The organism is Syntrophomonas sp. UBA1041, from assembly GCF_002316705.1.
Classification (GTDB): domain Bacteria; phylum Bacillota; class Syntrophomonadia; order Syntrophomonadales; family Syntrophomonadaceae; genus DTU019.
This window is the reverse complement of sequence record NZ_DCEA01000036.1, coordinates 26,580-68,743: the sequence shown is the minus strand read 5'-3', so window position 1 is coordinate 68,743 and position 42,164 is coordinate 26,580. Positions and strand designations below refer to the sequence as shown.

The following is a 42,164-nucleotide window of genomic DNA, read 5'->3' as shown; positions in this document are numbered from 1 at the left end:
GATTCTGTTCGAGATTCATTAATACCGGATATGCAAACCTCGCTGTCGGCGAGCAAAAGGGGGAGCACGGCCTCATGGTAGATGATGGTTCCGCAAACATTGCCTCCCAGGGTTATTTTGTTCTGCACGCTGTGATCGGCCACTCTTGATCCCGCCTGGGTCAGCAGGGGGAAGGGGTTGGCTTCGGCTATGGCGGTCAACGTGACCGCCGCTCCGATAATCAGGCTTTGACCTTTTGTTTCCAACTGCTGACATTCAGGTATCTGTTTGATATCGATAACCGCCTGGGTCTTGATGCTGCTGTTGCGAGCCATGGTGATGATTTCGGTGCCCCCTCCGTAGTACATGGGCGCTTTCCCGTTTTGCTGCAAATCGTTATAAAGTTGTACTGCCTCTGCTATTGAAGCAGGCTGATAATATTCAAAATCGAAAGGGATCATCGCTTCTCCTCCTCCAGCCGTTTCCATATTAATTCCGGGGTTAAGGGCAACTGATCCAGTTCAATTCCGGCGGCCAGGCTGAGACTGTTGGCCAGGGCGGCTGGCATGCCGATTATGCCATGTTCTCCTATAGGCCTGGCTCCGTAGGGAGAGTCCAAGAGAGGCGTCTCCACATAATCTACCACATACTCGGGCTGTTGACCGCAGTGCAGCACTTTATAAGTGCGCAGGCTGGAGGTGCCGATTTGGCCCTGTTCATCATAAATGATCTCTTCACGGGTGGCCACCCCGAGGCCCATGCTCACGCCGCCCGTAATGACACCCCGGGCATGCTTGGGGTTGATGACCTTGCCAGCGTCCAAAACGGTTACGGCTTTAAGGATTTTATAGCTGTGGTCGCGGCGATTGTATTCAACCTCTACGGCCTGTGCCCCCACCGTCCAGGCCGGGCCGGGCCTGCCTCGTCCGGTATTGGGATCCAGAGGGGTGAGATGGCGCATTACAAAGCTTCCCCTTCCAATCACCTGGCCGCCCACGGAATTGCCGTCAGGATACTTGTAGGCGTGGCCGATATCTGCAATATCCATGTAATAGTCGGGATTATCCTTGAGATAAACCCTTTCCCGGGCAACATCCAAATCTGAAGGGGAAACCTTGAGGACCATAGCAGCCAGGCTGAGCAATTGATTAATGGCGTCTTGAGCCGCTTCGAGCACCGCCTTGCCCACCATATAAGTCGTCATACTGCCCACGGTCTTCCAATGGTGAGGGGACACCCTGGTATCGACCGGCATGTGCACATGGATCCGGTTAATATCCATTTTCATTTTCTCAGCCAATATTTGGGCCAGAGTGGTTAACATGCCGGGCCCGATTTCAACCGCTCCTACAATAAGATTGATGCTGCCGTCGGGATTGATAATGACCATTGCTCCTGAGAAGGCATCAGTAGGAGAGTTCGAGGTTTTCCACAGACAGCTGATGCCTTTGCTGCGTACGGTGTTAGCATCGATAGAAATATACCGGCCTTGGTCCCAATTGATCAAGGATTTGAGTTTGTCCAGACAGGCCTCCAGGTTGCCCAGGTTGCTGGTTGTCAATGCAACCTGCGTAGGGCTGCTGTCCCCGGCCTTCAGGGCGTTTCTCCGCCGCAATTCCAGGGGGTCGAGCTGCATTTGGGCGGCCAGTTTATCTAGGCTGCGTTCCAGGGCGAAAGTAAATTCCAAATGGCCGAAACCGCGGAAGGAGGTGGCATAGATATGGTTGGTGTATATGCAATAAGAATCACACCATACATTGTCTATTCGATAGGGGCCAGTGCAGTTCATAGCCATTGATTTGGCCATTCGCGAACCGATATCGCAGTAAGCCCCGCTATCCACCATAAAGATTGCTTCCAGAGCTGTAAAGCGCCCGCTTTGATCAGCTCCCAGTTTGATTCTGGCGTGAAGCCCCAATTGGCTGGGTGAAGTTGATATATCCTGCTCCCGGGTATTGGCGATTTTGACCGGCCGCCCCCCTACTGAAAGAGAGGCCATATAAGCAATCAATTCCAGTTGCACAGCGGCTTTTCCGCCAAATCCCCCTCCCACCAGGGGAACATGGACGGTAATCTTGCCTAAATCGATGCCAAAGCAAGAACTGATTTCTTTTCTAATGGAAAAGGGGGTTTGCGATGAGGAATGGATCACAACCTCATCCCCGGGTAAGATTTCGGCCTGGACATTGCGAGTTTCCATGGCAATGTGATCGGCCTGGGGAAGATCATACTCGGCTTCAATAATAGTGTGGCTGGCCGCCCAGCCTTTTGGCAGGTCGCCTTTGCGTATTTTAATATGGTCTGCTATGTTAGTGTCTTTTTCCGGATATACATCAGATACCATTCGCTTGTACAAGTCCACTCTTTCGTGAATCAGAGGGGCCCCGGGCTTAAAGCTGTCAAGAGGGGAAGTGACAATTGGCAGGGCTTCATACTCAATATTTACCGCTCCAACTGCAGCTACGGCTTGCGCTTCGGTGGCGGCGATAACAACTGCGACCGGTTCTCCATAATAACGCACTTTGCCTGAGGCCAGGGGGGGATGATCCTCCAAGACCGGTCCGCTCAGCACTGGAAAATCAGCTCCGGTAATAATATTGATTACCCCGGGCATAGTCAGGGCGGCCCCAAGGTCTATTGACTTTATTAATCCGTGAGCGCAGGTGCTGGTCACCAGAGCACCGTGTAATAAGCCGGGTTGGATTCGGTCACTGTTGTATCTGGCAGCCCCGCTTGCCTTTTCCCAGGCATCTTTGCGGGGGACGCTTTCTCCAACGGATATATAATCCACGGGAATAATTCCTCCAAACTCTACTCTTATTACTTTGTTCCCGGTTTATGGTCATATTATGCCAGAGGGCATAGGCCCTCATAAATCAGGGCAGGCCAAATCATGAAAAATATGCGGTGAATCGCCAGGTTATATTCTTTAACGAGGGACAAAGCTTATCCAGACCTGGCATGTTACATGGAGAACCTTAGCGCATAATTATTGATACAAGCCCCGGAAGAGCTGCCGGGTTGGCAAAAGAACATAGATACTGAAGCTAAAAGAAGGGATTAAGGGATTGTCTTTAGAATATGTGAACTGCAAAGGCACTGTTTTTTCTTGCGGGCATCTGTCTACCCCACTACCGGATGGAGGGATAGTAATGACAATTCAGGATAAAGCGTTTTTTTGTTCTTGGAGCGGGGGCAAAGACTCCTGTCTCGCTTTGCATCGTGCCATTATAAAAGGCGGCCGCCCGGCCTGTTTGCTCACTATGCTGGCAGAAGGAGGCCAGAAATCCCGCTCTCACGGCTTGCCTCTACAGGTCTTGCAAAATCAGGCCAGGTCCCTGGGGATTCCCCTGGCAGTTCGCTCTGCTTCATGGGAGGAGTATACTCCGGTATTTGCTGAGGTATTGAGGGAATTTAAATCCAGGGAAATAGACCACGGTGTCTTCGGCGACATAGATATCGCAGATCACCTGCATTGGGTGGAATCAGTCTGCAAGCCGATAGGTATCAAGCCTTATCATCCCCTCTGGCAGCAGCCCAGAAAACAACTGTTGACCGATTTCCTGGAAGCAGGGTTTAAAGCTACCATAGTCGTGGTTCAGGCTAGTAAGCTGGATAAGAGTTTCCTGGGACGTGAATTGAGTGCCGCCGTACTTGAGGAAATCGAGGCGGAGGGGGCGGATGCGGCGGGCGAAAACGGTGAATACCACACCGTCGTCACCGATGGACCGATTTTCTCCACCCCCGTCACCATCAAGCTGGGGGAGCCGTTTGAGGAAGAGGGATACTGGTTTTTGAATGTTCTGGGTTAGTCATCGCAGGAGTCAATTTGACGCAAGCGGGATGGTTCCTGGCTTACGCGAAATGCGCCAGTAAAGAACTTTTCCGCTTGCGTTTCGAATTTTAGACATGATTTGTCGATATCCCCGGCAACAGCCGGGGATATTGTTTTCAAAGCTCTCCGTAATTCTGACCTTTTCCGTTATGGATAGGGGGCCACTTACTCCAGGGTTTCCTGCCCCGCCCTCCACTTCCAATATGCGCCTATTGATTCTTTATTAAATGCTATGATTACAGTATGCTAGAATCATAGCGAGGATTATGACGATTTTGTGTGAATCTTGTAAGTCATGGTTCTTATAAAGAGACAACGCGGAGAATGGGGGACGGATGATCTTTTTTCGGCCTCTAAAGAAGAGTACTTTATACTGCAGGGGAAGATATGGAGTAAGTTAGATCGGAGGATGAGAGTATTGCCAACAGAATTGGTTTTAGCGCCGCAAGAAATGAAAACCCAGGTTTTTAACCGTTTGCAACAGGCCTACGAACACTTTGGCCTGGATTTAGGCTACCTCCAGTATAACTGGAATTCGTGGCAGGATATAAGCGGTATCGAAACCTATTGGGCGTACCAGGACGAGCAGTTACAGGGCTTGGTGGTTTTTGACAGAAATAACAGCCTGGTTTTGGAAATATGGGCCTGGCCGGAGTTTCACGGAAAAGGCGTCGAAGCGTCTATACTGGATGCCATTATTGCGCAGGAGAACCTGATTGCCTGTCAGGTGATGGCTGAAGACCGTCACCGTTACAGTCTTCTGGTAGACTATGGTTTCCGCCCGGCGCGAACTTGCGACATTGCGGGATGGAAGGTAGTCAAACTGGATTTAAGCACCGCGGTCTTGCTCAGAAAAATCAAATCTCAGCAATTCTCAAAGTCATACCATCACAAGGAGACAGTTGCCAACGAAACCGTCGCGGCATCGCTTGAATACGAGCAGATCAAAAATTCGCTGAAAAGCTTGATTGCCAATCTGGGCGGTTTGGAGCGCTATGTTAAAACAGGTCAAACCGTAGTTATCAAGCCCAATATTGTCAGTGATCATGGTTTGAAAAAAGACGGCACTGTGGTCGGCGGGGTAGTGACCGATAAAAAGGTGGTCAAGGCCATGGTAGAGTTGCTGCTGCCTGTGGCCGGAAAAGTGATTGTAGCGGAAGGTTCTTCCATCAACCGCAGCGCCACCACCAAGATGTTTGCTCATTATGGCTATGATGAGGTGGTGGCCCTGGACCCTGATCGGGTAAGTCTGGTGGATTTAAATACCGATAAACTGATTGAAAAAGCGGTTCCTGGCGGCAAACGCATGCAGTCGCGGCAGATTCCGGTCACGCTGGAAGAAGCCGATGTGATTATCAGTATGCCCGTGATGAAAATTCACTTTGCCGCGGCCGTTTCCCTGAGCATCAAAAACCTGCAGGGTGCAGTACCGCCCCTGGAAAAATATATGTCGCATTTCTTCGGACTGTGGCAGAGTTTAATAAATATCAACCATCTGGTCCAACCGGACTTAATAATTATCGATGGAACCGTTGGACAGGAAGACTTCGGCCCCATCTCCGGCACTCCCAAAGTGATGAATCTACTGATCGGGGGCACTAATCCGGTGGCAGTGGATGCGGTTGCCATGCAGATTATGGGCTTCAACCCGGCTGAATCCCCCCCGGTTCTACTGGCTTATATGCAGGGATTCGGACCTATCGAAAACGATATGATCGATGTGGCGGGCCCTCCTCTACAAGATCTGATCGACCCTTTCAAACGGCCGCAGCTGGATCTCGGCAGCGGGCAGGACTTTGAGGTGCATACTGGAGAAGCCTGCCCGGGCTGCAAGGCTTACCTGCATTTTACCCTCAGCAAGCTGCGCAAAGCAGACCCTCAGAATCCTGAGCGACTCTTAATCGATCGTCCTTTTGCCAAGAAGGTCCATGTTTTTCTGGGACCAAGCATTAATCGCGAAATTGATCCCGGGGAGAATAATATTTTCATGGGCCTGTGCCAGCAGCATCACGCGCATCTGGGCACTCATCTGCCCGGCTGTCCGCCGCATTCTGAGGTGATCATAGATGGGATTTTTAAATGCTTCCCCGATGTGGCCAAGGCAAAATATGCCGACAAGAGTGAAGAAGCTACTCTGGGGGAGATGTTGGAGAAAATCCTGGCCGGTATCAGGTGAAGCGGATTTTGAAAATCTATGTCAAAAGGCCGCAATTACTTCAAAAGCTCTATAAAAAAACCTTCAAGGCAAGTGCCAACAAAGAAATATTTACAATCGCGATGCTTGTATATTAAGGTTGGCATTTATCAAATAATATACCTAGTTCTAGATGAAGGAGGCGTTATCTTGAAGGGCAAAGTAAAGAAACAGGACTCCATGCTTGATGGAGTCAGGTGTGTTGTCAACACCTGTTATTATTACGGAGAAGGAGACTGCTGTATGGCGTCACAGATTGAAATCCAGCCTCGAAACGCCAGTAACTCGGACCAGACCGATTGCAGCACCTTCGCCCCCAAATAGCGATTTTCCGGAAAAAAGGAGGCCAAAACGGCCTCCTTTTTATTTGCGATAATAAATATATAATAAACTCCTTGAGCACGGTCTTGTTCCGTTTCCAGCTAATTATCCCGATAGGGTTTGCGGGCTGGCACCAGACCGCCGGGTGCGCCGCTTAATTCCTTGATGCGGGCGCTGATAAAAATCAGACTGGCCATGCTCAGGCTGAATAAAACCCCGATACGCTCGCTGAGGTGAATGGTGGCCCCCGCAATGGTTAAGATGATCAGGCCAATAGTCACATATGACAGCAATGCCCCGGTGGGGCGCTTCATGGTTATGCCCAGGTGTTGGGAAGCATAATGGGGATCAAGTTTTAAATTGGACAAGAGGATTATTATCCAGTTCAATATCAGCATAACTCCGGCTGACGTAGCCAGGTACTCGTAGACTGTGTTGGGCAAAAGAAAGGACATGACGATTGCAAACAACAGCCCTAACCCGGTAAGGGAAAGAGCGGGAACGGGTACTCCGCGATTATTCCTCCAGGCCAGGAGCAATGGCGCATCAAGATCATTGGCCAGAGAAACCAGCACATTGGTTACTCCGAAAAGCGCTCCAACCATGGTGGAAAAAGCCGCGCTGATAATAATAATATTGAGCAGTGAATCAGCAAATCCGAAACCGAAAGTAGATAATGCCGTAACAAAGGGGCTTTCCGCCGTGCTCACCGCATAACCGGGAACCATTAAAAAAATGAACAGCAAGGCTAATGCGTATACTGCGGTTAAAGAGGTCAACATAACCTTCCCCGATTTCCCGATGTCTTTATACTGCTTCAGCTCATGAGACAAAATCCCCATTACTTCTATACCGCCATAAGAGAAAAGCACAAAAACCAGGGCACTCCATAATCCGGTCAGCCCGGCGGGAAACCATTGCATCAGATCGCCCGGGTTGGAAGCGGGCGGGCGGATCAAACTTATAGCGCCTGAAGCCACCAGCAATCCGAATATGATGAATATGATCAGAGCGGAAATCTTGATTACCCCGAAGAGCGACTCGATTTTGCCGAAATCATTGACTCCCAGCAGATTGATAGCCAGAGCCAGGGCTGAATAACTGGCCGCAAAAACCCACAGGGGAACGGTAGGAAACCAAAATTGGCTGAAAATAGCCAGGGCGGTGACCTCGGTTGACATGATCAAGACTCCGGCCAGCCAGTACATCCAGCCGCTGGTAAACCCGATCTGAGGGCCGAAGGCTTTACGGGCATATACCCGAAAAGAACCTTCCTGGGGGTCGCGGGTGGACATCTCGGCCAGGGAGCTGAATACCTTAAAGGCTATGAGACCGCCTATAATGTAGGCTAATAAGATGGACAGACCGGCCCTCTGGATAGAAAGCGCAGTACCCAGAAAAAACCCCGCCCCTATCACAGCACCGACGCCGATCAAGGACAGATCCCACCAATCCATGCTGCTGTGGTCAAGCCCCGGTTTAGTTTTTCTCAAACGTTGCTGTTCGATAACCTGTTCAACCTGCCGGCGAAATAGCATAACAATACTCCTTTAAGCCTGGGAACCCTCTAAACAGTTCCGCCATGCTTTTTGATTAATTCCACCGCCCGGGGCACATCATTCTGATTGAGCACCACGGTCAGTAAAATGGATTTTCCCTGGGGCGTGACCCCGTGGGGGCTGTCATAGCCGCTGGCGGATGGGTCGGCGGCAAGCAAGGGATCGGCTCCCTCAGGGCCGGATTCACTGGAGTAAATGGTGACCCCGGATAGGGTAGCGGCTTTATTTATGGGGCTGTCATATCCATTGTCAAGAACGGCGGCGGAATAACGGTGTACGCCGTCCACTTGGATAGAGCCCAGATCGCTGACCAGGTTCGCGGTCTGAATGTCCCGGGAAGCCTGTAGAGCTTTTTCCCGGGAAGGGAAGTAGGCTAAAATGCTGCGTTCTTCAGGCGATAACTGCATATTCGTCCTCCTATCAAAAACTGTGTAGCTGAAAGATCTGTTGCCGCCGCGGCCGCTCTATTTGACTGGCGCCAGTTCATGCAGGGTGGCAAAGCGATAGCCTTCGGCTTGCGCTCCTGTTATGACCCGGCCCAGGATATCGCTGTTGGTTTTTGAGACCGCATGCAGCAGCATGATCTCGCCGGGATGGATATTTTTCAGTATCAAATCCAGCGATTTTTCTGGATCGGGCTGGCGATCCACCAGCCAGTCTTCATATGCAAAACTCCAGAATATGGTTTTATAGCCCAGATCCGCCGTCATCTGCAGGCTGGTCTGATTGTATTCACCCTTGGGGGGCCTGAAAAACAAGGGCATATCCTGGCCGGTCAGATCCTTGAAAGTCTGCGCGGTATCCAGCAGTTCACGATTGAACTTTTCTTGATTGCCGGTTATCGAAGGCATTGATGGGTGGGTCTTGCTGTGATTGACTACCAGGTGGCCTTCCGCTACCATGCGTTTAATAAGGTCGGGATTTTCCCTGATATAAGGTTCGGTGACAAAGAAAGCGGCTGGAACCTGGTGAGCCTTCAGGGTGTCCAGTATAGAGGCAGTGTAGCCCTTTTCATAGCCTTCATCGAAGGTGAGAAAGATGGTTTGGTTCTGGCTGCCTATATAGTAGGCCTTATAATCGCTGAGATTAAAGCCGATATTGCGGTCAATTGTCGGAGTTTCATGATTGGGCCTGCGCATCACATACCAGCCCAGGGTGCCCTGGGGGGCGGTAGTTGGCGCATATTCTTCAAGTCCAACCTCTGCGGGGGCGCTCTTAATAGGGGCCTTCATTTCATCGTCTAAAAGGACCGGCTTCTTCTCGATTGAATTGGAGCAGCCAAACCCTGAGATAAAGGCCAGGGAAATAAACATGATCAAAATGATACGCTTCATGATTGGCTCCTTTGCTGAAAATGTCACTATGATAGTTTGACCTGGCCTTTATGGATATATCAACTAACATTCTGGCAGCGATGGCAAGCCTTTCCGCCAAAAAATGTTATGGCTCTGAAAGGCAAAAGGAATGAAACCCAAAAATCTAAGGGGCTCATTCAACCCCGTATTATGGAGTCAAACCGCCCCTCAAAGCAGATGGTTTAAAATGCATAAACCGTTCTTTTTAGGATTATTTTTGAAGTGCCTCTAAACATTCGGCCTTTATATAATCAGGCATATTACCCGCGGCAGCTTCTCTTAGAACCTCCTTCGACCAGGGCTGGGCCATGGAACCCAGGGTTCTGATGGCCAGGACCCGGGTGTAGGAAGTAGGCGGATATACGCGCCTCACCGTATTAAAATGCGGATCAAAATATTGTATGTAGCCTTTCCGAATGGCAGCACCGTAGGTATGCAGAGAAATCGCGGCTTCTTCCCCGGGGTTTTCCATTTGATGGATGCCGTCGTCCAGAGGCAGAACAGTGGTCACCTGGCCGGGAAGCAGTACCTGATCGGATTTCACCTCTACCCGGGCCGAGTTTTTTTCACCGTGGTCCGGACGCTGGTACTTGCGCTCCCTTATGGGATTCATATAGACCCCTACCACTCCCCAGGAGCCGTGATCATGAATAGGATAACAGACCCCGGGTTCCCAGATAAAAGCGCGCAGGGAGAAGCTCCTGCGAGGACTGCGGTATATAATAATATCATTGGGGTCGATAGCCTGATACTGCGCCTTTAAAAAACCGTCATCCAGCACTAGACGACTCAGTAATTCATCTAATAAGGTCGAGTTGGTCAGCAGTTTGCTGACGTATCGCCCCCCCACATCCATGATCTCCGGTATGGCCGGAGTGCCTTCCAGCAAGTCCTCCATGTCCTGAATGAAATGGTCCAAAGCATACGAATTCATAATAAACCCTCCTTTATCATATAATCATCACATTGGAAACCATTCACTATTCCGGCAAACGGCAGCCATAACGACGCACGTGTGTCCAGGCTCTGTATTCAGGGTCGTCGGGATTGGCAGTCAGTGCGTCAGCTTCATTCAGGTACTTTTTTACTATGCCCTTTTGTTTATAAAGAGCCCGGTCTTTGCCAATCGGGCATACTTTAATGCAAATTCCACAGGGATAGCACCTTTGTTTGACCAGCTCAATGTGCTGATCTATGCAGAGATTGACATCGTAATCCCCGCGAATCTGGTCATCGCGTGCTTTAAGCGCATCCTTGGGACAGCATTTTGCACAGGCATTGCATTTGATACAGAGGTCCTTGTCCATCACCGGTTCACCCTGCAGCTCAGCGGCGGTCAGCACCGATACGAAGCGCACCCGGGGCCCGTATTCCGGAGTGAGCAAATTATGGCTGAGTCCGATAGTGCCCAATCCGGCATATCTGGCGGCGGTGGTGTGGCCAAAGGCGGCATAAGGCTTTTTCTTGAGGGCGCTGAGACTGCCGTAGCCGTCGCGGGTAAAGAAATATGAAGCCATGCCCCGGCGGTTGAGAAAGCGGGTCAGATTAAAAGCAATACCATCCAATTCCTGATTACAGGCGGTATAGAGCTCCTTGTGCAGGAAGGAAGGAGTGGTCTCCACAATCGGCAAAGGCATGCTCATGCCGATCACTATGACCGTTTTAGCCGGGGGGAAAAGGCTCTGCGGACGAAATTCCAGCGGTACCTCATCATAATCATCCCAGCGCTGCACCGGGGCAAAGCCGATCAAATCTGCACCGTGCTCCCGGCAGAACTCGATCACCTGTGAACGCAGATCTTCATTTGACCGGGCCAGGTCAGGGGTATCAAGCTGCATATGATACATCCTTTCACAGCATCATCAATAGCGAAGTCTATATACTTATTTTGATTTATTCATAAATGTTTGGCAAGTTAGAGAGGCTATGGCGATGCTAAATATTTACAGCGCTCCAGGCTGAAATGCGGGCTTTTAAGCACCCGGCCCTCAGCCCTCCCGGGGACATGTTGTCAAAGTGCAATGCTTTGCAATAAAATGGGGAGGTAAGGTCCGGGAATCAGAAAAACCTATATTTTTGGGGGAAGGGGAGACGAGGCGTGTATTTTAGATGGCAAAAAACCGGTTGTGTTCTATTGCTGTTGCTACTCATGGCGGGATTGGCAGGCTGCCAGAAGATTCAACCGCAACCCCAGGCGAATGATAACCAGGGTGTGGCTTACCCCATGGCTATCACCGATGATGCCGGGAGGGTAGTTACCCTGGACAAACAACCGTTAAGGATAGTTTCGCTTTCGCCCAGTCATACCGAGGTACTTTTTGCATTAGGGCTGGGGGATCGCATAGTAGGGGTTACCACTTACTGCGACTATCCTGAAGAAGCTCTGGATAAGCCTAAGATCGGAGGATTCTCTACGCCCAGCGTGGAAAAAATTATTGAGGCCAGGCCGGATATGGTATTGGCCGGTGATATGCACCAGCAGGCTGTAACCGCACTTGAAGCGGTAAATATCAAAGTTCTGGTATTCAGTCCCAATACCATGGAGGAAATCTTCTCCACCATCACCGCCATAGGAAGAGCTGCAGGAGAACAGCAGACCACCCAAAACCTGGTAGGGAGCCTGCAGCAGCGCGTATCCGGCGTTGCCGCCAAAATAGCACAGGCCCAGGGTCCCAAGCCCCGGGTATTTTACGAAGTGTGGCATGAACCGCTTATGAGCGCCTCGCAAAACACCTTGATCGGAGAACTGATCACCCTGTCCGGGGGGGAGAATATTATCGGCGCCTCCGCTGATCTGTATCCAATGATTAACGAAGAGATCATATTGGACAAAAATCCTGATATAATGATGCACTCGTACGGCCATGGAGACAACGAAAACCCCACTGTCGAGCAGATTTTAAACCGCCCCGGCTGGCAGCACCTCAACTTTGTGCAGAATAAAAAAGTGGTCGGCCTGGAGGCCAACCTGGTCAATCGTTACGGACCCAGGTCCGTTGATGCTCTGGAACTCGTAGCTCAGGCCGTACATCCGGAACTGTTCAATTAGGGAATATGATGGATGCAGCATAAAAAACCTATTTCCATAATTATCGGCCTCCTGGCACTGTCCTTGATAATATTGATGTTAATCGGCATCGGCATTGGCGCGGTTTGGATTCCGCCCGCTGAAGTGCTGAGCCTGATAAACGGTCATTTAAATGGTTCCAGCAGCAGTTACAGCGGGCAGATGCAATCACATGACATCATAATTTGGAGTATACGCTTTCCACGGGTCTTGCTGGGGGCAATGGTGGGCGTCTGTTTATCGGTAGCCGGGGCCATTTTTCAGGGCCTGTTCCGCAATCCCATGGCCGATCCCTATGTGATCGGGGTTTCCTCAGGCGCCGCCCTGGGTGCCGTGGCTGCTATTCTGCTCCTGGGGAGCCTCGGTCTGAAGTACAGCTATAGCATTCCGGCCTTTGCTTTTGTCTGTGCGGTGTTGACCATTCTTTTGGTCTACAGCCTGGCCCGCACCGGAGGCAAGGTGCCGGTAATGACCTTGCTCCTGGCCGGTATAGCGGTAAATTCATTCTTGTCCGCTCTGCAGTCTCTGGCCATGTTTTATAGTGGTGATCAAATGCATCAGGTGGTTTTCTGGCTTTTGGGGGGATTTTCCAGCCGGGGTTGGGAATATATCTGGATGTTCATGCCTTATGCTGTGATCGGTACCGCCATTGCGTTTCTATATACCCGTGAACTGAACGGAATGCTGATTGGTGAGGAACAAGCCCAGCATCTGGGTATTGACGTTGAAAGAGTCAAAGTGATGCTGCTCATAGCTGCGGCCTTGCTTATCGGGGCATCCGTATCAGTGTCCGGACTGATTGGCTTTGTGGGGTTAATAATACCTCATGTGGTGAGACTAATTATTGGACCCGACCACCGGGTCTTGCTTCCCATGGTCGCTCTGACCGGCGCTGTCTTTATGGTGGGAGCGGATATCATCGCCCGAACCGTAATAGCCCCGGAGGAACTGCCGGTAGGGGTAGTTACTGCGCTGATAGGCGGGCCTTTCTTTATATATTTGTTGCGAGGCCAAAAATCATCTTTGTATAAATAGATTAAGAGATGATCCTGCTGTGTATAAAAGGGAGTGAGCATAGTGATCGTGGATGTTTTGGGAGTGACCTGCGGGTACGGATCTTCGACGGTGCTGTCGGATGCCACCTTGCAGGTGTCCAAAGGCGAGTTTTTAGGCATTGTCGGGCCAAACGGTTCCGGCAAATCCACTCTTTTAAAGGCCATGAGCCGGGTGCTCCCGCCTCTTCATGGCCGCATTCTGCTCCAGGAAGAAGATATTTATAAAATGCGTCCCGCCCGGGCGGCCCGTCACCTGGCCGTTGTGCCCCAGGAGGCTGGCCTGGATTTCCCATTTACAGTAGAAGCCGTGGTGATGATGGGCCGCATTCCACATTTAAAACGTTTTCAGAGAGAAGGCCCGCAGGATCGTGAAATTGTCTGTGAGGCTTTGCGCCGGACCAATACTCTTGATCTGGCGCAGCGGCTGGTCACGGAATTGAGCGGGGGGGAAAAACAGCGAGTCCTCATAGCCCGGGCTCTAGCTCAGGAACCTCAGGTATTGTTTTTAGATGAGCCCACTTCTTTTTTAGATTTGAATTACCAGATCGAAATAATGGAACTATTGAATAAGCTGCGTTTTGAAGAAGGTCTCACTGCGGTGATGGTGGTTCATGACCTCAATCTGGCTTCACAATACTGCGATAATCTTTTGGTGTTAAAAGAAGGCAAAATATTTACGGCAGGCCGTCCGGCCCAGGTTCTAACCGAAGAACTGATCAAAGAGGTTTATGGCTGTGAGGTAAAAGTGGAACAACGCCACCCCGGGGGCAGGCCGATGCTGTTCATTCAGCCTTTGATTCACCGTCCCAATACCACTCATTATCGGGTCCATGTAGTTGGGGGCGGGGGATCCTGCGGACTGCTGTTCCATTATCTTCAGGAACAAGGCTGGGAGGTCAGCGCCGGGGTCATTAATATCGGCGATTCCGACTGGCAGGAAGCCAAGCGGCAGGGTTTCAGCGTGGTTGAAGCAGCCCCCTTCAGTGAGATCGGCCTGGAGGAGGATCGACTTAACCGCCAGGCTATGCTCAAGGCTGATTATACCATTCTGCCTCCCATTCCATTTGGCAGCGGCAACCTGCCCAATCTGAAAGCGGTCCTGGAAATGGCTGAACGCGGGGCTCCAGTCATAGTTATCGATGAAGGGTCCATTGCAGAGCGGGATTACACCGGCGGGGAAGCTTCCCAAATATATAAAAAGCTGTTGCAGAGCCAGGTTCATCTGGTTGAGAGTGCCGAACAGGCTATGGCGGTTATGGAAAGAGAGGCAGATGGTGTTGAGCAATAAAGGCCTCATCATGGTTACTGGAGCCGCCCGCAGCGGGAAAAGCCATTTCGCGGAGCTCTGGGCGCGTAATGTAGCAGAATCAGTATATTTTATAGCCACCTGCGTCCCTCAGGATGAAGAGATGCTGGTCAGGGTGGAGCATCACCGCCAACGGCGCCCTGCTGCCTGGGTTACTATTGAGGAGGCGCTGGATCCTGCACAGGCCATAGCAGAATATGATGCCCCTGAGCGGGTATTTATTCTGGACTGCCTTACACTGCTGGTCACCAATTGGCTGCTGGGTCGGGAGAGCACTGCTTACCAGCAGGAGATCCTGCAGCGTGTGGAAAGACTGGCTAAAACCGCTCAAAATGCTAGAGCCAAGGTGATAATCGTCACCAACGAAGTGGGGTGGGGGATAGTCCCGGCTGACCGGCTGTCCCGCGACTATCGCGATGTTTTGGGACGGGCTAATCAGATCATGGCCGCTTATGCTGATGAGGTGTACTTGATGGTGTCGGGGCTGGCGCTGGAATTGAAAACCCTGAGCACTCCGCTAAATACGGCAGGCAAATTGGCGGCCGAATAAATCGCCATGCTAAGCGGAGGCACTGAAAGGCAGGGTAATCTCCACAATAGCGCCTCCCTCAGGTCGATTGCCGAGGCTGATCTCGCCGTGCTGGGATTCGACTATGATCTTGGCGATGGATAACCCTAAACCGGTGTGGCCCTGGGGACCTTTGTAAAAATAATCAAAAGCGTGTTTCAAATCCTGGGCAGTGAACCCCGGCCCATCATCCTCAATGTGTATGTTGACGGATTTATCAGGCAGTATTCGAGCCTTAACCCAAACCTGAGTCTGGGCGTGGCGGATTGCATTAGCCAATATGTTGCCGAAGAGGCGCCGCAGCTGTTCAGGGTCTGAAATGATCTCCAGTACGGGAATATCTGCTGTCACAGCAATGGCATTTTCCGCTGCATACCCGTTAAGGGACTCCATGGTAGTGGCCAGAATCTGTCCAAGATTACAGTGCTGCAAGGTATTTTTGCCTTCACTGAATTGGAACCGGGTGATATTAATCATCTCATCCACGATTGATTTTAAACGCTGGCATTCCCGGGAGATTACTTCCAATCCCTGAGCGGCCTGGGGACCAGTCAATATCCCGTCTCTTATACCTTCCGCGTATCCTTGTATGCTCATTAACGGGGTTTTCAACTCATGAGAAGTGCTCTGGAAAAAGTGCCTGAATCCCGAGTCATAGCGTTCCAGCTGCACCGCCATCTCATTGAAGGTTTGTGCCAGCTCTGAAAGTTCGTCGTCTGATTTGGGGTCCAGGCGCACGTCAAAGCGGCGCTGGGCAATGGCTTTGGCGTATTCGCGCAGAGAATTGATAGGTTTTATTATTTGACGGCTTAGCAGTAGGGCTACCGGTATGGCCACTGCCATGGCTATTACCAGGCTTTTAAAAAGCAAGGCAATGATATCGCGGTTTAATGCTTCCAGTGCGCTGATCTCCGCAAAAGTGATCACACTGCCCTTGATGTTTCCCCCTTTGGGGACGATGTGTTCTTGAACCGCGATGAAGGTGCCGCTTTGATAAATATGGAAAGCTGCCTGATCTGGCGGTGAAACAATGCCCCATTTAGGCAATACCTCCATAAAATTAGTTCCGACTGTGTATTTATCGCTGCTGCTATAGATAATGATCTTTTGGGGATTTGTAATCAGGTAGTCGCTTTCCACCGGTCGTCCGGAAAAGAACAATGATATCTGTTGTTGGCCGAGCCGCTCCTGTGGCAGCCCTAATTCAGGGCTGTGTATAGCCAGAGCCATGGCAATTGTCTTGCTCTGTTTGCTTAACCCCATCACCGCCCGGCGTTCCAGATCCTTATACATAATGGAATGAAAGGCCAGGGCAGTTATGGCGATACTGCATAACACCACAATAAAATAAGTTAATAATATGCGGCTGGTTATGCTGTTAAATTTAATCATCAAGACGATACCCGTATCCCCAAATGGTTTTGATATTCACCTGAGACTCATGTTCGCGCAGCTTCTTGCGCAGTCTCTTGACCAGGTCGTCTACCGCCCTGGTCCCGCCGACGTAATCATAGCCCCATACCCGGTCCAATAACTCCTGGCGCGTAAAGGTGCGCTGGGGCTGTTCTACCAGCAAAAGCAATAATTCATACTCTTTGGGAGTCAGCATCATTTCTCTGCCGTTAACCATTATGCGCCGATCTGTGGGGTAGATGGCGAGATTATCTATCATCTGGGTTAAACTGGCGCCTGCCCCCAGGGAAGAGCGCCTGAAAAGGGAGCGCACCCGGGCCACAAGTTCGCGCGGGCTGAAAGGTTTGGCCATGTAATCATCCCCGCCTAACTCCAAGCCCAGTATCCGGTCGACCTCTTCTCCCCGCGCCGAGATAAAAATCACCGGTACACCGCTGCGGCTGCGGATCTCCTGGCAGAAATCCAATCCGTCCCTCCCGGGGAGCATGATATCGAGGATGAACATATCCGGATAACCCGATTGCAGCCGGACCAAAACCTCTTCAACCGAAGCGAAGGTCTCAACCTGATAGCCTTCCCGCGCCAGGTACTGGCTGAGGATATAGCGTATATTCTCTTCATCATCAACTACGAAAATGGACCGCAAAACCGACTCCTCCCGCTATTTGGCTGCTATACTCCTAACCGGCTTGAAGGCATCCCGGGAATCAAGACGCCCAGGGCTTCTCAAAAGCCATTTTGGACAGGATATGCTGGTGCTTGAGTGCATTAAGCGAACGAAGGGCGTTGTCCCCTGCGATCTCCGCTGCCATTAAATCACCCCGGGCTATTAATCCTAGATTAAACTGTAAGGTTTTATAACGCAAATCTTCCTGAGCTGTCTGGCAGGTCTGTTCGGCCTGCCGGTATTGGGATTCCAGCTGTACGGTTTTGTAATAATTTGATTCTATATTTTGAATAATCTGTATCTTAGTGTCACTGGTGTTGATTTTGGTTATTGACAGGCTGTTTTCCTGAACTTCATTGGGCTGTAAAGAAGAACCGGACAGAGGAGCCAACAAATTCTGCAGTTCAGCTTTTTCAAGGTTTTTTTCAGCCAGCCATAGCTCGGGGCTGTCGTTCAAGATCCTGGTAATCTCCTGTTGCAGGTTGTCAACCTGCAGGGGATTGAAGGCTGAATCATCGACTAAAACCGGCCGCTCCGTCGAGGACTGGCCGATGGCGTTATTCAGCTTTATGTAGGCTTGTTCCAGGTCGGTTTGGCTTTCCGCCACCAGGGTCTGTTTCTGGCTGTAATCAATCTGAGCATTGTTTAGCTCCAGCTTGCTGATCAAGCCCAGCTCAAAACGGGCCAAAGCCTCCTGGCACTGATGATTGCTTTGTGCCCGGTTCTGCTGGGCTTGCTTTAATGCATCCTCTGCCAGCAAAACATCAAAATATTTTTGATAGATATCCTTTATCACCTTATCAGCGGTAACAATCCTGGACTTCTTGGACTGCTGCCAGGCGATATCACTTTCGATCAGGTTTAAATAGGCATTGGCATCGTCCTGGTAGGTGCCGTCGGCAGGGACATAAAATACGCTGGCTGCGGCCTTATCCCGCAGCAGTTCATTGCTCTCAATCTGATAATCCGCTATCTTAACGCTGCTGCTATGCTTTAGGCCTTTTTCCACGGCCTGTGTCAGCGTCAGAACGGGTTGTTCCTGCTCCGGGGAAGGTTCTTCTCCCAAAACGGAAGCTGGCCAGGACCAGCAGGAAACCGTTAACGTCAGGGCTGCCAATATGGCGGTCAATATCCGACCCGCTTGCATAGGAAAACCTCCTTTATTCAAAACGCAATGCTTCGATGGGATTGGAACGAGCTGCCTTGCTGGCAGGATAGTAGCCGAAAAAGAGCCCCACCATCAGCGAAAAGCCCAGGGCAACCGCTATCAACCAGGGCGAGAGCTTGATTTGGAGATCTGCCAGAGTTCCCAGTAAAGAGCTGCCTCCCCAGCCCAAGAGTACTCCGATTATTCCTCCCCAGATACAGAGCAGCAGGGCTTCGATCAGAAATTGGGTCATAATAGCCCGGGGGGTGGCTCCTACTGCCATGCGTACCCCAATTTCCCGGGTCCGCTCGGTTACTGACACCAGCATGATATTCATAATACCGATACCCCCTACCAGGAGCGAAACCGCTGCTATGCCCCCCAAAAGAAAAGTAAATATACGGGTAGTGTCTTCTATGGTGGATAATACCTGGGCCATGTCCTGGATCATAAAGTCGTCCTCCGCACTATCCGCCAAGCGGTGACGCTGGCGCAGCAAGGTAGTGACGGCATTTTTCAGAGGTTCCAGGGATTCGGTATTGACGGCTTGAATATTGATGGTCCGCACTGCGGCGCTGCCCAGCAGTCTTTGCTGGGCAGTGGTTATGGGGATGTAAACCGAATTGTCCTGATCAGATCCGGAACCCTCCGCTCCCCTTGAAGTCAAAACCCCTATGACCGTATAGTTAAGGCCGTTTATCTGCAACTGGCTTCCCACCGGACTCTGCGCGCCGGTATACAGATTATCTACCACGGTCTGACCGATTACAGCTACCAGACTTCCCTGAGCCAGGTCTTCCTCAGTTATGAATCCGCCCAGCCGGGTAGGCCAATCTTTTATATCCTGCAGAGCCGGGACGGTACCGCTGACCGGCGCGGTCCAGGTAAGGCTGCCTACGGACAGGGTAGCCTGGGTACTTGATTCAGGGGCCACATGTTGTATCAGGGGCAGATCAGATATGGCAGCAACATCGTCCATGGTCAGCTGCGCGGTGGCGGTGGCTCCCCGCACCGGGCCGAAACCCCCTCCCGAAGTAACAATCAACAGGTTAGACCCCATACTGGCTATCCGGTCGGTTATACCTGAACTAGCCCCTTGGCTCAAGGACACCATGGTGATGACCGCGCCAACCCCAATGATAACCCCCAGCATAGTCAGAAATGAGCGCATCTTGTTGAGCAAAAGGCTGCGCCAGGCAATTTGCAGGCATGATATCAAGTCCATGTTTCTTCCACCTTATTCTCTACTTGGCCGGTATGGCTCGAAGCTGGTTTTTGACCGCTTCGGTATTAACCACCATACCATCGCTGAGGCGTATGATACGCTGGCAGTGTTGTCCGATCTCGTTTTCATGAGTAACTATTACTATAGCAAGCTGTTGTTCACGGTGCAGGTTTTGCAGTAAAGCCATGATTTCGTGGCTAGTGCTGGTATCCAGTGCTCCGGTAGGCTCATCGGCAAGAATCAGTCTGGGCCGGTTGACCAAGGCGCGGGCGATGGCTACGCGCTGTTGCTGACCTCCCGATAGCTGATTGGGGCGGTGATGCTCCCTGCCCTTGAGCCCGACCAAGTTCAACATTTCTAAAGCCCGGCGCTGGCGTTCCCTGCTCTTTATCCCCGCATAGATCAGGGGCATAGTGACATTTTCCAGGGCTGAAGCCCTTCCTAAAAGGTTGAAGTTCTGAAATACGAAGCCGATGAGACGATTGCGCAGAAATGCCAATTGCTCTGGGGCCAGGGCCATCACCTCATAACCGGCCAGGGTATATGAACCGCTGTCGGGCTTATCCAGGCAGCCCAGGAGATTCATCAAAGTTGATTTCCCTGATCCGGAATAACCCATTATGGCAGTCATCTCATGTTCCCCGATGTCCAGCGTGATGCCGCGCAAAGCTCGTACCGGGGCCCCTGCTCCGTAATAGGTCTTAACGATTTCTTCCAGTTTAATTAATGGTTGATTCATGGCGGTCCCTCTTGTGAAAAAACGGCTAAGGGCGTATCATCACAGGCGCCCCCATTCCCGGGGCACTGCGGTTATCATTGTTCCTGGTTTGAGCCGAAGCAGCCGGATTGTCCCCGCTGGCGCTGCCGCCCAGCGATGAGCCGATGATGATTTGGTCACCTTCCTGCAAACCCTCTATGACCTCAATATTTTGGCTGTCGTTCAGCCCTGTGCTTATCGCTTTTTGGACCGGCTGGTTGTTCTCTAAAACCAGCACCACTTTTTGCTGGGCTTGGTCCGCCGCTGCGGTCTGCCTGGCTGCAATACCGCTGGCAGAGGCTGCAGATCTGCCGGCTGCCGCACCGCTCCTGACATAGGACTCCGCATAAGATACAGCCATCATGGGAATAGTCAGGACATCTTTTGACGCCGCTATGATGATATTGGCGTTTACCGACATCCCTGAGCGCAACAACCCCTCGCTGTTGTCGATGATGATAATTACCGGGTAGAAATTGACATTGCTGACGGTAGTAGCTTCCGGTGAGATCTTATCCAGCTTGCCGGTAAAAGTCCTATCAGTGTAAGTTCCGCTGGTGAATTCGACCTCCTGGCCGGGTTCGAGCCGGCCCACATCGACTTCGTTGACCAGGGCTTTGAGATAGAGTTCTTCGCTGATGAGGGTGATCAATGAGGCGCTGTTGGAAGAACCTCCACTGAGGCCGGCCTGGCTGTCCACAGTGCTGATGATGCCGGAGAATGGGGCAATCAATTTGGCGCTGCTCAATTCGTTGCGGTCCATTTCCAGTTTAGCCTGGCTGCTTTCCAACTGCGCCTGTGCTGAAGCCAGGTCCAATTCAGCCTGTTTATATCCGTCCAGGGCTTCGTTGAGGGCAGACTGGGAAATAAATCCCCCGTCAAAAAGCTCTTGTTGCTGCTCCAGTTTTGTTTTGGCCTGGTCCTCTTTTCGGGTGAGATTCTGAATTTGAATCTCCTGTTGAGAGAGGTTTATCTCTGATTGCCTTACCTGGGCCAAAAGAGAAGTATCATCTTGCTCTGCCAGAACCTGGCCCTTGCTTACCTTATCTCCGGGCTGCAGGGTGATGGATTTAACATCGCCGCTGTTCTTAAACTGTAATTCTGCTCTTTCGACCGGTTCGATGGTGCCGGTAGCCTGGACTACATCCATAATTGAGCCTCTTACCGCCGAAGCAGTCAGATAACCGGCTTCAGCCGGCTTATCCATTTGCCGGTAAACTAAAAAACCGGTTGCTGCTATGACCAGCAGCACACCTATAATAATAATTGGCTTTCTAGGTTTAAATGGCTGGGGCATTACAGTTTGGGGAAGGCTTTCGTTTTCAGTCATGGGAAATTTCACCTCACAGAACCTGATCATTCCATCTCCCATGTTAAAACCCCATTGTTGCAAAATTATAAGAAAAGTGTGTAAAAACTGTGGAATGAATAAGAAGTGCAAACCTAAGCCAGTTATAGGGGAGGGTTTTAAAAATGAGTTGTGTTGCCTGGAATAAGGGCAGCCCCCTTGAAGTTTCAAGGGGGCCTATGAATCTAGCGCATCAGAACGACATTGACCGCTTTGATGGCGACTGAGATGGTATCACCGATTTGATACTGCATTTCGTGAAGCTTTTGCAATGAAAGCATCGAAGTCAAACGCTGTTCACCGCAGCGAATGGTGACCAGAGCCATAACGTCTCCAGTACTTATCCGTTCGATCACACCTGTGAACCAGTTCATCAGCCCCAGGTTGGCAGGCAGGCTGTGCAGCTGGTCTTGCCGGTCGGCAGCATCGGAAAACACTATCTGGCCGACGCCATTCATGTCTTTGTAGGCGTCGCACTCCAGGGAGGTTTGACTGCACATACTTATTGAACAGGTGTTGCATCCCGGGATTTCTCTGTATTTGTCCCAGCCGAAACCTGCATAATAGGCCTTGCATTCGGCCTCGGTCTGTGTGCAGTATCCAAATACCTCACAACTGCCGCATTCTACGTATGTATCTCTCACTCAACTTTCCCCCTATAATTCTATGTCCCCAACACGTCTGTGCAGATGCTACTTAGCCCTCCTTTCGATTTATTGTGACAGGATAGTTCCAATTTCTATTGTACTACTACAAAAAATGCTTATAAATAAAAATGCATGGTATCACATCTATTAATTCCTTGGAATGGGAAAGAAAGGAAGCGTACATTATAGAACAGTATAATTGGCACGCACAATGGCGCCGTAACATATTTTTCAGGGGTTAGCGGTTGCCTTGGGGAGAGGGGTGGGAAGTGCCGGATTGTGGACTTTGGTGTACCTTGCCGCGGGCCAACGAGGCGAAAACACCGAACAATGACAAAACAGTGAAGGTGATAAATGAAGTTCTGAGGGTGTGGGTGATCGCCGTATGGCTGGCTGAGTTTAGAGGGGTTTGGCCAACATAGATAGAGATGATCAGAGTGGCAATGGCCATGCATACGGATTGCCCTACCAAACGCATGGTACCGATGGTTGATGATGCTATGCCATAGAAACGGGGTTCGACAGAACTCATGACCGCATTGGTATTAGGCGAGGAGAACAGGGCAAATCCAAGTCCGATCAAGGGCAGAATCACCATGACCAACCACAGCGAAGTATTTTCATTGATAAAGGCTAAAACCAGCAGACACAGGGTGTTGAGGGCCATTCCGCATGAGGCCACCAGACGCGGCTCGATACGGTCGGATAAGGTGCCTGCCATAGGTGAGAATACAGCCATCAAAACCGGCTGAATCAGCAGGATCAAGCCTGCCGTCTGGGTGTCCAGGCCTCTAACAATCTGCAGGTAGATCGAAAGCAAAAAGGTCAGGGCAAAGGTGCTGCTGTAATTGATCATGGCCGCCAGATTGGAGAAGGCAAAAGCTTGATTGTCCCTAAACAGGCGTATATTGAGAATTGGGGAAAGGCTCCTCAGCTCCACCCAGGCAAAAGCGCACAGTAATGCCACTCCCAAAATTGCCAGAGCCCCTGCCCAGGTCTCGGTGGTAATAGCGGAGAGGCCGTACAATAAGGAGATCAGTCCTAAACCGTAAAATAGGCTGCCCTTCCAATCGAAGTCTTCATTGGCAGCCCCCTGCCATTCACCGCTCAGGTGATGATATATCTGATAAGCGGCAACCAGGCCCAACAAGGCGGTTAAATAAAAAATGGTTCTCCATCCCAGGTGTTGGGTCAGAAAACCTCCCAGAGCCGGTCCCAGAGTCAATCCGGTATAGGTCAGGGAAACACTCCACCCCATGGCTTTGCCGCGCTGCTGAGGCGGGTATACTGAGGTCAAAATGGCCATGCCGGTTCCAAATATCATGGCAGCGGCTACACCCTGCAAGAGGCGCCAGAAAATCAAAGTTTCCATACTGTTGGCCAGTGTGCTCAAGAGGGTAAAAAGGGTATATAAGATTGTGCCTGCCAGGTAGTACTTGCGGCGTCCTTGAATATCGGCCAGGCGCCCTAACGGCAGCAGAAATGCCGCTGACGAAAGCAAATATGAGGCGACCACCCAGCTGGACATGGTGGCCGTGCTGGCATATTCCTGCACCATTACCGGCAGGGCCAGGTTTATCGCGCTGCCCATAAAGGCAACCATGAATGAGGTGGACATGACCGCGATCAGGGCGGCCTGTTCAATAGACCTCTTGGAATCCTTTGCCATAGATTGTACCCCGTTAATGAATGTGACCTATAATATTATACCTTTTATTAAGTATTGCAACAGTAAATGTCCACCATGAATCTTATGAAGATGTTAAACATTTTATTATTACTATGCTAGAATATATACGGCGGTCGCAGCCTACCCGCCTTAAAAAAACAAGGAGGTCTGTTATATGCAGCCTAAAAATGCCCCGATATCTGTCATGTTCTTGATTATTACCTGTCTGTTTATCACCTGCCTGTTAATTACCAATATTGTGGCGGGACGCCTGGTGGATCTGGGCGGCATGGTATTAACTGCCGATCTGTTTCTTTTTCCTGTAACTTATATCTTCGGAGATGTTCTCACCGAGGTGTATGGATTCAGGCGAGCTCGCATCACCATATGGCTGGGATTTGCGGCCAACCTTTTCATGGCTGTGTTTTTCATGGCTGTTGTCAGATTGCCCTGGCCGGAGTTTTGGGAGCAAGAACCGGCCTACCTCACCGTACTGGGTTTTGCCCCGCGGTTGGTTTTAGCCTCATTGCTGGCCTATTTTGTCGGAGAATTTTCCAATGCGGTTATACTGTCCCGTTTGAAGATCTTAACCAGCGGGCGCTGGCTGTGGACCCGCACCATTGGCTCAACCCTGGTTGGTCAGGCTCTGGACACCCTGATTTTTATGTCAGCAGCTTTTTATGGCTTGTATTCTGCTCCGATCTTTATGAGCATGGTGGCGGTTCAATACGGATGGAAAGTGGCTTACGAAGTTCTGGCTACCCCGTTTACCTATGCTTTGGTAGGATGGCTGAAAAAGCGCGAGGGAGAAGTCTTCGACAATGGAATAAGCTATAATCCGTTTGCGATCACAGTCAGATCCTCATCGCAATAAGCCGGGGGCTGCTGGCACAGCCCCCGGACCGTCGACAAAAGCGAATATCTGCGTTGCTCAATAGGCCCGCTCAATCAACGTACTATTTGTACGCCTCAATCGCGGGCCTATTTCGCGCCTTGCTCTTCGCTTCCGCCGTTCGCTCTGTCCGGCTGGTTGACTTTGTCAATAAGCCGGGGGGCTGTTAACACAGCCCCCCCATGGTTCTAAGCTATATCGAAATCATCGGTTTGCCTGGTTACCAGGCGAGCGCTCTTCTTGCTGTTCAGCGTACCATTATTGCCTACAAAAACGTCTTTTGTCACTAATGTGTCCATTACTGCCGAGATTTCTTGGGCTGTAGCTGCTGCTTTGGCTCCGGCGATGCGTATGGTATGATTCTTGTTCAAGCTGGTGTTAAAACCCATCTCAATAGTGCGTTCAATGGCCATTTTAATCCCTCCTTTGCAGAGCTGGTAAGCGGCTTAACCTTCTTCGGTCAGCTCGACGGTATTTACCCGCTGAACTGCCAGACAGGCGGATTCGTGCAGACTGATGATGCCTTCAGCCGCCTCAAAAACGTCCTCATCATTAGCCGAGTTTTTGAGGTTGCCGTACTGTCTTTTCCTGGTTACTTGCCGACCAAATTCATCCAAGCCAGCGTCCATGACTAAAACCAAATCACTGGCTACCGGCGTTGCCACAATTGCCATGAAAATCACCTCCTCCAAGTAATGGGAGCGATGCTCCTGCATCAATGTTAAGCTGAGATTCTCGTTAAGTCGAAGACGGGATCCCCATAAAATACCCCTGCAAGTCGAGGACGATGACCAGAGTCGGACAGAACGGCCCGGATGAAACCATATTCCGGGTTTTCCCGTCGTAATCGAACCTGCTTCCTTATCGACCCGGAAGTAAAAGGAATCGCCCGCCAGGATAGCGAAGTAGTGTTCAATTTTACATATAAGGAGTCGGCGCCATGAATAAGCCAAGCCATCAGATCGACCAGATAGTGCGCACCCTGGCAAACTCACCCAATACCGTGGTGGTCACCGGTGCAGGCATCAGCACCGAAGCGGGGATACCTGATTTTCGGGGTCAAAACGGAATTTATCGTCAATTGGGTGAAGACCGGGTTATGAGTATAATAAACATCGAAACTTTTAATAATAATCCCCGGCTGTTCTATGATTTCTATAACCAGCATTTTATTTTTCCTACCGTCGAGCCCAGCAAGGCCCATTATATGCTGGCTGAAATGGAGAAAAACGGCTTTATTAAAGGAATTGTCACGCAGAATATAGATGGGCTGCATGAGAAGGCTGGAAGCCGCCGGGTGGTGGCGGTTCATGGCAACAGCGAACGCTATGTTTGTACCAATCGGCATTGCGGGGAGCTTTTCAGCTGGGCTGGAGTACGCGAACAGGGCGTCATTATTCCCACCTGTGACCAGTGCGGTTCGATTTTAAAGCCGGACGTGATTCTTTTCGGTGAGCCTATCAAATCTTTTACCGATGCCCAGGATTTGATAATGGGGGCACGGACTTTGCTGGTTATCGGGTCGTCACTGACAGTATATCCTGTGGCAGGCTTTGTAAGGGCCTTCAGCACTTTTTATCAGGACTTGATCATAATAAACCGGGGACCAACCCAATTGGATCACGCTGCCCTGGTGAAAATCGACGGCCCCAATACCGGCGAGACTTTAGAAGAAATCAACCATTGCCTGAACCTGATAGGTTGACAAAGGCCAACGCCGCCAGGAAAAAAAACGGTTCATCCCTGTAAAGATGAACCATTTTGGCGGGATCAGGACAATCGATTAGTCCATGGGCCCGCCTTCCCAGTATTGCCGGATTTTGCGTAAGGCGTAGCCACCGAAAAACAATCCGTTGACAAAAGCCAAAGGAATGGCCATAGCCCCAAACCAATGGAATTTTTGTCTCAAGTCTTCTTTGCCGTCGGTAGTCCGGTATCTTGTCATATGCTTTCCCTCCTTCTAGAGTAGTTTAAGCATATGCAAGTGGTTTATTTCAGGATTTGTATGGCCTTACTTGTTCAATAAGGTGGGGATTACTTTTTTTAGCAACAAAAACAACAGCGTGCCGCCAAAAATAATAATCAGAAGCAGGGACACTATTTTAACAAACATGAAAAACCTCCGGCTTTTTTGTTAGCTTGCCGGAAAACGCGGTGAGATATGCGATAAATAGGTTTTGTTTGCGGGGATTATGCCAGGACGTATTCTCTTAAATTCAACTTATCAATGTCGTCGCCATTTAAGGCTCGAATGACCATAATAGTGGCAAATTGGGATAAATCGATCATATGAGTGCGGCTGAGGCGCCTTCCGGTGTTGTCCACAATGATGCGAATAACCGGACGGGTGGGTACAACTTTATTCACTTCCATAACTATGCCTATATAGCCGGTGCTGATTTCCACCAAACTCCCTACCGGATAAATGGCTATATTTGAAACCAAAGCAGTTACGAAGTTGGGATCCAGATAGACCCCGGACATACGCTCCAATATGGTTAAGGCTTGATTGACCGTGTAAGAAGGGCGATAAGGCCGATCAGCCAGCAATGCATCATAGACATCGGCCACAGCCACGATGCGTGCATATTCATGAATAGACTCGCCTCTCAGGCCGCGGGGATACCCCTGGCCATCCCAGCGCTCATGATGCTGAAAGGCTATGTGGGCGGAGAGCAGAGAAAGGTCGGCATAGTTCCTCAGCATTTCGAAGCCGTAGTTGGTATGACGCTTTATCTCATCGAATTCCTGACGGCTGAGGTCATCCGGTTTGTTGAGAATTTCTGAATCGATTTTGGTTTTGCCGATATCATGAAGCAGTGCGCCAACCCCGAGTTCAGTCAGCCGGGCTTTGTCAAAATGCAAAGTAATGCCGGTCATAATAGATAGAACGCATACATTTACCGAGTGGGCAAATAGATAGTCGTCAAAGGCGCGAATGTCAGTCAGTTGCACCAGAATATCGTCAGAGGCCAGCAACTCGTCAATGATACTGTTAACGATGCTAGCCACCCGGTTTATGTCAAGTTTGAGGTGATCATGCAGGTTTATAAAGCTCGCTTTGACCATTTCTATGGTTTCCAGACGAACCTTTTCCGGTATTACGTCCTCTGGCTCCACTGTCTCAGGCACGTATTGCTCACGAATATATACCGAAGCGATGCCCAGTTCATCCAGGCGTTTGATGGCGTCAACTGTCAGTACCATGCCTGCCTGGGCTAGAACATGGGCATTGCCGTAGTAAACGGAACGCGCTACCACCATGTTTGGTTTCAGGTGTTTGATCTTAATTCTTCTCAAAATACCACCCGATCAACAAAGAATGTCATTCTTCCCATTATTTCTTTATTACTGTTATACTTCCTGCCTGGACCAAGAAAAAAATTGCATAATACACAATAATTGCTCCTATTAAAGAATCATATGTTGAAAAATGACTGCGGCGGGGTTTGCCGGGATGGTTTGCCAATCACCCCGCGAAGTGTTAAATTACAATTACATTTATAGATGGTAAAGGAACCTGGCATGAGAAACCGCAAAGGATTACCCATTAATTATTTTAAGGATATTATCAGCGATCTCCGTCAATTGTCGGGAAGCAATGAAGGCCGTCTCTTTATGCTGGACTTATTCGAGGAGGTTCCGCATGAAACCCGGCCTTTAATCTTGGAGGGTTTGTCAGCTTTCCGCGAAGAGGCGGTCATAGAGTTTATCGAAGTGATAAAACTTGAGTTTGACAAGGAATATAAGCAATTATGCAACCGGGTTTTAGATAAAATGCACCTGGCGGGTATGCCCAGGTCAGTATTGGCCCCCTTTCAAGGGACATTTTACAAGGCCTATGCTTCCTGCACCAGGCATACCGGCCGGGTAACCCTGGACGTAGCCTGGAAAATCGGCCGAAAGAACTTGCATGTGGAATGCTTCTACCTTACTTTCAACAGCGACGGCATACATAGCTTCTTCCTGGTTGAAAATATGCTGCCGGCTCAGTATGACCGGGATCGCAAAAACCTGCCGGATATGACGGAAATCAGTTTGGATGAAGCCTGTTTCCTGGTCTCCCAGGCCTATCACCACAACCTCCGCCATATGAGCCGCCCGGCTCTGGGGCGCTTTCTGTATCAAAAGTATCTGTTTGAAAAAAGCGATCTCGGTTCTGAGCGCGAACGGAACCTGGTTCGCCTTCTGTCGGCGAAATTGAACCCACGCCAGCTGGTTAACAGCATATTTCACGCTTATAAATATCATGATTGGGATTATATTCTGTGCTTGCTCCGTGAAGCGGCATTTGGGCTTAAAACCGATTTTGAAATGGATGCGATCATGAACTCCGCGGCAATATTTATTGAGGGCGGAGCCTGCAAAGAGCAGGGCGATGTTGATAGACCCATTGTTGGGGCCTATTCCATCGTCATTGAAGCAGGGGAGTTCTATTACCGCGAATACCTGGTGGGGTTGATTAAAACAGAAGATAGCTGGTTGATCGAATCATTTGAAGAAACTTACAAAAATTGTTGCAGCACCAAGTATAATCCTTTTAGTGATCCCGCCTTTTGCCGGGTATATGAGATTATTGATCTGGAGCAGCTGCTTGCCAAACTGGATGACCTGGACGGGGTAAGGGAAGTTAAGGAACTGCCTGATGGAATGCATATGCGCCTGACTTATCGCGAAGAGGATTTTAACTGCGGGGTATCATTTATGAGCGGCGTAGTTGCCGACCTGGTAGTGAACGGGGATGAATTTGTGGTAATCTGCCAGGATGATGATAACCTAAACGGCCTCCATGATTTTCTGGAGGATGAGGTTAGTTGCGTTCTATTAAGAGAGGATTATCAGGTGAATGTGCTCACCGCCTTTCGTTATTTGGGCGGGCAGTATGTAAGCTTCGAAGATGTGCTTTTGGAACCGGGCAGTGAGGCGGCTTGTGATGACGGCATGCGCTTGATAAGCGCGCACTATCATATCAAGGACCGGCAAAGAGTCGTAGAAAGACTGGAAACCATGGGAAAAGACTTCTGTTTCCAGGGTAGAGATTTCCAGCTCTATTATCAGGTGGAGGCCTCTGCCCACGGACCGGCTTTTGAGGCTGAGTACATTATGGGGTCAAATTGGATAGCCGTTTCCACCTTTGGAGACAGTGACATGGCCCGGGTCAGACAGCAATTTGAAGCCGATATGTATGGGTGCCTGGAGTTCGATGGCATGGAGATCCGGGAAGATGGCATCTTCGATATACTTACGGCTGACCTGAAAAAAGCTTATCCTCAGCTTTCAGCCATACTGAAAGAACTATATTTAAACAAGTGGGTGCATTCTCACCTCAGCCTCTTACAGGGGATGAGCCCCTCCGAGGCCCGGCAGACCGAGGAGGGCAACCGTCTGTTGTGGGCTTTGTACAAGAAGATCAAGCGCAGGGAAGGGAACCGTCATCTAAGCGGAAAGCCTAACAATATCATACTGAAAGAATACATTCGCAAAATCGAGCAGAAATGACAGCTAATGCGACGTATACTATTGACAAACAGCGGTATGATTCAATATACTTGATGAATATTAAATAATGAATTAATCACACCGAGGAAGGGACTTGACACCTGAAATCACTTGATTACAGAGAAGCTGGCCATGTGCTGAAAGCCAGTATCAACATTTCTGGTGGTGATCATCCCGGAGGAGCAATCTGAAAGGCTTGCCTGAGTAGGTGCTGCCGGACGCAAAAGTCCGTTATCAAGACAGTGTGCCGGAAAGCACGCGCTGTAAGTGGTCGCATGGGCGACAAACAGGGTGGTACCGCGGGAGATTCCTCTCGTCCCTGACCGGGACGAGGGGATTTTTATATTCTTTTATAGCTTGCAAACAGAAACTTGTTGAGCAGGTTGGGCTATCTAAGGAAGGTGATCGGGGTGAAAAGCGACACAATTAAATTGGGGCTGGAAAAGGCTCCCCATCGATCTTTATTCAGGGCCATCGGCCTTAGCGATGAAGAGATCAAAAGACCTCTGATCGGCATAGTTAACTCGCACAATGATATCGTGCCAGGTCATATTAACTTGGACAAAATCGGGGAAGCGGTTAAAGCGGGAGTGCGCGTGGCAGGGGGAACTCCCCTGGAATTTCAGACCATAGCAGTCTGCGACGGCATCGCTATGAACCACCTGGGTATGAAGTATTCTCTGGGCAGCCGGGAGCTGATCGCCGATTCAGTGGAGATTATGGCTACCGCCCATGCCTTTGACGGACTGGTATTCATACCCAATTGCGATAAGGTGGTGCCGGGCATGCTGATGGCTGCGGCGCGTTTAAATATTCCCGCCATCTTTGTCAGCGGGGGCCCAATGCTGGCCGGCAGGTCAGGTGATAAAGGCCTGACCTTAACCCAGGTATTTGAGGGAGTAGGTGCGGCGGCTGCCGGAAAAATGACTCCTGAGGAGCTGGCCCGGTTGGAAGAGAGCGCCTGCCCTACCTGTGGTTCCTGTGCCGGGATGTTTACCGCCAATTCCATGAATTGTTTAACCGAGGCCCTGGGAATGGGCCTGCCAGGGAATGGCTCTATCCCCGCGGTTTATTCCGAGCGGATTCGATTGGCCAAAACCGCAGGCATGAAGATCATGACCCTGGTAGAAAAAGATATCAAACCCGGTGATATCCTGACTGAGGCGGCTTTCTCGAATGCCATGCGCCTGGATATGGCCATTGGCTGTTCAACCAATTCTGTCCTGCATTTGATGGCCATCGCTCACGAAGCGGGTGTATTTATAGATTTGAACCTTTTCAATGAAATCAGCGCTTCAACTCCTAATCTTTGCCGTCTGAGCCCCGCCGGGCATCACCATATGGAAGACCTCTACCAGGCCGGCGGCATTCAAGCCATGTTCAGTGAACTCGACAAAAAGGGCCTGATCGATAAAGAAGCCCTGACTGTTACCGGAACAGTTGTAGGAGACAACATCAAAGATGCCGCAGTGCGCAATTATGATGTGATCCGGTCCATAGACCAGCCCTACAGCCCCAGCGGCGGTTTGGCCATGCTTTTTGGCAATTTGGCGCCAGAGGGGGCCGTGGTCAAAAAGAGCGCAGTGGCTGAAGAGATGATGCGGCATACGGGACCAGCCCGGGTATTCGACTCTGAAGAACAAGCCGTAGCGGCTATTCTCAATCAGAAAATTGTACCCGGAGATGTTATTGTCATTCGCTACGAAGGCCCCAAAGGCGGACCAGGTATGAGAGAAATGCTGACTCCAACCTCGGCAATTGCCGGTATGGGTTTGGATAAGGAGGTGGCATTAATTACCGATGGGCGATTTTCCGGGGCTACCCGGGGAGCATCCATTGGGCACGTATCCCCTGAAGCAGCTTCAGGGGGCTTGATTGGCCTGATTGAAGAAGGCGATCTAATCGAGATCGATATACCTGGGTGCCGACTACAACTGCTAGTAGACGACGGCATTATCGAAAAGAGGAGCAGCCTCTGGAGAGAGCCGGAGCCCCGAATAAAAAAAGGTTATATGAAACGATATGCTCAATTGGTACAATCAGCCAGTACAGGAGCCATATTTAAAGAATGATTTCAATATGGCAAGCGTAATAAAACCGGCGGGCCAAGAGCCCGCCTTTGCTTTATAACTGGCTGGGCGCTTTTGTATCATAAACGTGAGGTTTAAGCGGGAGTTGGAAGAATTTACGGAGGTGATTTTATGAATTGTAAAGGTGCTGAAATCCTGATTAATAGTCTTAAGGAACAAGGGGTGGACACCATCTTCGGCTACCCCGGTGGGGTTGTTCTACCTATATATGATGTCCTCTATGATTCTGATATCAAACATATTTTGGCCCGGCACGAACAGGGCGCTGCTCACGCCGCTGACGGATATGCCCGGGCCTCTGGGAAAACCGGGGTGTGTATCGCCACCTCGGGGCCCGGCGCCACTAATCTGGTTACCGGAATTGCCACCGCCAATATGGATTCAATCCCCATGGTCTTTTTCACCGGGCAGGTGGCGTCACACCTCATCGGCCGGGATGCTTTTCAGGAAGCCGACATAACCGGCATCACCCTGCCTATCACCAAACACAACTACCTGGTTGAACGCACCGAGGATGTGGAGCAGGTAGTAAAAGAGGCCTTCTACATTGCCAGAACTAACCGGCCCGGTCCGGTAGTGGTCGACTTGCCCAAGGACATCATGGATAAGAGCATTGACTTTACTAGCGACAAATCAGAGGTTTTCATCCATAGCTACCGGGTGATGAAAGGCTTTAACGCCGGACAGGTGATTAACGCGGTGGAACTGATCAAACAGGCTCAGCGTCCGGTAATCTATGCCGGCGGCGGGGTTATCATCTCCGAAGCGTCGGAAGAACTCAGGGAACTGGCGGAAAAGCGTAAAATACCAGTCACTACTACCTTGATGGGTATGGGGGCTTTCCCCGGCAACAATTATCTGGCCTTGGGCATGCTGGGCATGCATGGCACCAAATACGCCAATTATGCGGTGTCAGAATCAGATCTTTTGATAGCCGTAGGGGTGCGCTTTGACGACCGGGTCACCGGGAAGATCGAAGCCTTTGCCCCGCACGCCAAGGTGATCCACATCGATATTGATGCTGCCGAGATCGGCAAAAATGTGGCGGTTGACATACCTATCGTGGGACAGGTAAAAGAGGTTTTGCAGGCCATTAACCAGCGCTTGGAAGCTGTTGAAGAGCTGAGCGAATGGCATCATACCATCGATCGATGGAAACTGGAGTATCCCCTGCGCTATCCGGCTTCATGTGAAGGACGCATCATGCCGCAGCATGTCATCGAGAGCATTTACGATATGACTCAAGGCGATGCCGTCATCACCACCGAAGTAGGTCAGCATCAGATGTGGGCGGCTCAATACTATAAATTCAAAAACCCCAGAAGCTTTATCAGCTCAGGGGGACTCGGCACTATGGGCTATGGATTTCCGGCCGCCATCGGCGCCAAAATAGCCCGCCCAGACATGACCGTGATCGATATCGCCGGAGACGGCAGCATTCAGATGAATATTCAGGAACTGGGCACCGCCATGCAGTATAAAGTACCGGTGATTGTTTGTATTCTCAACAATCAATATCTGGGTATGGTCAGGCAATGGCAAGGCCTGTTTTATAAAAAGCGTTATTCTAATACCGATATCAGCCTGCAGCCTGACTTTGTTAAAGTGGCCGAGGCCTACGGAGCGGTGGGTATGCGGGTGACTGAGACCGATCAGGTCAAAGATGCTTTAAGGGAAGCCATGAAGGTGGGAGATCGTCCCGTCTTTATCGATTTCGTGGTGGAAAGGGAAGCCGATGTCTACCCCATGGTGGCCCCGGGAGAATCCCTCATTAATATGATCGGGGGTGACGAATAATGAAGCATACACTGGCGGTTACAGTCGACAATAAACCCGGGGTCCTGACCCGGGTGACCACCATGTTCCGCAGAAGGGGTTTCAATATCGATAGCCTCACCGTAGGGGCCACCGAGAATCCTACCATTTCACGGATGACGATCGTGGTGGAGGGCGACGACCAGATTATCGAGCAGGTCACCAAGCAGCTTTACAAACTGGTCAATGTGATTAAAATTGTGGATGTTACCAATGAACGGGCGGTAGAACGCGAATTAGTACTTATCAAAGTCAAGGCCGATGCCAGCGTGCGCGCTGAAGTCATGCAGATCGTGGAGATATTCCGCGCCCGCATCGTAGATATCGGCAAAAATAACTTAATTATTGAAGTAACCGGGGATTCCGCCAAAATTGACGCTATAGAAGAAGCCCTGCGGCCTTTCGGCATCTCCGAGCTGGTGCGTACCGGCAAGATCGCCATGCTGCGGGGGGGGTGCAAAGGATAAAAAAAGATATTTGGGTTATGCTGGTAGCAGATGCTGACCCCCGGTACAGCCGGGGGTAGACATAATAATAAGGAGGATGTTGACAATGGCTAAAATGTTTTATGATGCTGACGCCAACCTGGATCTGCTTAGAGGGAAAACCGTGGCTGTGATGGGTTTCGGTTCCCAGGGCCATGCCCAGGCTCAGAACCTGCATGAGAGTGGAGTCAACGTGGTGGTGGGGCTGCGCAAGCCCTTTGACGATTTTACCGAAGAAGAATGGAACAAAGTCATTGCCGCCGGAATTCAGCCTCTGACCGTTTCGGAAGCGGCTCAGGCAGCAGATATTATTCAGGTGCTTCTTCCTGACGAAACTCAGGCCAGGGTTTATAATGAACAGATTAAGCCCCACCTCACCGAAAGCAATGCCCTGGGCTTCTCGCACGGCTTTAACATTCATTTCGGCCAGATTGTTCCGCCTGCCTTTATCGATGTTTTCATGGTGGCCCCCAAAAGCCCGGGCCATCTAGTAAGAAGGATGTACACCAAAGGCGCCGGAGTACCGGGCTTGGTTGCCGTTCAGCAGGATTACAGCGGAAAAGCCAGAGACCTGGCCCTGGCCTATGCCTGTGGAATAGGCTGCACCCGGGCTGGCGTTATTGAAACCAGCTTTAAGGAAGAAACGGAAACCGATTTGTTCGGCGAACAGTGTGTACTTTGCGGCGGGGTGACCCAACTGGTCAAGACTGGATTCGAAACCCTGGTTGAAGCCGGTTACCAGCCGGAGATAGCCTATTTCGAATGCATGCATGAGCTAAAACTGATCGTGGATCTGATGTATGAAGGCGGCATGGGCTATATGCGTTATTCCATAAGTGATACCGCCGAATGGGGCGACTATACTAAAGGACCGGATGTCGTCGGCCCTGAAGCCCGCCAGGCTATGCAGCAGGCCTTAACAGACATTCAGGAAGGCCGTTTCGCCAAGAACTGGCTGCTGGAGAACCAGGTGGGCAGACCGCAGTTTAATGCCCTTAAACGCCGCAACCGTGAACACCTCATCGAAGAGGTGGGAGAAAAATTGCGGGCTATGATGCCCTGGCTGAAAGAGACCAAATAGAGGTTCAAATATTTATATAATCGGGGGGTGCAGGATGTCTGCCAAAGATCGTATTTACCTGTTTGACACTACGCTCCGGGATGGGGAGCAATCTCCGGGGGTGAGCCTGAATGTGGAGGAAAAGCTGGAGATAGCTCATCAGCTGGCCCGGCTGGGTGTCGATATTATCGAAGCCGGCTTTCCCATAGCTTCACCAGGCGACTTTGACGCGGTAAAGGCCATAGCCCGTGCGGTCAAAGGCGCGGTAATCGCCGGGTTGTGCCGTGCCAACCGGGAGGATATCGACAGGACCTGGGAGGCCGTTAAAGACGCCGAAACTCCCCGTATACATACTTTTCTGGCTACTTCTCCCATACATCTGAAATATAAGCTCAAGAAATCCCGGGAAGAGGTTCTGGTTCAAGCGGTTGAGGCCGTCAAGTATGCCAAGAAGTTTTGCCATGATGTGGAATTCTCCGCAGAAGACGCCTCCCGCAGCGATATGGATTTTCTGGCCCGGGTTACAGAGAACGTAATTGCCGCAGGCGCCACCGTTGTCAACCTCCCCGACACTGTAGGCTATGGCATCCCCGAGGAATTCGGGCGCTTCATTAAAGAGCTCATGAGCCGGGTGAAAAACGTGGATGAAGCCATTATCAGCGTTCATTGTCATGACGATTTGGGTCTGGCGGTGGCAAATTCCATGGCGGGAATCCTGAATGGGGCCCGCCAGGTGGAGTGTGCCGTGAACGGTATCGGGGAGAGGGCCGGAAATGCCGCCCTGGAAGAAATCATAATGGCCTTGTACACCCGCTATGATTACCTGAAAAAGACCACCGGGATCAATCATGGGGAGATTTATCGCACCAGTCGTTTGGTGAGCAGTTTGACCGGCATGCAGGTTCAGCCCAATAAGGCCATAGTGGGGAAAAATGCCTTTGCCCATGAGTCTGGTATCCATCAGGACGGCATGCTCAAGGAGAGAACTACTTATGAAATCATGAGCCCGGAATTGATCGGAGTAAGCCAGAGCCAGCTGGTTTTGGGCAAACACTCGGGGCGCCACGCCTTTAAAGAGCACATGGAATCTCTGGGCTACACTTTGAATGATGAGGAATTGGCCCGGGCTTTCAATGGTTTCAAGATAATCGCCGACAAAAAGAAACAGGTCACCAATGATGATCTGGAGGCTCTGGTCAAGGACAAAGTCTATGCTATTCCGGAAAGATTCAGCCTGGAATACCTGCATGTGGTCAGCGGCAGCACGGTATTGCCTACCGCCACCGTGAGTTTGAAAATCGAAGACAAGGTATTCGATGCCGCCGCTACCGGGGACGGCCCGGTAGACGCCGCCTGCCGGGCAGTGGATAAGATCACTGACCATTATGGCAAAATGCTGGACTATAAACTCAGCGCGGTGGGCGGGGGTAAAGACGCCCTGGGTGAAGTGGTGTCCCACATTCAAATTGACGGCAAGGTATATAATGGCCGGGGCCTCAGTACCGATATCATTGAAGCCAGTGTCAAATCATACATAAACGCTATAAACAAGCATTATTACGAGGTACAAAGACGAGATAAGGAAATCTAGCCTCCAGGAAAGGAAGACCTCAAGATATGGGAATGACGATAACACAAAAGATCCTGGCTGACCATGCCGGAAAAAAGGCGGTGGAAGCGGGTGAACTGATCAACTGCCGGGTCGATGTCGTCCTGGGCAATGACGTCACTGCTCCGGTGGCTATTTCCGAATTTGAAAAGCTGGGAAAAGAAGAAGTATATGACCGGGAAAAGATTGTGCTGGTTCCCGACCACTTCGCACCCAACAAGGATATTAAATCCGCCGAGCAGTGCAAAATCATGCGTGAATTCGCCCGGGCCAAAGGGATAAAAAATTACTTTGAAATCGGGCAGATGGGTATTGAGCATTGCCTGCTGCCGGAGCAGGGCCTGGTGCTGCCCGGCGATGTCATAATCGGAGCCGACTCGCACACCTGCACCTACGGCGCCCTAGGCGCATTCGCGACCGGAGTGGGATCCACTGATATGGCTGCGGCCATGGCCACCGGGGAAGCCTGGTTTAAAGTGCCGGAAACAATCAAATTCGTATATTATGGCAAGCTTCCCGCCTGGGTGGGAGGCAAGGACTTGATCCTCCACACCATAGGGGATATCGGTGTGGACGGGGCCCGCTATATGGCTATGGAGTTCTGCGGTGAGGCCATCTCCTCATTATCAATGGACAACCGTTTTACGATGGCCAACATGGCTATTGAAGCAGGCGGGAAAAATGGCATCATCGTCCCGGACGACGTCACTGCGGAATATATAAAAAACCGGGCCCGGCGGCCTTACCGCTTCTATCAGTCTGACGACGACGCCCTTTATTATGAGATAAGGGAATATGACGTTTCCGCCCTGGAACCGGTAGTGGCTTTTCCGCATCTGCCTGAGAACACCAGAAAAGTAAGCGAGGCCCAGGGAGTGAAAATTGATCAGGTAGTGATCGGGTCATGCACCAACGGGCGTCTGGAAGACCTGGAGATCGCGGCCCGAATCTTGAAAGGCAAAAAAGTGCATCCTGAAATGCGGGTCATCGTCTTTCCGGGTACGCAGCAGATTCTGTTGGAAGCGATGCGCCGCGGTTATATCGAGACCTTTATCGAAGCCGGAGCTGTTGTCAGCACACCTACCTGCGGACCGTGCCTGGGAGGCCATATGGGAATTCTTGCTAAAGGGGAGCGCGCCCTGGCAACCACCAACCGCAACTTCGTAGGCCGCATGGGGCACCCTCAGAGTGAGGTATATCTGGCCAGTCCGGCGGTTGCTGCAGCCAGCGCCATCACCGGGGAAATAACCCCGCCCTGGCAAGTCTGATCTGTTTCAACTCAACAGGAAGATAACAAAAGAGGTGTGACAAATGAAATATACAGGCAAGATTTATAAATTCGGCCCTGATGTGGATACCGATGCCATCATTCCGGCCAGATACCTGAATACTTTCGATCCGCTGGAACTGGCCCAACACTGTATGGAAGACGCTGATCCCACCTTTCCGTCCAAGGTGAAGCCCGGTGATATAATCGTTGCCGACAAAAACTTCGGATGCGGCAGTTCCCGTGAGCATGCCCCTATCGCCATCAAGGGAGCCGGGGTCTCCTGTGTGGTGGCCCGCTCTTTTGCGCGTATATTTTATCGCAACAGCATCAATATCGGGCTGCCTATTTTGGAATGCGAGGAAGCCTTTGATGGAATGGAGGAGGGAGACCAGATCGAAGTGGATCTGGAAACCGGCCACATCACCAATTTAAGAAGCGGCATCTCTTATCAAGCCCAGCCTTTCCCGCCCTTCATGCAGGAGATTATGGCCCAAGGCGGCCTCATCAATTACGTAAAAGAGAAAGCCCGAACTGAGTAATTATCGATTTAGTCTGTAGATGATACATGAAAGGAACGGATCTGAATGTATAGAATAGCGGTTTTGCCCGGTGACGGCATCGGAGTGGAAATTGTTCCCCAGGCGGTTAAGACCCTGGAAGCCGTCGCGGCTCGTTATGGTCACCAGTTTGAATTTAAAGAAGCCCTGGTGGGAGGGGCCGCCTATGATGCCGTCGGCCATCCCCTGCCGGCGGAGACCCTGGCCTTGTGCAAGTCTTCTGATGCGGTTCTCCTGGGGGCTATCGGGGGGCCTAAATGGGATCAGCTGCCTGTTGAACTGCGCCCGGAGATCGGGGCGTTATTGCCCTTGCGCAAGGAACTGGAACTGTTCGCCAACCTCAGGCCCTGCATCCTTTTCCCCGGTCTGCTGCAGGCTTCTACATTAAAGGAGGAGGTCATCAGTGGGGTCGATATCCTGGTGATCCGTGAACTCACCGGCGGTTTGTATTTCGGGGAAAAGAAACGCGAAATGACTGCCGATGGCGGCCAGCAGGCTACCGACATCCTCACTTATTCCACTTATGAGATCGAACGCATCGTCAGATTCGCTTATCAGGCGGCCCGGCAGCGCCGGGGGCAGTTGTGTTCGGTGGATAAAGCCAATGTATTGGAATCATCCCGCCTGTGGCGGGAGGTGGTAAGCCAGTTGGCCCGGGAGTATCCGGATGTGGAAACCACCCATATGTACGTAGATAATTGCTCTATGCAGTTAATCCGTTATCCCCGTCAGTTTGACGTCATTGTCACCGAGAATATGTTTGGGGACATTTTAACTGACGAAGCATCCATGCTGACCGGTTCCATCGGGATGCTTCCCAGCGCGTCGATTGGCGGAGCGGTGGGACTTTATGAACCTTCTCACGGCAGCGCGCCGGATATAGCCGGACAGAACAAGGCTAATCCTTTGGCCACCATACTTTCAGCCGCTATGATGCTGCGTTACTCATTCGGTCTTGCTGAAGAGGCTCAGACTGTGGAAGCCGCGGTGCGCAGCGTGTTGCAGGACGGCTACCGCACTCCCGACTTAATTCAGGCCAGCCTGAATGATGCCGGAATCAAAGCAGCCGACACCGTAACCATGGGCGACCTGGTCGCAGAGCGTATCACTGCTCAATAATAAGTAATGGAATATTTGATGAGGAGGATTTTGAAATTGGGGATAAAACGCGGGTAGCCGTATATGACACCACCTTGAGGGACGGCGCTCAGGGGGAAGGCATCTCCCTTACCGTCGATGACAAGTTAAAGATCGCTGCCAAGCTGGACTATCTGGGCATTGCTTATATCGAAGGCGGCTGGCCGGTAAGCAATCCCAAGGATATGGAGTTTTTCAGCCGTATCCAGGAGATCAAGCTCAATAATTCGAGAATTACAGCTTTCAGCGCCACCCGCAAGCCCGGCGTGGCCGTAACCTCGGACAATAACATCAAAGCGGTTTTGGACTCAGGGGTCAAAACCGCGACTATTTTCGGCAAAACCTGGGATTTCCACGTTATCAAAGCATTGGAAACCAGTTTGGACGAAAACCTCAATATGATCAGGGACAGTATTGGCTACCTGGCCAGCCAGGGCCTGGAAGTCATATTTGACGCCGAGCATTTTTTTGATGGATACAAGGATAATCGTGATTACGCGCTGCAGGTCCTGGAAAGAGCGGCCCAGGCCGGGGCGGTATGCCTGGTGTTGTGCGACACCAACGGGGGCACCATGCCCTGGGAAACCAGCTTGATTGTAGAAGACGTCAGGCAGCACTTCGATATACCTCTGGGGATTCATGTGCATAACGACTCGGGTCTGGCGGCAGCCAACACCCTTATGGCAGTGAAAGCCGGGGCGTCCCACGTTCAGGGGACTATTAACGGCTACGGGGAGCGCTGCGGAAATGTGGACCTGTGTACGGTAATACCCAGCCTGGAGCTTAAAATGGGTTATCGTGCCGTCCCGGCAGGAAACCTGAGAAGATTGACGGAAGTATCGCGTTATATCAGTGAGATTGCCAATATGCCTCATCATAACGATCAGCCCTATGTAGGACACGGGGCCTTTGCGCATAAAGGGGGCATTCATGTCAGCGCCATGTTAAAGGATACCCTGACCTACGAGCACGTCAATCCCGAGGATATTGGCAACCATCGCCGGGTTCTGGTTTCCGAGCTTTCTGGTTTATCCAACCTGTTGTATAAAGCCAAAGAATTCAATATCGATGTCAATGCTTACGACAGTGAAACCCGCAAGGTGATCCGGCAGATTAAAGAACTTGAAAACCAGGGTTTCCAGTATGAAGGCGCGGACGCCTCTCTGGAGCTGTTATTGCGCAAAGCTTTCAGCCAATTCACCGACTATTTCCAGTTAAAAAACCTCAAAGTCATCCTAGAGAAAAATGAGGAAGACCAAACCACCTCTGAAGCGATGGTTAAGATTGAAGTCGGCAGTCAGGTTTACCACACCGCAGCCGACGGGGACGGCCCGGTCAACGCCCTCGATAATGCCCTGCGCAAAGCATTGAACGAGGTTTATCCGGCTATCAAAGATATGCACCTGACCGATTACAAAGTCAGGGTATTGGATGGCAGTGAGGCTACTGCAGCCAGGGTCCGGGTTCTGATAGAAACCGCAGACGGCACTGATAAGTGGAGTACGGTGGGAGTGTCGGAAAACATAATCGAAGCTTCCTTTCAAGCCCTGGTTGACAGCATCAACTACATGCTGTTAAAGCGGGGAAAATAATAAGCCTGGTCATTCAACTAGGGGTGTCGGGGGGACGGGGTTGTTG

At 50.8% G+C, this 42,164-nt stretch carries 38 protein-coding genes; 19 read left to right on the top strand and 19 right to left on the bottom strand.

Annotated elements, in window-relative coordinates; genetic code table 11:
• A partial coding sequence (locus B2633_RS06180; protein ID WP_483169783.1) for an FAD binding domain-containing protein occupies positions 1-440 on the bottom strand: 440 nt, incomplete at its 3' end.
• Positions 437-2,770 carry a xanthine dehydrogenase family protein molybdopterin-binding subunit gene (locus tag B2633_RS06175; protein ID WP_483169782.1) on the bottom strand — a complete coding sequence of 778 codons (2,334 nt, stop codon included), beginning with the start codon at positions 2,768-2,770 and terminating at the stop codon, positions 437-439. The genes B2633_RS06175 and B2633_RS06180, both read right to left, overlap by 4 nt.
• Before the next feature lie 361 nt (positions 2,771-3,131).
• Between B2633_RS06175 and B2633_RS06170 the strand changes: the two genes are divergently transcribed.
• The 3 genes from B2633_RS06170 (at position 3,132) to B2633_RS06160 (ending at position 6,332) form a co-directional block, all read left to right on the top strand.
• Entirely contained in the window at positions 3,132-3,791 is a 660-nt protein-coding gene (locus B2633_RS06170) for a Dph6-related ATP pyrophosphatase (RefSeq protein ID WP_483169781.1), read from the top strand.
• 441 nt (positions 3,792-4,232) lie between these two features.
• Positions 4,233-5,990 (top strand): DUF362 domain-containing protein, encoded by a 1,758-nt coding sequence (locus B2633_RS06165; RefSeq protein WP_483169780.1) that lies wholly within the window; start codon positions 4,233-4,235, stop codon positions 5,988-5,990.
• A 198-nt stretch (positions 5,991-6,188) separates the two neighbouring features.
• Positions 6,189-6,332 (top strand): DUF1540 domain-containing protein, encoded by a 144-nt coding sequence (locus tag B2633_RS06160; RefSeq protein WP_481043086.1) that lies wholly within the window; start codon positions 6,189-6,191, stop codon positions 6,330-6,332.
• Positions 6,333-6,430: 98 nt separating this feature from the next.
• Here the strand turns inward: B2633_RS06160 and B2633_RS06155 are convergent, their stop codons facing one another.
• The 5 genes from B2633_RS06155 to B2633_RS06135 form a co-directional block, all read right to left on the bottom strand.
• Positions 6,431-7,867, bottom strand: a complete 1,437-nt coding sequence (locus B2633_RS06155) for an amino acid permease (protein ID WP_483169779.1) — start codon at positions 7,865-7,867, stop codon at positions 6,431-6,433.
• Between the two features lie 29 nt (positions 7,868-7,896).
• Positions 7,897-8,295 carry a hypothetical protein gene (locus B2633_RS06150; RefSeq protein ID WP_483169778.1) on the bottom strand — a complete coding sequence of 133 codons (399 nt, stop codon included), beginning with the start codon at positions 8,293-8,295 and terminating at the stop codon, positions 7,897-7,899.
• A gap of 57 nt (positions 8,296-8,352) precedes the next feature.
• Complete coding sequence (locus tag B2633_RS06145; protein ID WP_483169777.1) at positions 8,353-9,222, bottom strand: delta-lactam-biosynthetic de-N-acetylase; 870 nt, start codon at positions 9,220-9,222, stop codon at positions 8,353-8,355.
• A 232-nt stretch (positions 9,223-9,454) separates the two neighbouring features.
• Positions 9,455-10,177: a cysteine dioxygenase family protein gene (locus B2633_RS06140; protein WP_483169776.1), complete on the bottom strand. Its 723-nt coding sequence runs from the start codon at positions 10,175-10,177 to the stop codon at positions 9,455-9,457.
• Positions 10,178-10,223: 46 nt separating this feature from the next.
• A complete protein-coding gene (locus B2633_RS06135; RefSeq protein WP_483169775.1) occupies positions 10,224-11,081 on the bottom strand; it encodes a 4Fe-4S dicluster domain-containing protein in 858 nt (285 codons plus the stop codon).
• A 260-nt stretch (positions 11,082-11,341) separates the two neighbouring features.
• Here B2633_RS06135 and B2633_RS06130 point away from each other — a divergent pair, with 260 nt between their 5' ends.
• From B2633_RS06130 to cobU, 4 genes are read left to right on the top strand one after another with little or no spacing between them, the layout of a single operon-like run.
• Positions 11,342-12,292: an ABC transporter substrate-binding protein gene (locus tag B2633_RS06130; RefSeq protein ID WP_483169774.1), complete on the top strand. Its 951-nt coding sequence runs from the start codon at positions 11,342-11,344 to the stop codon at positions 12,290-12,292.
• A gap of 12 nt (positions 12,293-12,304) precedes the next feature.
• Positions 12,305-13,345: a FecCD family ABC transporter permease gene (locus tag B2633_RS06125; protein ID WP_483169773.1), complete on the top strand. Its 1,041-nt coding sequence runs from the start codon at positions 12,305-12,307 to the stop codon at positions 13,343-13,345.
• Positions 13,346-13,387: 42 nt separating this feature from the next.
• The gene (locus tag B2633_RS06120; RefSeq protein WP_483169772.1) at positions 13,388-14,653 is read left to right on the top strand and encodes a heme ABC transporter ATP-binding protein; all 1,266 of its coding nucleotides are present in this window, start codon (positions 13,388-13,390) and stop codon (positions 14,651-14,653) included.
• Positions 14,643-15,221, top strand: coding sequence for a bifunctional adenosylcobinamide kinase/adenosylcobinamide-phosphate guanylyltransferase (gene cobU, locus B2633_RS06115; protein WP_483169771.1), 579 nt, complete (start codon positions 14,643-14,645; stop codon positions 15,219-15,221). The genes B2633_RS06120 and cobU overlap by 11 nt, the downstream gene beginning before the upstream one ends.
• A gap of 9 nt (positions 15,222-15,230) precedes the next feature.
• Here cobU and B2633_RS06110 read toward each other — a convergent pair whose 3' ends face one another.
• From B2633_RS06110 to B2633_RS06075, 8 genes are all read right to left on the bottom strand, one after another.
• Complete coding sequence (locus tag B2633_RS06110) at positions 15,231-16,631, bottom strand: sensor histidine kinase (RefSeq protein ID WP_483169787.1); 1,401 nt, start codon at positions 16,629-16,631, stop codon at positions 15,231-15,233.
• Positions 16,624-17,298 carry a response regulator transcription factor gene (locus B2633_RS06105; protein WP_483169770.1) on the bottom strand — a complete coding sequence of 225 codons (675 nt, stop codon included), beginning with the start codon at positions 17,296-17,298 and terminating at the stop codon, positions 16,624-16,626. Before B2633_RS06105 ends, B2633_RS06110 begins: the two co-directional genes overlap by 8 nt.
• Before the next feature lie 61 nt (positions 17,299-17,359).
• Complete coding sequence (locus B2633_RS06100) at positions 17,360-18,466, bottom strand: TolC family protein (RefSeq protein WP_483169769.1); 1,107 nt, start codon at positions 18,464-18,466, stop codon at positions 17,360-17,362.
• 13 nt (positions 18,467-18,479) lie between these two features.
• Complete coding sequence (locus tag B2633_RS06095) at positions 18,480-19,691, bottom strand: ABC transporter permease (RefSeq protein ID WP_483169768.1); 1,212 nt, start codon at positions 19,689-19,691, stop codon at positions 18,480-18,482.
• A 19-nt stretch (positions 19,692-19,710) separates the two neighbouring features.
• Positions 19,711-20,430, bottom strand: coding sequence for an ABC transporter ATP-binding protein (locus B2633_RS06090; protein ID WP_483169767.1), 720 nt, complete (start codon positions 20,428-20,430; stop codon positions 19,711-19,713).
• 25 nt (positions 20,431-20,455) lie between these two features.
• Positions 20,456-21,820, bottom strand: coding sequence for an efflux RND transporter periplasmic adaptor subunit (locus tag B2633_RS06085; protein ID WP_483169766.1), 1,365 nt, complete (start codon positions 21,818-21,820; stop codon positions 20,456-20,458).
• A 161-nt stretch (positions 21,821-21,981) separates the two neighbouring features.
• Entirely contained in the window at positions 21,982-22,440 is a 459-nt protein-coding gene (locus B2633_RS06080; protein WP_483169765.1) for a TOBE domain-containing protein, read from the bottom strand.
• 241 nt (positions 22,441-22,681) lie between these two features.
• Entirely contained in the window at positions 22,682-24,112 is a 1,431-nt protein-coding gene (locus B2633_RS06075) for an MFS transporter (RefSeq protein WP_483169764.1), read from the bottom strand.
• A gap of 175 nt (positions 24,113-24,287) precedes the next feature.
• On the opposite strand from B2633_RS06075, the gene B2633_RS06070 reads away from it, so the two are divergent.
• Positions 24,288-24,986 carry a queuosine precursor transporter gene (locus B2633_RS06070; protein ID WP_483169763.1) on the top strand — a complete coding sequence of 233 codons (699 nt, stop codon included), beginning with the start codon at positions 24,288-24,290 and terminating at the stop codon, positions 24,984-24,986.
• A gap of 206 nt (positions 24,987-25,192) precedes the next feature.
• Here the strand turns inward: B2633_RS06070 and B2633_RS06065 are convergent, their stop codons facing one another.
• Together B2633_RS06065 and B2633_RS06060 are read right to left on the bottom strand one after the other, a co-directional pair.
• Entirely contained in the window at positions 25,193-25,417 is a 225-nt protein-coding gene (locus tag B2633_RS06065) for a DUF2922 domain-containing protein (RefSeq protein WP_483169762.1), read from the bottom strand.
• A gap of 33 nt (positions 25,418-25,450) precedes the next feature.
• The gene (locus B2633_RS06060; protein ID WP_483169761.1) at positions 25,451-25,678 is read right to left on the bottom strand and encodes a DUF1659 domain-containing protein; all 228 of its coding nucleotides are present in this window, start codon (positions 25,676-25,678) and stop codon (positions 25,451-25,453) included.
• A 266-nt stretch (positions 25,679-25,944) separates the two neighbouring features.
• Between B2633_RS06060 and B2633_RS06055 the strand changes: the two genes are divergently transcribed.
• Positions 25,945-26,709 (top strand): SIR2 family NAD-dependent protein deacylase, encoded by a 765-nt coding sequence (locus B2633_RS06055; RefSeq protein WP_481042719.1) that lies wholly within the window; start codon positions 25,945-25,947, stop codon positions 26,707-26,709.
• Positions 26,710-26,787: 78 nt separating this feature from the next.
• Here the strand turns inward: B2633_RS06055 and B2633_RS06050 are convergent, their stop codons facing one another.
• Together B2633_RS06050 and B2633_RS06045 are read right to left on the bottom strand one after the other, a co-directional pair.
• Positions 26,788-26,949 carry a hypothetical protein gene (locus B2633_RS06050; RefSeq protein WP_483169760.1) on the bottom strand — a complete coding sequence of 54 codons (162 nt, stop codon included), beginning with the start codon at positions 26,947-26,949 and terminating at the stop codon, positions 26,788-26,790.
• Between the two features lie 245 nt (positions 26,950-27,194).
• A complete protein-coding gene (locus tag B2633_RS06045) occupies positions 27,195-28,304 on the bottom strand; it encodes an HD-GYP domain-containing protein (RefSeq protein ID WP_483169759.1) in 1,110 nt (369 codons plus the stop codon).
• A 225-nt stretch (positions 28,305-28,529) separates the two neighbouring features.
• Between B2633_RS06045 and B2633_RS06040 the strand changes: the two genes are divergently transcribed.
• The 10 genes from B2633_RS06040 to cimA all read left to right on the top strand — a co-directional run bounded on the left by B2633_RS06040 (position 28,530) and on the right by cimA (position 42,118).
• The gene (locus B2633_RS06040; protein WP_483169758.1) at positions 28,530-30,503 is read left to right on the top strand and encodes a hypothetical protein; all 1,974 of its coding nucleotides are present in this window, start codon (positions 28,530-28,532) and stop codon (positions 30,501-30,503) included.
• Between the two features lie 410 nt (positions 30,504-30,913).
• A complete protein-coding gene (gene ilvD / locus B2633_RS06035) occupies positions 30,914-32,575 on the top strand; it encodes a dihydroxy-acid dehydratase (protein ID WP_483169757.1) in 1,662 nt (553 codons plus the stop codon).
• Positions 32,576-32,704: 129 nt separating this feature from the next.
• Positions 32,705-34,390 carry a biosynthetic-type acetolactate synthase large subunit gene (gene ilvB / locus B2633_RS06030; protein WP_483169756.1) on the top strand — a complete coding sequence of 562 codons (1,686 nt, stop codon included), beginning with the start codon at positions 32,705-32,707 and terminating at the stop codon, positions 34,388-34,390.
• The gene (ilvN, locus tag B2633_RS06025; RefSeq protein ID WP_481042731.1) at positions 34,390-34,875 is read left to right on the top strand and encodes an acetolactate synthase small subunit; all 486 of its coding nucleotides are present in this window, start codon (positions 34,390-34,392) and stop codon (positions 34,873-34,875) included. The genes ilvB and ilvN overlap by 1 nt, the downstream gene beginning before the upstream one ends.
• 85 nt (positions 34,876-34,960) lie before the next feature.
• Positions 34,961-35,974 (top strand): ketol-acid reductoisomerase, encoded by a 1,014-nt coding sequence (gene ilvC, locus B2633_RS06020; protein ID WP_483169755.1) that lies wholly within the window; start codon positions 34,961-34,963, stop codon positions 35,972-35,974.
• A 34-nt stretch (positions 35,975-36,008) separates the two neighbouring features.
• The gene (locus B2633_RS06015; protein ID WP_481042735.1) at positions 36,009-37,544 is read left to right on the top strand and encodes a 2-isopropylmalate synthase; all 1,536 of its coding nucleotides are present in this window, start codon (positions 36,009-36,011) and stop codon (positions 37,542-37,544) included.
• A gap of 26 nt (positions 37,545-37,570) precedes the next feature.
• A complete protein-coding gene (gene leuC, locus B2633_RS06010) occupies positions 37,571-38,830 on the top strand; it encodes a 3-isopropylmalate dehydratase large subunit (RefSeq protein WP_483169754.1) in 1,260 nt (419 codons plus the stop codon).
• A 43-nt stretch (positions 38,831-38,873) separates the two neighbouring features.
• Positions 38,874-39,371 carry a 3-isopropylmalate dehydratase small subunit gene (gene leuD / locus B2633_RS06005; protein ID WP_483169753.1) on the top strand — a complete coding sequence of 166 codons (498 nt, stop codon included), beginning with the start codon at positions 38,874-38,876 and terminating at the stop codon, positions 39,369-39,371.
• Between the two features lie 45 nt (positions 39,372-39,416).
• A complete protein-coding gene (leuB, locus tag B2633_RS06000) occupies positions 39,417-40,508 on the top strand; it encodes a 3-isopropylmalate dehydrogenase (protein ID WP_483169752.1) in 1,092 nt (363 codons plus the stop codon).
• A complete protein-coding gene (gene cimA, locus B2633_RS05995) occupies positions 40,505-42,118 on the top strand; it encodes a citramalate synthase (protein WP_483169786.1) in 1,614 nt (537 codons plus the stop codon). Before leuB ends, cimA begins: the two co-directional genes overlap by 4 nt.
• Positions 42,119-42,164 lie beyond the last annotated feature (46 nt).

What these genes read in the sequence shown, in the direction of transcription:
- B2633_RS06170 (WP_483169781.1), top strand. Translation starts at nt 3,132, where the DNA reads ATGACAATTCAGGATAAAGCGTTTTTTTGTTCTTGGAGCGGGGGCAAA.
- B2633_RS06160 (WP_481043086.1), top strand. Translation starts at nt 6,189, where the DNA reads ATGCTTGATGGAGTCAGGTGTGTTGTCAACACCTGTTATTATTACGGA.
- B2633_RS06155 (WP_483169779.1), bottom strand. Translation starts at nt 7,867, where the DNA reads ATGCTATTTCGCCGGCAGGTTGAACAGGTTATCGAACAGCAACGTTTG.
- B2633_RS06150 (WP_483169778.1), bottom strand. Translation starts at nt 8,295, where the DNA reads ATGCAGTTATCGCCTGAAGAACGCAGCATTTTAGCCTACTTCCCTTCC.
- B2633_RS06145 (WP_483169777.1), bottom strand. Translation starts at nt 9,222, where the DNA reads ATGAAGCGTATCATTTTGATCATGTTTATTTCCCTGGCCTTTATCTCA.
- B2633_RS06140 (WP_483169776.1), bottom strand. Translation starts at nt 10,177, where the DNA reads ATGAATTCGTATGCTTTGGACCATTTCATTCAGGACATGGAGGACTTG.
- B2633_RS06135 (WP_483169775.1), bottom strand. Translation starts at nt 11,081, where the DNA reads ATGCAGCTTGATACCCCTGACCTGGCCCGGTCAAATGAAGATCTGCGT.
- B2633_RS06125 (WP_483169773.1), top strand. Translation starts at nt 12,305, where the DNA reads ATGCAGCATAAAAAACCTATTTCCATAATTATCGGCCTCCTGGCACTG.
- B2633_RS06110 (WP_483169787.1), bottom strand. Translation starts at nt 16,631, where the DNA reads ATGATTAAATTTAACAGCATAACCAGCCGCATATTATTAACTTATTTT.
- B2633_RS06100 (WP_483169769.1), bottom strand. Translation starts at nt 18,466, where the DNA reads ATGCAAGCGGGTCGGATATTGACCGCCATATTGGCAGCCCTGACGTTA.
- B2633_RS06095 (WP_483169768.1), bottom strand. Translation starts at nt 19,691, where the DNA reads ATGGACTTGATATCATGCCTGCAAATTGCCTGGCGCAGCCTTTTGCTC.
- B2633_RS06090 (WP_483169767.1), bottom strand. Translation starts at nt 20,430, where the DNA reads ATGAATCAACCATTAATTAAACTGGAAGAAATCGTTAAGACCTATTAC.
- B2633_RS06085 (WP_483169766.1), bottom strand. Translation starts at nt 21,820, where the DNA reads ATGGGAGATGGAATGATCAGGTTCTGTGAGGTGAAATTTCCCATGACT.
- B2633_RS06075 (WP_483169764.1), bottom strand. Translation starts at nt 24,112, where the DNA reads ATGGCAAAGGATTCCAAGAGGTCTATTGAACAGGCCGCCCTGATCGCG.
- B2633_RS06070 (WP_483169763.1), top strand. Translation starts at nt 24,288, where the DNA reads ATGCAGCCTAAAAATGCCCCGATATCTGTCATGTTCTTGATTATTACC.
- B2633_RS06065 (WP_483169762.1), bottom strand. Translation starts at nt 25,417, where the DNA reads ATGGCCATTGAACGCACTATTGAGATGGGTTTTAACACCAGCTTGAAC.
- B2633_RS06060 (WP_483169761.1), bottom strand. Translation starts at nt 25,678, where the DNA reads ATGGCAATTGTGGCAACGCCGGTAGCCAGTGATTTGGTTTTAGTCATG.
- B2633_RS06055 (WP_481042719.1), top strand. Translation starts at nt 25,945, where the DNA reads ATGAATAAGCCAAGCCATCAGATCGACCAGATAGTGCGCACCCTGGCA.
- B2633_RS06050 (WP_483169760.1), bottom strand. Translation starts at nt 26,949, where the DNA reads ATGACAAGATACCGGACTACCGACGGCAAAGAAGACTTGAGACAAAAA.
- B2633_RS06040 (WP_483169758.1), top strand. Translation starts at nt 28,530, where the DNA reads ATGAGAAACCGCAAAGGATTACCCATTAATTATTTTAAGGATATTATC.
- ilvB (WP_483169756.1), top strand. Translation starts at nt 32,705, where the DNA reads ATGAATTGTAAAGGTGCTGAAATCCTGATTAATAGTCTTAAGGAACAA.
- ilvN (WP_481042731.1), top strand. Translation starts at nt 34,390, where the DNA reads ATGAAGCATACACTGGCGGTTACAGTCGACAATAAACCCGGGGTCCTG.
- ilvC (WP_483169755.1), top strand. Translation starts at nt 34,961, where the DNA reads ATGGCTAAAATGTTTTATGATGCTGACGCCAACCTGGATCTGCTTAGA.
- B2633_RS06015 (WP_481042735.1), top strand. Translation starts at nt 36,009, where the DNA reads ATGTCTGCCAAAGATCGTATTTACCTGTTTGACACTACGCTCCGGGAT.
- leuC (WP_483169754.1), top strand. Translation starts at nt 37,571, where the DNA reads ATGGGAATGACGATAACACAAAAGATCCTGGCTGACCATGCCGGAAAA.
- leuD (WP_483169753.1), top strand. Translation starts at nt 38,874, where the DNA reads ATGAAATATACAGGCAAGATTTATAAATTCGGCCCTGATGTGGATACC.
- leuB (WP_483169752.1), top strand. Translation starts at nt 39,417, where the DNA reads ATGTATAGAATAGCGGTTTTGCCCGGTGACGGCATCGGAGTGGAAATT.